This is a genomic window from Exiguobacterium sp. s6 (genome assembly GCF_018618155.1).
Classification (GTDB): Bacteria; Bacillota; Bacilli; order Exiguobacteriales; family Exiguobacteriaceae; genus Exiguobacterium; species Exiguobacterium mexicanum_A.
Genome location: NZ_JACSLN010000002.1, coordinates 115343 through 172012, shown reverse-complemented (window position 1 = coordinate 172012; position 56670 = coordinate 115343). Strand labels below are relative to the sequence as shown.

The 56670-nt window shown below is 52.4% G+C and carries 60 protein-coding genes (2 of these 60 only partly in view); 21 read left to right on the top strand and 39 right to left on the bottom strand.

What is annotated here, in order from left to right:
- The 5 genes from modA to KNP75_RS11810 form a co-directional block, all read right to left on the bottom strand.
- A protein-coding gene (modA, locus tag KNP75_RS11830) for a molybdate ABC transporter substrate-binding protein (protein ID WP_215190510.1) crosses the window boundary here: on the bottom strand, nucleotides 1-525 show its 5' portion. It extends 207 nt beyond the left edge of the window; 525 of the gene's 732 nt are visible here — the first part of the coding sequence; it begins with the start codon at nucleotides 523-525; its stop codon lies beyond the left edge, outside the window.
- 107 nt (nucleotides 526-632) lie between these two features.
- On the bottom strand, nucleotides 633-1340 hold the full coding sequence (gene ric / locus KNP75_RS11825) for an iron-sulfur cluster repair di-iron protein (protein WP_029596325.1): 708 nt from the start codon (nucleotides 1338-1340) through the stop codon (nucleotides 633-635).
- A 147-nt stretch (nucleotides 1341-1487) separates the two neighbouring features.
- A complete protein-coding gene (aceA, locus tag KNP75_RS11820) occupies nucleotides 1488-2768 on the bottom strand; it encodes an isocitrate lyase (protein WP_215190509.1) in 1281 nt (426 codons plus the stop codon).
- A gap of 66 nt (nucleotides 2769-2834) precedes the next feature.
- Nucleotides 2835-3131, bottom strand: a complete 297-nt coding sequence (locus KNP75_RS11815) for a hypothetical protein (protein ID WP_029596327.1) — start codon at nucleotides 3129-3131, stop codon at nucleotides 2835-2837.
- The gene (locus KNP75_RS11810; protein ID WP_251128339.1) at nucleotides 3128-5320 is read right to left on the bottom strand and encodes a malate synthase G; all 2193 of its coding nucleotides are present in this window, start codon (nucleotides 5318-5320) and stop codon (nucleotides 3128-3130) included. The genes KNP75_RS11815 and KNP75_RS11810 overlap by 4 nt, the downstream gene beginning before the upstream one ends.
- 183 nt (nucleotides 5321-5503) lie before the next feature.
- Here KNP75_RS11810 and KNP75_RS11805 point away from each other — a divergent pair, with 183 nt between their 5' ends.
- Together KNP75_RS11805 and KNP75_RS11800 are read left to right on the top strand one after the other, a co-directional pair.
- Nucleotides 5504-5950, top strand: a complete 447-nt coding sequence (locus KNP75_RS11805; RefSeq protein ID WP_029596329.1) for a MarR family winged helix-turn-helix transcriptional regulator — start codon at nucleotides 5504-5506, stop codon at nucleotides 5948-5950.
- Complete coding sequence (locus KNP75_RS11800) at nucleotides 5947-6582, top strand: nitroreductase family protein (RefSeq protein WP_215190507.1); 636 nt, start codon at nucleotides 5947-5949, stop codon at nucleotides 6580-6582. The genes KNP75_RS11805 and KNP75_RS11800 overlap by 4 nt, the downstream gene beginning before the upstream one ends.
- Before the next feature lie 37 nt (nucleotides 6583-6619).
- On the opposite strand, the gene KNP75_RS11795 is transcribed toward KNP75_RS11800, so the two are convergent.
- The 9 genes from KNP75_RS11795 to KNP75_RS11755 form a co-directional block, all read right to left on the bottom strand.
- Nucleotides 6620-7282, bottom strand: a complete 663-nt coding sequence (locus tag KNP75_RS11795) for an NAD(P)H-dependent oxidoreductase (protein WP_034780919.1) — start codon at nucleotides 7280-7282, stop codon at nucleotides 6620-6622.
- Between the two features lie 17 nt (nucleotides 7283-7299).
- The gene (locus tag KNP75_RS11790) at nucleotides 7300-7911 is read right to left on the bottom strand and encodes a class I SAM-dependent methyltransferase (RefSeq protein ID WP_029596332.1); all 612 of its coding nucleotides are present in this window, start codon (nucleotides 7909-7911) and stop codon (nucleotides 7300-7302) included.
- Nucleotides 7908-8915: an ABC transporter permease gene (locus KNP75_RS11785; protein ID WP_215190506.1), complete on the bottom strand. Its 1008-nt coding sequence runs from the start codon at nucleotides 8913-8915 to the stop codon at nucleotides 7908-7910. Before KNP75_RS11785 ends, KNP75_RS11790 begins: the two co-directional genes overlap by 4 nt.
- Nucleotides 8912-9586, bottom strand: a complete 675-nt coding sequence (locus KNP75_RS11780; RefSeq protein WP_215190505.1) for an ABC transporter ATP-binding protein — start codon at nucleotides 9584-9586, stop codon at nucleotides 8912-8914. Before KNP75_RS11780 ends, KNP75_RS11785 begins: the two co-directional genes overlap by 4 nt.
- Before the next feature lie 39 nt (nucleotides 9587-9625).
- The gene (locus KNP75_RS11775; RefSeq protein ID WP_021068003.1) at nucleotides 9626-10354 is read right to left on the bottom strand and encodes a GntR family transcriptional regulator; all 729 of its coding nucleotides are present in this window, start codon (nucleotides 10352-10354) and stop codon (nucleotides 9626-9628) included.
- 80 nt (nucleotides 10355-10434) lie between these two features.
- Nucleotides 10435-11859 carry a glycoside hydrolase family 1 protein gene (locus KNP75_RS11770; RefSeq protein ID WP_215190504.1) on the bottom strand — a complete coding sequence of 475 codons (1425 nt, stop codon included), beginning with the start codon at nucleotides 11857-11859 and terminating at the stop codon, nucleotides 10435-10437.
- Between the two features lie 32 nt (nucleotides 11860-11891).
- Nucleotides 11892-13202: a PTS cellobiose transporter subunit IIC gene (celB, locus tag KNP75_RS11765; RefSeq protein ID WP_214797458.1), complete on the bottom strand. Its 1311-nt coding sequence runs from the start codon at nucleotides 13200-13202 to the stop codon at nucleotides 11892-11894.
- A 23-nt stretch (nucleotides 13203-13225) separates the two neighbouring features.
- Nucleotides 13226-13570, bottom strand: a complete 345-nt coding sequence (locus tag KNP75_RS11760; RefSeq protein ID WP_215190503.1) for a PTS sugar transporter subunit IIA — start codon at nucleotides 13568-13570, stop codon at nucleotides 13226-13228.
- Nucleotides 13571-13574: 4 nt separating this feature from the next.
- Nucleotides 13575-13871 carry a PTS sugar transporter subunit IIB gene (locus KNP75_RS11755; RefSeq protein WP_071398792.1) on the bottom strand — a complete coding sequence of 99 codons (297 nt, stop codon included), beginning with the start codon at nucleotides 13869-13871 and terminating at the stop codon, nucleotides 13575-13577.
- Nucleotides 13872-14012: 141 nt separating this feature from the next.
- Here KNP75_RS11755 and KNP75_RS11750 point away from each other — a divergent pair, with 141 nt between their 5' ends.
- Together KNP75_RS11750 and KNP75_RS11745 are read left to right on the top strand one after the other, a co-directional pair.
- Entirely contained in the window at nucleotides 14013-15797 is a 1785-nt protein-coding gene (locus KNP75_RS11750) for a type I phosphomannose isomerase catalytic subunit (protein WP_215190502.1), read from the top strand.
- Nucleotides 15798-15810: 13 nt separating this feature from the next.
- Nucleotides 15811-16683, top strand: coding sequence for an ROK family protein (locus KNP75_RS11745; RefSeq protein ID WP_215190501.1), 873 nt, complete (start codon nucleotides 15811-15813; stop codon nucleotides 16681-16683).
- Between the two features lie 38 nt (nucleotides 16684-16721).
- On the opposite strand, the gene KNP75_RS11740 is transcribed toward KNP75_RS11745, so the two are convergent.
- On the bottom strand, nucleotides 16722-17216 hold the full coding sequence (locus KNP75_RS11740; RefSeq protein WP_215190500.1) for a hypothetical protein: 495 nt from the start codon (nucleotides 17214-17216) through the stop codon (nucleotides 16722-16724).
- Nucleotides 17213-18730 carry a sensor domain-containing diguanylate cyclase gene (locus tag KNP75_RS11735; RefSeq protein ID WP_215190499.1) on the bottom strand — a complete coding sequence of 506 codons (1518 nt, stop codon included), beginning with the start codon at nucleotides 18728-18730 and terminating at the stop codon, nucleotides 17213-17215. The genes KNP75_RS11740 and KNP75_RS11735 overlap by 4 nt, the downstream gene beginning before the upstream one ends.
- 238 nt (nucleotides 18731-18968) lie before the next feature.
- Here KNP75_RS11735 and KNP75_RS11730 point away from each other — a divergent pair, with 238 nt between their 5' ends.
- Complete coding sequence (locus KNP75_RS11730; RefSeq protein WP_215190498.1) at nucleotides 18969-19403, top strand: hypothetical protein; 435 nt, start codon at nucleotides 18969-18971, stop codon at nucleotides 19401-19403.
- Between the two features lie 120 nt (nucleotides 19404-19523).
- Here the strand turns inward: KNP75_RS11730 and KNP75_RS11725 are convergent, their stop codons facing one another.
- From KNP75_RS11725 to KNP75_RS11700, 6 genes are all read right to left on the bottom strand, one after another.
- Nucleotides 19524-20969 (bottom strand): glycoside hydrolase family 1 protein, encoded by a 1446-nt coding sequence (locus tag KNP75_RS11725; protein WP_214754354.1) that lies wholly within the window; start codon nucleotides 20967-20969, stop codon nucleotides 19524-19526.
- A 14-nt stretch (nucleotides 20970-20983) separates the two neighbouring features.
- A complete protein-coding gene (locus KNP75_RS11720) occupies nucleotides 20984-22834 on the bottom strand; it encodes a beta-glucoside-specific PTS transporter subunit IIABC (protein WP_215190497.1) in 1851 nt (616 codons plus the stop codon).
- Nucleotides 22835-22933: 99 nt separating this feature from the next.
- A complete protein-coding gene (licT, locus tag KNP75_RS11715) occupies nucleotides 22934-23785 on the bottom strand; it encodes a BglG family transcription antiterminator LicT (protein ID WP_214710733.1) in 852 nt (283 codons plus the stop codon).
- A gap of 211 nt (nucleotides 23786-23996) precedes the next feature.
- The gene (locus tag KNP75_RS11710; protein WP_084592953.1) at nucleotides 23997-24737 is read right to left on the bottom strand and encodes an AAA family ATPase; all 741 of its coding nucleotides are present in this window, start codon (nucleotides 24735-24737) and stop codon (nucleotides 23997-23999) included.
- Entirely contained in the window at nucleotides 24728-26005 is a 1278-nt protein-coding gene (locus KNP75_RS11705; protein ID WP_215190496.1) for a sensor histidine kinase, read from the bottom strand. The genes KNP75_RS11710 and KNP75_RS11705 overlap by 10 nt, the downstream gene beginning before the upstream one ends.
- Nucleotides 26002-26652, bottom strand: coding sequence for a response regulator transcription factor (locus KNP75_RS11700; RefSeq protein WP_215190495.1), 651 nt, complete (start codon nucleotides 26650-26652; stop codon nucleotides 26002-26004). Before KNP75_RS11700 ends, KNP75_RS11705 begins: the two co-directional genes overlap by 4 nt.
- Before the next feature lie 142 nt (nucleotides 26653-26794).
- Between KNP75_RS11700 and KNP75_RS11695 the strand changes: the two genes are divergently transcribed.
- Nucleotides 26795-27364: a hypothetical protein gene (locus KNP75_RS11695; protein ID WP_215190494.1), complete on the top strand. Its 570-nt coding sequence runs from the start codon at nucleotides 26795-26797 to the stop codon at nucleotides 27362-27364.
- A gap of 28 nt (nucleotides 27365-27392) precedes the next feature.
- On the opposite strand, the gene KNP75_RS11690 is transcribed toward KNP75_RS11695, so the two are convergent.
- Nucleotides 27393-28100: a membrane protein gene (locus tag KNP75_RS11690; RefSeq protein ID WP_034780533.1), complete on the bottom strand. Its 708-nt coding sequence runs from the start codon at nucleotides 28098-28100 to the stop codon at nucleotides 27393-27395.
- Nucleotides 28101-28190: 90 nt separating this feature from the next.
- Nucleotides 28191-30101 carry an endonuclease MutS2 gene (locus tag KNP75_RS11685; RefSeq protein ID WP_215190493.1) on the bottom strand — a complete coding sequence of 637 codons (1911 nt, stop codon included), beginning with the start codon at nucleotides 30099-30101 and terminating at the stop codon, nucleotides 28191-28193.
- A gap of 459 nt (nucleotides 30102-30560) precedes the next feature.
- On the opposite strand from KNP75_RS11685, the gene KNP75_RS11680 reads away from it, so the two are divergent.
- Genes KNP75_RS11680 through nagE form a run of 3 tightly spaced genes read left to right on the top strand, consistent with a single transcriptional unit; the run spans nucleotide 30561 to nucleotide 33401 of the window.
- Nucleotides 30561-31049 carry a PTS sugar transporter subunit IIA gene (locus KNP75_RS11680; protein ID WP_251128337.1) on the top strand — a complete coding sequence of 163 codons (489 nt, stop codon included), beginning with the start codon at nucleotides 30561-30563 and terminating at the stop codon, nucleotides 31047-31049.
- 19 nt (nucleotides 31050-31068) lie between these two features.
- On the top strand, nucleotides 31069-31917 hold the full coding sequence (locus tag KNP75_RS11675; RefSeq protein ID WP_034780531.1) for a PRD domain-containing protein: 849 nt from the start codon (nucleotides 31069-31071) through the stop codon (nucleotides 31915-31917).
- A complete protein-coding gene (nagE, locus tag KNP75_RS11670) occupies nucleotides 31914-33401 on the top strand; it encodes an N-acetylglucosamine-specific PTS transporter subunit IIBC (protein ID WP_215190492.1) in 1488 nt (495 codons plus the stop codon). The genes KNP75_RS11675 and nagE overlap by 4 nt, the downstream gene beginning before the upstream one ends.
- A gap of 566 nt (nucleotides 33402-33967) precedes the next feature.
- Here nagE and htpX read toward each other — a convergent pair.
- Both htpX and KNP75_RS11660 read right to left on the bottom strand, forming a co-directional pair.
- Nucleotides 33968-34849 carry a zinc metalloprotease HtpX gene (htpX, locus tag KNP75_RS11665; RefSeq protein ID WP_353049034.1) on the bottom strand — a complete coding sequence of 294 codons (882 nt, stop codon included), beginning with the start codon at nucleotides 34847-34849 and terminating at the stop codon, nucleotides 33968-33970.
- A gap of 21 nt (nucleotides 34850-34870) precedes the next feature.
- Nucleotides 34871-35419: a LemA family protein gene (locus KNP75_RS11660; RefSeq protein WP_034780526.1), complete on the bottom strand. Its 549-nt coding sequence runs from the start codon at nucleotides 35417-35419 to the stop codon at nucleotides 34871-34873.
- A 138-nt stretch (nucleotides 35420-35557) separates the two neighbouring features.
- Between KNP75_RS11660 and KNP75_RS11655 the strand changes: the two genes are divergently transcribed.
- Nucleotides 35558-36010, top strand: coding sequence for an NUDIX hydrolase (locus KNP75_RS11655; protein ID WP_215190490.1), 453 nt, complete (start codon nucleotides 35558-35560; stop codon nucleotides 36008-36010).
- On the top strand, nucleotides 36001-37185 hold the full coding sequence (locus tag KNP75_RS11650; protein ID WP_215190489.1) for a M20 metallopeptidase family protein: 1185 nt from the start codon (nucleotides 36001-36003) through the stop codon (nucleotides 37183-37185). Before KNP75_RS11655 ends, KNP75_RS11650 begins: the two co-directional genes overlap by 10 nt.
- Nucleotides 37186-37195: 10 nt before the next feature.
- Here KNP75_RS11650 and KNP75_RS11645 read toward each other — a convergent pair whose 3' ends face one another.
- The 5 genes from KNP75_RS11645 to KNP75_RS11625 all read right to left on the bottom strand — a co-directional run bounded on the left by KNP75_RS11645 (nucleotide 37196) and on the right by KNP75_RS11625 (nucleotide 40975).
- Nucleotides 37196-38521, bottom strand: coding sequence for a hemolysin family protein (locus tag KNP75_RS11645; RefSeq protein WP_138860144.1), 1326 nt, complete (start codon nucleotides 38519-38521; stop codon nucleotides 37196-37198).
- An 88-nt stretch (nucleotides 38522-38609) separates the two neighbouring features.
- Nucleotides 38610-39086, bottom strand: coding sequence for a DMT family transporter (locus KNP75_RS11640; RefSeq protein WP_131471707.1), 477 nt, complete (start codon nucleotides 39084-39086; stop codon nucleotides 38610-38612).
- A gap of 11 nt (nucleotides 39087-39097) precedes the next feature.
- Nucleotides 39098-39769, bottom strand: coding sequence for a Crp/Fnr family transcriptional regulator (locus KNP75_RS11635; RefSeq protein ID WP_215190488.1), 672 nt, complete (start codon nucleotides 39767-39769; stop codon nucleotides 39098-39100).
- Nucleotides 39770-39780: 11 nt separating this feature from the next.
- Nucleotides 39781-40206, bottom strand: coding sequence for a DMT family transporter (locus KNP75_RS11630; RefSeq protein ID WP_034780518.1), 426 nt, complete (start codon nucleotides 40204-40206; stop codon nucleotides 39781-39783).
- A 109-nt stretch (nucleotides 40207-40315) separates the two neighbouring features.
- Nucleotides 40316-40975, bottom strand: coding sequence for a type 1 glutamine amidotransferase domain-containing protein (locus KNP75_RS11625; protein WP_215190487.1), 660 nt, complete (start codon nucleotides 40973-40975; stop codon nucleotides 40316-40318).
- Nucleotides 40976-41348: 373 nt separating this feature from the next.
- Between KNP75_RS11625 and KNP75_RS11620 the strand changes: the two genes are divergently transcribed.
- Entirely contained in the window at nucleotides 41349-42455 is a 1107-nt protein-coding gene (locus KNP75_RS11620) for a glycerol dehydrogenase (protein WP_034780513.1), read from the top strand.
- A 17-nt stretch (nucleotides 42456-42472) separates the two neighbouring features.
- On the opposite strand, the gene KNP75_RS11615 is transcribed toward KNP75_RS11620, so the two are convergent.
- Both KNP75_RS11615 and KNP75_RS11610 read right to left on the bottom strand, forming a co-directional pair.
- Nucleotides 42473-42943 (bottom strand): hypothetical protein, encoded by a 471-nt coding sequence (locus tag KNP75_RS11615; RefSeq protein ID WP_215190486.1) that lies wholly within the window; start codon nucleotides 42941-42943, stop codon nucleotides 42473-42475.
- A gap of 61 nt (nucleotides 42944-43004) precedes the next feature.
- Complete coding sequence (locus KNP75_RS11610; protein WP_034780509.1) at nucleotides 43005-43223, bottom strand: hypothetical protein; 219 nt, start codon at nucleotides 43221-43223, stop codon at nucleotides 43005-43007.
- Nucleotides 43224-43423: 200 nt separating this feature from the next.
- On the opposite strand from KNP75_RS11610, the gene KNP75_RS11605 reads away from it, so the two are divergent.
- Both KNP75_RS11605 and KNP75_RS11600 read left to right on the top strand, forming a co-directional pair.
- The gene (locus tag KNP75_RS11605) at nucleotides 43424-44263 is read left to right on the top strand and encodes a M15 family metallopeptidase (protein ID WP_215190485.1); all 840 of its coding nucleotides are present in this window, start codon (nucleotides 43424-43426) and stop codon (nucleotides 44261-44263) included.
- Nucleotides 44264-44341: 78 nt separating this feature from the next.
- Complete coding sequence (locus KNP75_RS11600; protein ID WP_034780505.1) at nucleotides 44342-44677, top strand: antibiotic biosynthesis monooxygenase; 336 nt, start codon at nucleotides 44342-44344, stop codon at nucleotides 44675-44677.
- Here the strand turns inward: KNP75_RS11600 and KNP75_RS11595 are convergent.
- Nucleotides 44660-45361 carry a CBS domain-containing protein gene (locus KNP75_RS11595; RefSeq protein ID WP_215190484.1) on the bottom strand — a complete coding sequence of 234 codons (702 nt, stop codon included), beginning with the start codon at nucleotides 45359-45361 and terminating at the stop codon, nucleotides 44660-44662. The two genes, KNP75_RS11600 and KNP75_RS11595, sit on opposite strands and share 18 nt — an antisense overlap.
- A 112-nt stretch (nucleotides 45362-45473) precedes the next feature.
- On the opposite strand from KNP75_RS11595, the gene KNP75_RS11590 reads away from it, so the two are divergent.
- Both KNP75_RS11590 and KNP75_RS11585 read left to right on the top strand, forming a co-directional pair.
- Nucleotides 45474-46202, top strand: a complete 729-nt coding sequence (locus tag KNP75_RS11590) for an AzlC family ABC transporter permease (protein ID WP_214709642.1) — start codon at nucleotides 45474-45476, stop codon at nucleotides 46200-46202.
- Nucleotides 46199-46501: an AzlD domain-containing protein gene (locus KNP75_RS11585; protein WP_138860152.1), complete on the top strand. Its 303-nt coding sequence runs from the start codon at nucleotides 46199-46201 to the stop codon at nucleotides 46499-46501. The genes KNP75_RS11590 and KNP75_RS11585 overlap by 4 nt, the downstream gene beginning before the upstream one ends.
- 38 nt (nucleotides 46502-46539) lie before the next feature.
- On the opposite strand, the gene KNP75_RS11580 is transcribed toward KNP75_RS11585, so the two are convergent.
- Together KNP75_RS11580 and KNP75_RS11575 are read right to left on the bottom strand one after the other, a co-directional pair.
- Nucleotides 46540-48018, bottom strand: a complete 1479-nt coding sequence (locus KNP75_RS11580) for an HD domain-containing phosphohydrolase (protein ID WP_034780499.1) — start codon at nucleotides 48016-48018, stop codon at nucleotides 46540-46542.
- Between the two features lie 113 nt (nucleotides 48019-48131).
- Nucleotides 48132-49919, bottom strand: a complete 1788-nt coding sequence (locus tag KNP75_RS11575) for a mechanosensitive ion channel (RefSeq protein ID WP_215190483.1) — start codon at nucleotides 49917-49919, stop codon at nucleotides 48132-48134.
- Nucleotides 49920-50145: 226 nt separating this feature from the next.
- Between KNP75_RS11575 and KNP75_RS11570 the strand changes: the two genes are divergently transcribed.
- The 4 genes from KNP75_RS11570 to KNP75_RS11555 all read left to right on the top strand — a co-directional run bounded on the left by KNP75_RS11570 (nucleotide 50146) and on the right by KNP75_RS11555 (nucleotide 52879).
- A complete protein-coding gene (locus tag KNP75_RS11570) occupies nucleotides 50146-50559 on the top strand; it encodes a methylglyoxal synthase (protein ID WP_034780495.1) in 414 nt (137 codons plus the stop codon).
- Entirely contained in the window at nucleotides 50540-51463 is a 924-nt protein-coding gene (locus KNP75_RS11565) for a hypothetical protein (RefSeq protein WP_251128336.1), read from the top strand. The genes KNP75_RS11570 and KNP75_RS11565 overlap by 20 nt, the downstream gene beginning before the upstream one ends.
- Before the next feature lie 113 nt (nucleotides 51464-51576).
- On the top strand, nucleotides 51577-52092 hold the full coding sequence (locus KNP75_RS11560; RefSeq protein WP_214797376.1) for a YflT domain-containing protein: 516 nt from the start codon (nucleotides 51577-51579) through the stop codon (nucleotides 52090-52092).
- Nucleotides 52093-52105: 13 nt separating this feature from the next.
- On the top strand, nucleotides 52106-52879 hold the full coding sequence (locus KNP75_RS11555) for a YflT domain-containing protein (RefSeq protein WP_214797375.1): 774 nt from the start codon (nucleotides 52106-52108) through the stop codon (nucleotides 52877-52879).
- Between the two features lie 46 nt (nucleotides 52880-52925).
- On the opposite strand, the gene KNP75_RS11550 is transcribed toward KNP75_RS11555, so the two are convergent.
- From KNP75_RS11550 to KNP75_RS11540, 3 genes are read right to left on the bottom strand one after another with little or no spacing between them, the layout of a single operon-like run.
- A complete protein-coding gene (locus tag KNP75_RS11550; protein ID WP_034780487.1) occupies nucleotides 52926-53888 on the bottom strand; it encodes a 2-hydroxyacid dehydrogenase in 963 nt (320 codons plus the stop codon).
- A gap of 49 nt (nucleotides 53889-53937) precedes the next feature.
- The gene (locus KNP75_RS11545) at nucleotides 53938-55080 is read right to left on the bottom strand and encodes a YcjF family protein (RefSeq protein WP_215190482.1); all 1143 of its coding nucleotides are present in this window, start codon (nucleotides 55078-55080) and stop codon (nucleotides 53938-53940) included.
- Nucleotides 55081-55092: 12 nt separating this feature from the next.
- Nucleotides 55093-56211, bottom strand: coding sequence for a GTPase (locus KNP75_RS11540; RefSeq protein ID WP_215190481.1), 1119 nt, complete (start codon nucleotides 56209-56211; stop codon nucleotides 55093-55095).
- 81 nt (nucleotides 56212-56292) lie between these two features.
- On the opposite strand from KNP75_RS11540, the gene KNP75_RS11535 reads away from it, so the two are divergent.
- Nucleotides 56293-56670, top strand: partial view of a VOC family protein gene (locus KNP75_RS11535; protein WP_214797373.1) — the 5' portion only. The gene runs 9 nt beyond the window's last position; the window shows 378 of its 387 coding nt (coding positions 1-378); the start codon lies at nucleotides 56293-56295; the stop codon falls past the right edge of the window.

Below are 56670 nucleotides of genomic sequence, written 5' to 3'. Positions count from 1 at the left end.
TTCGATGAGCGTCAACACTTGTCTCACATTCTGGGCGAACATGATTCGCGGTTCCACTTCTTCCCACACGCCTTCCACTTCTAGCGCCGCTTTCGCGTAGCGACCGGCCGGGACATTGACCGGGTCACCGATGACGATCCGAGCACATGCGTTTAAGTCGTCCCACGTCTCCGCGCACGGTTTCCCTTTCGGTGTCACGAGCCACAGCTCGTTATGCAAAAACGCATCCCGCTCTAGAATCGGGATTTGTAATCGGTCGACATCATCAACGCTCGCGGCTAAAAAGATATCTGCCGGAGACCCGTGATCGATTTGTGCTCGCAAGGCGCCGCTCCCGTTCGTCACGACCCGAATGTCGATCCCATCGAATTCCGCTTCAAGTTGTCGCTCGACCGCTTCTAAAGCCGGTCCTAAGCTTGCCGCCGCCAAAATGGTCACGGTGTCCTCCGAATCTGAACTCGACCAGACTTGACTTAGTAATAAGGCGACCGTCACCCCTACGATGACTCCACTCACCCGTTTCATGATTAATCACTCCTTTGCTTCCCCTTTATCGTAGCGCTTGATTTGCCTCCCATCTGTATCAAACGTCACAAAAAGACACCCCCACGTAAGTAGAGGTGTGCCACTGCTTAAGCGAACGTGCGCGCCCGCGGGAATAAAATGTTGTTTTCGAGATGAATGTGTTCAAATGTATCCGATTCGAGCGCTTCTAACCGTTGATAGACAAGACGATACGTCCCACACGCTCCTTCAGGCGGCGTATAGTCGTTCGTGATTTGACGCAATTCTTTTAAAATGTCACCGGCTGCCGCGTGTTCTGACTCGAGCGAGGCCAAGATGTCATCAAGCTCCCGTCTCGTTTCAGCTGTCGGTGCCGTCTCGTGACGAAGCAACGTCGGGAAGTCTTCTGTTTCTTCTTTGACGATATGTTGTTCAAGTTCCACTTTCAATTGATTGAACAGTTGATGAATGCGTCCGAGGTGCGGATGGTTTTGTCCGTGAACCCGGAACACTTTTGTCACATATGGTGTGAGCTGTGGCAATTCGTCCGTCAAAAACTGGTGATGCTTATAAATGATGTGCTCAATCAATTCCGAAGAAGAAGCGGCATCCCAATCGATACTCTTCTCGTTCATCTCTTGCTTGCGTTGATAGAGCGCATTAACTTCTTCTAAAATGTCTTCCGTCGACCGTTTCGATTTATCAGTCGCTTCAGCGAGTGGTCGGTTGCCGCCACAACAAAAATCGATTCGGTTCCGTTTGAAAATGTCTGCCGCTTGCGGGCATTGTTTGACGATTTCAGATACGTGCGTATCGCCCGTGAATGTCTGTGTCATCTGTCATAACCTCCATATTCATTTTGACATGTTCAGCGTAGCAAGAGTTTGACGACAAAAATGTGAAATACGTCACATTTAAGTGAACAGGATGCACGCGTTCTGAATTTGGACACAAAAAAAGCCCCTCTTGTGGAGGGGCGACGCTTAATGGGACGGCGCTTCAAATTGTTCTGCCTCGGTCGAACCGGCCAGCGCCGTCGTTGACGACTGGCCTCCCGAGATGACGAGAGACACCTCATCGAAATACCCGGTCCCGACCTCACGTTGGTGACGTGTCGCCGTATAACCGTGCTGTTCTGCACTGAATTCGGCCTGTTGCAGTTCCGAGTAGGCGGCCATCCCGCGGTCTTTATACCCGCGTGCGAGTTCGAACATTCCGAAGTTGAGCGAGTGGAAGCCAGCGAGCGTGACGAATTGGAACTTATATCCCATCGCACCAATCTCTTGTTGGAACGATGCAATCTCCTCATCCGACAGCTTTTTCTTCCAATTGAATGAAGGCGAACAGTTGTAAGCGAGGAGTTTCCCCGGATACTTCGCATGAATCGCATTGGCGAATTGACGCGCTTCGTCCAAATCAGGCTCGGACGTCTCGCACCAGACGAGGTCGGCGTACGGTGCATAGGCGAGACCGCGCGCGATCGCCTGTTCAATTCCCGCCTCGGTCCGGTAAAAGCCTTCCGGCGTCCGGTCACCGACGATGAACGGATGGTCGATTGGGTCGATGTCGCTCGTAATCAAATTCGCTGCGTGAGCATCCGTCCGGGCGACGATAATCGTCGACACCCCCATGACGTCTGCCGCAAGCCGTGCGGCAATCAAGTTCTTCACGGCCGTCTGTGTCGGCAGCAACACTTTGCCGCCGAGGTGACCGCACTTCTTCTCTGAAGAGAGTTGATCCTCCAAGTGGACGCCGGCTGCACCCGCCTCAATCATCGCCTTCGTCAACTCGAACACGTTAAGCACACCGCCGAAACCGGCTTCCATGTCAGCGACGATCGGGGCGAACCAATGCGTATCGCCTTTCCCTTCCGCCGTTTGAATTTGATCGGCCCGTTGAAGCGCCTGGTTAATCCGTTTGACGACGCTCGGCACCGAGTTAGCCGGGTATAGGCTTTGGTCCGGGTACATGTGCCCCGACAAGTTCGCATCGGCGGCGACTTGCCATCCGCTCAAATAGATGGCTTCGAGACCCGCCTTCACTTGCTGGATGGCCTGGTTCCCCGTCAACGCGCCGAGCGCGTGGACGTAGTCTCGTTCGTGGAGTAACTCCCATAACCGTTCCGCTCCTTTTGTCGCGAGCGTATGCTCGATTAGGACAGACCCCCGAAGCCTCATCACGTCTTCGACCCCATATGGACGTTCGACCCCGTTAAACCGTTCCGACTGTAACATATCCTCTAGTTGCATTTGTTGTTCATTCATATCCATTCCTCCTGTATTATATTAATTTATATATTTATCGTTTGTTATATAACAGATAATGCAAGCTTAATCCAAGTATGCACAGCATTCGAGCGCCGCTTTGAATGACGAGTGCTCCATCCCGCAGCAACGACAGACGTTTTCTTCGTCACGATCTTCTGGTTTACGGAATATGACGACCTCTTCGACCGGCTCTCTCATGATTTGGAGCGACCCGTCGGCCCGGTCGAGCACGAGGCGCATCAAATCGTTCCCATAGACGAACGCCGTGTTAGCGAGCGCCGCTGTCGATTCCCCCGAGACGATCCGACGGACGACCCAACGTTCAATCAACTGTTCGCTTTCGATTTTTTTCGTTGTCATGATGATGCTCCTCCTTTTAAATTCGGTTCTAATGTCACTTGTTGTAAAAACTGTCGGCGGCGCCGGTGCAGGATCGGTTCCGTATATCCATTTGGTGATGCATCGCCTTCGAACACTAACTCTTTCGCCGCTTGATAGGCGATGGAGCAGTCTACATCTGGCGTCATCGGACGATAGTGCGGATCTTCCGCGTTTTGCGCGTCGACGACCTCGGCCATCCGGTAAAGCGTCGCTTCGACTTGTTCACGGCTACAGATTCCATGGTATAGCCAGTTGGCGACATGTTGACTCGAAATACGAAGCGTTGCTCGGTCTTCCATCAACCCGACATGATGAATATCTGGCACTTTGGAGCAACCGACACCTTGCTCGACCCAACGGACGACGTAACCGAGCAACCCTTGCAGGTTGTTCTCGAGTTCCTCGTTCACTTCCTCATCTGTATAGAGACGCGTGGCGAGTGGTACCTCGAGCAGACGCCCTCGCTCAGTTGCTGGATCAAACGAACGATTCGCCAACTCACGCTGAACGTCAAACGCATCGACTTGATGGTAATGCAGCGCATGAAGCGTGGCCGCCGTCGGGGACGGCACCCAAGCCGTCGTCGCCCCGGACCGGACATGATTGCTTTTTTCACGCATCATGTCGCGCATCCGATCGGGCATCGCCCACATCCCTTTCCCGATTTGCCCGCGTTGATGGAATCCTGCGTCAAGCCCGATCTGGACATTCAGACGTTCATAAGCATCGAGCCACTCCGATGTCTTCATCTCGCCTTTCTTGCGCATCGGTCCGAGCGTGAGCGAGGAGTGAATCTCATCGCCCGTCCGGTCGAGGAATCCGGTATTGATGAAGACGATGCGTTCCTTCACTTGCTCGATACAGTTCTTCAAATTAAGCGACGTACGTCGCTCCTCGTCCATCACGCCGACTTTGAGCGTGTGACGCGGTAACTCGAGTACATCTTCAATCGCATCGAACAAGTCGTTCGTGAACGCGACTTCCTTAGATCCATGCATCTTCGGTTTGACGATATAGATGGAGCGTTCGCGGGAATTTCGTCTGGCATCAAGGTGGCGGCTCGCGATGAGCGCAGTGAAAATCCCGTCCAAGATCCCTTCCGGTACTTCACGTCCTTCCGCGTCGAGCATCAAGTCTGTCGTCATCAAGTGCCCGACGTTTCGAATAAAGAGGAGCGATCGGCCCGGAAGCGTGACTTCACGCCCGTCTTTCCCGACATACTTCCGGTCAGGGTTCAACTTCCGAGTGAGCGGCCGACCTCCTTTCGTGAATGTTGCTTCGAGCGTCCCGTCCATCAGGCCTAGCCAGTTCGCGTAAAGGTGGACCTTGTCTTCCGCCCGAACAGCGGCAACCGAGTCTTCACAGTCGACGATGGCAGACAAGGCGGACTCGAGTTCGATGTCAATGAGCCCTGCTCGATCGACCCGTCCGATTGGGTGGTCCCGGTCAAACTGCAACTCGGCGTGAATCCCGTTATGGACGAGCAAGAGCTTATTCGGATCACTCGTTTCCCCGACATAGCCGACGAGACAATCGTCTTGAAACGCGATGCGGTTCCCTTCGATGATGGCGTATGGCCTGCCCTCTGACACGAGATAGCCGTTCGCTTCTTCGTGCGAGCCCTCCCGGAGCGGAAATGTATCGTCGAGAAATTGTTTGGCATAGGCGATGACCGCTTCACCGCGAACTGGATTATAGCCGCTCGACTTCGTTTTCCCGTCCTCTTCGTCGATGACGTCCGTTCCGTACAAGGCGTCATACAGGCTTCCCCAGCGGGCGTTCGCCGCGTTCAATGCATAGCGTGCATTGTCGAGCGGAACGACGAGCTGCGGTCCGGCTTGCCTTGTAATCTCTGAATCGACACCCGTAACGTCGATGTTGAAATCGGGGACGGCTGCTTCGATGTAATCGATGGACCGAAGGAAACGCTCGTAGTCTTCCATGTCAAATGCTTGCTTATGCTCGCTGTACCACCCCTGTAATAGCCGCTCATACGACTCACGTTCGTGAAGCAGTGACTCATTCCGAGGAATGAACTCATCGAGTAGGCGCCCGACCCCAGGCCAAAATTGTTGGTGTGCCTCTTCTTCAGGCAATATACGAGCCGAGATGAAGTCGAGCAACGTTTCATGTACGTGATAAGTACCTACTTGTTTGTAATGTTCCAAGCCGTCACATCCTCCCATTCAATTGTTATATATCAGTTGACTTAAATATAGACTATTATATAACAGTTTGACAACAGTTTTTTTGAAACTTTTTATTTGCGATCTATTTCAAAACCGATTAGTATACTTTGTGTGACCTATCAATGATTGATTCATCAATTAGTTTTTGAAGGAGGATACCCGATGCGCGACGCTTGTTCGCTCAGCGATGAGATTCTCTACCATGTCATCACCGTACAAAAAGAACTGGCCCAACTGTTCGATACGGAAATGGACGGGCTCAGCTCGACCCGCTTCGATATTTTGAGCAACTTGCATCACGTCGGCCCTTTGCGTCAGCGTGAACTGCAACAACGGGTCGGCGTCGATCATGCCGCCATCACGCGACATTTGAAACAGCTCGAGACACAGGGCTTGATTACGCGCGAACGCTGCCTCCAAGACAATCGGGTCATCTTTGTCGATTTGACCGATGTCGGTCGGGAGCGGATTGCACATTGGACCGAGCAAAAGAAGTGCTTATCGGACCGTCTTTTTGTAAACATGAAGGTAGAGGAGCAACGACAGTTACTCGAACTTTTAAATACGTTACAAACCAACATTCAACATGAAAGGAAGACCCTTATATGAACACGACAACACAGAAAGACTTTATGGAAATCCTCAAAGGACGCCGCTCGATTCGCGTCTATGATGAGAACGTCAAAATCTCAAAAGAAGAGATGACACAAATCCTGGAGGAAGCGACGACGGCACCGTCATCACTCAACCTTCAACCGTGGCGCTTCGTCGTCATCGATAGCGCAAAAGGCAAAGATACTCTCCTTCCGCTCGCAAGCTTCAACAAACGCCAAGTCGAGACGTCATCAGCCGTTATCGCCATCTTTGCCGACTACCAGATGGCCGATTACACACAAGAGATCTTTGATACGGCCGTCGAGCGTGGCCTCATGCCACCAGAAGTCCGCGACCGTCAAGTTGACATGATCAAAGGCATCTTCAAAGACGCACCGAAAGAGTCTGTTAAAGACAGCATCTTGCTCGACTCAGGTCTCGTCGCAATGCAACTTATGCTTGTCGCCCGTGCCCACGGCTACGACACAAACCCGATCGGTGGCTATGACAAAGCGAACATCGCGGAAGCGTTCGGCCTCGAGAAAGAGCGCTACCTTCCGGTCATGCTCCTCTCAATCGGAAAAGCCGCGGAAGACGGTTACCAATCGGTCCGCTTCCCAATCGACCGCATCACGGACTGGAAATAAGCAAAAGCTCAAGCGCCTCGGGCGCTTGAGCTTTTTTTCATCCGATGTATTTGACGACTTCATTGAAATCGCGACGTGTCTTCGGCGCGAAGTCGCGGGCCCGATGTCCGAACGCGACCATGACCGAGAGCGACCAGGCACCTCGTTCCATGACCCCTTCCGAGATCAATAATTCATCGATGTCTGCCTGATTGAACCCTTCAATCGGACATGAGTCGACGCCGATCTGTGCGGCGGCTGTCATCATGTTGCCGAGCGGGATATACGTCTGGCGTTTAATCCATTCTTGGAACACACGCTCATCATCTAACAGTCGATAATCTTGTTCTTGGAACTCACGGACCCGTTTCACCCGAAGGGCGTACTCGTCCTCGGTCCGTCCTTGGACGTCCGTGACGATGTGACGGATGTAGTCCGAGTCGTAGCGCATCGCTTCAGGCGTCCGCGCCAAGATCAACACGAAATGGCTCGCCGTTAACGCCTGTCCTTGGGCACCCCACGCGTGGTCTTTGATCTTCCGGAGCAAGTCTTCGCGACGAATGACGACGAACTGCCAAGGCTCGAAACCGAACGAACTCGGTGATAAGCGACCCGTCTCCAGAATGAATTCGAAATCTTCCTCATCGATTTTGCGGTCCGCGTCGAACTCTTTCGTCGCTTGACGCCAACGATACGCATCTAAAATATCTTCTTTTTTCACGATGATCCACTCCCCATTTACCAAGATGACTCCATCATATCAAAACGATAAATAAGAAAGCGCTCATGGAGATTCTTTAACGGCAAGCGAACGTCCTGTACGTAGCGGAAAGGCGTCTCGTCATTCAAAAAATGTAAGTACTCATCGGCCGGATAATAGAGGATGAGGTCGACCGGACGCTGTGCGCGCTCGACCGACTCGATGATGTTCGCAACGACCTGCCGGAACACGTTCACCGAGAACGGGTTGAAGAAATAAAAGCGGTTCGCCTCAGCCGGCACCTCAAACTGTTCGGCGTAACCGCGGACGAGCTGGACACTGCCACGCGTCCGGTGTTTCTTGGCGTAGTTCATCCAATTCTCAAGTGCCGCTTCGTGGAAGCCGCCATCCATCTCGATGCCAATGGCCCGAACTCGGAACGTATAGGCGAGATAAAACGGGAGGCGCCCTTTCCCCGATCCGAAGTCGACGACCGTGTCCGTGGCCGCGAGCGGATAGGCGTCACGCAACAAGTCGAGCGCCTCATACGGGGTCGGTTCATAGCGATGATATTCAGCCGAGGCCGGGAACCCTTGTTGCGGTTTCGCCGTCTCGATTTGGAGCAATCGTTCATAGTCTTGTTCAGTCATGAATGTGTCCTTTCTTGGATGGCGCGGAAAAACGGATGCCGCTCCATCTCTTGTTTAAACGCCTGTCGTTCTTGCCACATCACATAGCCGACGTAGAGCGGGATGAGCAACTTAAACCAACTCGGTACGAGGAGCATCCCCGTGACGGCAAGCGGGATGAGACGCAGCCATAAGTTCCGATGACGCGGCGTCCGTATATAAAGTAAGATGGCCGTCGTGCGCCGGGCGGTCCCAAACCGATTCGGTCTCGGTCGATAGAGCGGACGCTTGCGCCGGCTCGGCTTCTCGATGGCGCCCGACGTCGATAATAATGCCCGGTCAAAGGCGGTACGCAACGCCTCACTCCGTTCGAGTTCTTGGCTAAGATATGGGTGGCGTGACAGCCACCCTTCTCCGACATACATCGCAAATGCAACAAGACCACTGCCGAGTACGGCCGACCATAAAGGTGAGTCGATGAGGAGCGCATACATACAAACGAACGTCACACACGTGACCGTAACTCGTAACATCCAATGGCTGCGCCGGACCGTCAACTGATAACGGATCCACGTATGAATCCCGGTCAAAAACAGGAGGCTGATCCCGAATGCGAATATAGAGGCAACGGGCCAACCGTCAAGCCAAAGCACGGGCATGAACGCCGACAAAACAAAGAGGAACATTGCACCGAGTTTGATGGCGTGATAAAGCAACGAATCGTGTTTCAACCTGCGAACCAAAGAACGTTTGGCCACCAGCGTCACGTCCGCCCGTTCGACCCAGACGAAAAACTGATTTCTGAGGAGGACAATTCCAATTCCAAGCGCCCAAACGAACATCGGCACTTGACTCACCCACTCGATTTCGCCTTGCCAAAGCAATCGGTATTGATACCCGAGAAAGATGGCGAACGGAATGACGCCATACAGAACGACTGTCCAATCCAAGATGAGCCGCCACGTTTTCCACTGTTTGGTCACATGGGTTCGGACACGTCTAGCAAACAGCTGATGTTCATTCATCGCATGACCACATCTTCCATCATATCGAACAGCGACTCGCCTTCGGTGTGCAGGCTGAGACGCAACTCTTCTTTTGTCCCGCCCGCGAGCATGCGTCCGTCATCAATCCAGACGAAGCGGTCGCATAATCGCTCTGCCGTATCGAGGACGTGGGTGACGAGAAGCACCCCGGTGCCTTGACGGCGTTCCGCTTCAAGTAAACGAAGCAGCTGGATCGTCGTCGTCGCGTCGAGTCCGACGAACGGCTCATCGATAAGGAGAAACTTCGCTTCTTGGATGAGCGCCAAGAGGATCATCGCTTTTTGCTTCATCCCTTTTGAGAACGAGGCGATATAGTCGTGGCGGACCGTCTCGAGCCGAAACAACCGGATCAGTTCTTCCGTCCGCTCACGATTATCAACGTCCGTCAATTCCAACACGAGAGCGATATGTTCCTCGAGCGTCAAATAATCATAGTAAACCGGTTGCTCGGGGATATAGGCGTAGCGGTCGATGTGTATTTCGCCCCGCATCCACGGGATCGTTCCGGTGAGACAGGCGAGCGTCGTGCTCTTCCCGGCCCCGTTCGACCCAATCATCCCGACGATTTCGCCCGGCCGGACCTCGAACCGGATGGCCTCGATGACCGACTCACCGTGTTCATACCCGGCTTGTTCAATGTGAACGTTCATGAGAACCTCCTTCGCAAAAAGTCGCCTTTTCAGGCGACGTCATCGAACGATATTGACCGAAGAGAAGACGAACTTGTCATAGCGGTGCCGAGCGAATGAATATTCGAACGGCTTCCCGTTACTCAAGTAAACGACTTGTTCGACTTCGATGATTGGGTCGGTAATGTCATTCTTCAAGTAGCGTTGGTCGTACTCGTCAGGCTTATCGGCCCGAATCATCTTGTGTGAGCTCGTGATTGTGTAACCGAGCTCCTGTTGGATGTAGCTATAGACCGACTTCTCTAAAATTTTACGCGACAGTCCTGTAATTAGATTGGCGACCATGTACGTCAATTCGATGACGTACGGCTCTTCGTCTACATAGCGGACACGACGAATCTCATAGACCGGTTCCGTCAGCTCAATCATCAAATGGTCGGCGACTTCCTGGGTCGGGAACTTCACTTCAAAATCGAGCACTTCACTGCGCAAACTGCGGTCGCCGATGACTTGCGTCAATCCTCTCGTCTCTTTACTGATGATGTTGATGCGCTCTTTTTGGAAACTGGCCGGCAAGATGAACGTCCCTTTGCCACGCTTCCGATAAATCAAGCCTTCCATCACGAGAATCTCAAGAGCGCGCTTCATCGTCATGCGGCTGACACCAAACTCTTCCGCTAATTGAATCTCATCTGGGAGCGGTGTTTCGAGTTCATAAGCCTGTTCATTGATGCGATGCCGAATCTCGTCAGCAATCGATTCATATTTTGGTTTTTTCTTTGTAGACATATTCCACCTCATGTATAGACATATACAAATAATATATCAAAAAAAGCTGACAAAGAGTAGGTCCTTGTCAGCTTTTCCTATTAATCTGTAAATCCATGATTGGCAATCACTTGTTTGAACCAGTGACCAGACTTTTTAACGCTCCGCTCTTGGGTCGCCAAATCGACACCGACGAACCCATAGCGGTTCTTATAGGCGTTGCTCCATGACCAGTTGTCCATGAACGTCCATAAATGGTACCCTTTCACGTTCGCACCTTCTTCGAGCGCCCGATGCGTCCATTTCAAATGCTCGCGAATGAAATCGATCCGGTAGTCGTCTTGGACGCTGCCGTCGGTGTCACGGTAACGTTCTTCTCCTTCAACGCCCATCCCGTTCTCAGAAATGAAACACGGGATGTTACCGTAGTTGTCTTTCAAGTTGATCAAGATGTCATAGACGCCCTGCTCATAAATTTCCCAACCACGATACGGGTTCATCTTGCGACCCGGCATCTCATAGAAGTCGAACAAATTCTCAGGCAGGAACGGCGCATCAGGATTCGGAAGCGACGCCTTTGCCTTGACCCGACGCGGTTGATAGTAGTTGATGCCAAGAAGGTCAATCGTATTGGCCCGAATGAGATCCAAGTCTCCAGGTTGCATCTCCGGCATCGCGTCTTGTTCCTGTAACACGTCGATGAGCTCTTCAGGGAACGTCCCGAGCACGGACGGGTCCAAGAACGAGCGGTTGAAGATGGCGTCGGCCAAGCGTGACGCCTTCACATCGGCCGGATGTTGGCTGCGCGGATACGACGGTGTCAAATTCAGGATGATCCCGATTTGACCGGCCTGTCCCTGCTCCCGGTACGCCTGAATGGCGAGCGCGCTCGATAAGATCGAATGGTAAGCGACTTGGACGGCACGCTTGAAATCGACGACGTTCGGATAGTGGAAATCGTACAAGTATCCACCTTCGACCGGCACGATTGGTTCGTTATGGGTGAACCATGTCGTCACACGGTCTCCGAAAAGTTCGAAACACGTCTTCGCGAACTGTACGTAAGCGTCGACGACGTCACGTGACTCCCAGCCGCCTCGGTTTTGAAGCGCCATCGGCATGTCGAAGTGATATAAGTTGATGAACGGCTCGATGCCATGATCGATGAGGCAATTGATCACATTGTTATAGAACGCGATCGCCTCTTCATTCACCTCACCGACGCCGTCTGGGAATAGACGTGACCACGAAATCGAGAAGCGGAACGTGTTATGCCCGAGCTCTTTCATGAGCGCGATATCTTGCTCGTACAAATGATAGAAGTTAGACGCTTCGGTCGCGCTGACGCCATTGAAAAATCGGTTCGGTTGTTGCATATACCAGTAATCCCAAATATTTAAGCCTTTGCCGCCTTCAAACGCCGCACCTTCCATTTGCGTCGCCGAAGAGGCCGTCCCCCACCAAAAATCGGTCGGGAATTGATACGTCACTGCTGCTGATGTTTTCGTTTCTGTCGGGTTCGTCATAAACTCTCTCTCCCTTATTCTCTATTTCTCATTCATACCGCTTCGTCTTTATGGTTAGCGGCTTCTTCCTGTTCTTTCTTCACGTTCAAACGGTCAATAAATTTAAGGAATGGGAACCAGACCGCCAAGATGATCAAGAAGTTGACGAGTTGTAGCAATCCGCCGGCAAGTGAGTTCGTCGCCATCATCCCGCTGATGAACATCGGGACGGTCCAAGGTACCGCGACCCCAGTCGGCGGCGGGACGAGCCCTGTCGACATCGCAAAGTAAGTGACCGTGACCGTGATGAGCGGAGCAACGATCCACGGAATCATGATGAGCGGGTTCATAACGATCGGTAAACCGAAAATGACCGGTTCGTTGACGTTAAAGATCCCTGGTCCGAGTGACAGTTTCCCGATTTGTTTCAACTGCTTCGATTTCAAGAACAACAAAATCGCTACGATGACGGCAAGCGTCGAGCCCGAGCCGCCAAGGCCGACCGTATAGATTTCGACAAATTGTTTACTGATGATGTTCGGCACATCTCCGGTCGCCGTGTACGCGTTCAAGTTTTCAAGCGACAACGTATTCCAAATTGGATCCATGACCGAGTTGACGATGACTTGTCCGTGCAACCCGAAGAACCAGAACAATTGGACGAAGAAGATGGCGATCAACGTTGGGACGAGACCGTTACCCAATTTAACGAGCGGCTGTTGCACGACGTTGAAGATGACGTCATGTAAGTTCGTATTGAACAAGCTCGTCACACCGATGTTGAGGAGCAAGAAGACCGTGAGCGTCAACAAGGCCGGTACGAGCGCTGAGAACGACTTCGCCACCGCCGGCGGTACGCCGTCCGGCATTTTGATCGTCCAGTTCTTTTGAACGACGAATCGATAAATCTCACCTGAGAGGAAACCGGTGATCATGGCGAGGAACATTCCTTTGGCGCCAAGACGATCGAGCGGGAGGACGTTACCGACCGCTTCTGTCATTCCTTCGACTTCGATGAGGAACGGTGTCAACAAGAGGAACGATACGAGCGAAATCGCCCCACCGAAGACGGCTTCGACGTTGTAACTTTTCGAAAGATAATAGCCAATACCGAAAACGACGAAGATTGACATGATTCCCATCGTGGCCGATGGGGCGTTACCGAGTGACGATTTGAACGCGTTCAGCGTCCCTTCCGACATGAACTTGTCTAAGAACGGCAAGTTGGCGATAACGACGACGATCGAACCGAACATGGTAATCGGGAACGCGAGCATGAACGCATCCCGTAATACTTGCAAATACCGACTGTTGTTCAAGTAAGTCGCCATCGGCATGAGCAACTTGCTGATCAGTAAGAACATTTTGTTGTCCTGTGACATAGGATTCACCCTTCTTGATTAGGATTTACAATCTTTTGCTCCATCATCTCGATCAGGCTTGCCGTCAAATCGAGCATCGTCTGGGTCGACATGAGATGGTCTTCGGCGTGAAGGAGCAACAGTGACATGTCCGTCTTCTCCCCGTTCGCCTCTTTTTGAATTTGGCCGAAGTGCGTCTGATGCGCTTCTTTTAACTGTTCACGTGCTATCGCTAGCTGCGCTTCAAACGCTTCGTATGAACCGTTCTTATACGTTTGGATCGCTTCTTGAATCGTGCTCCGAGCGTTGCCGCTATGCAAAATCATCATGAACGCCATCTGTTCTAACGTTAACTCTTCCGTTCCTTCCATGACCTCACCCCATCAATTTGATTGCTTGCTCATACGCCGCTTTCCCATTCGCCGTTCCGTAGGCCATCATGTCGATGACTTCGACCGGTTTCGATGTTTGCGCTTTCAATTTATCGAGCAAAAAGCGCATTTGCGGTCCGATGAGGATGACGTCCGCTTCTTCCATCTCCTTACCGACCTGGTCTTGACCGACTGCCCAAATTTTCGCTTCGTCCCCGATTGACTCCGCGTGCTGTTGCATTTTCGTGACGAGCAGGCTCGTCGACATCCCTGAGCTACAAGCGAGTAATACTTTTTTCATGTTCAACCACTCCTTTTTTGAAATCGTTTACAAGTTTTATTATACACATGATTTATTTCATGTCTATACTTGATTTAAACTTTGTTTAGTTTTTAAATTTAAAAGTGTATATGATAATAAACGAGAGTGAGGGAATTGACGATGAAGATCATCCCGTTACAACCGCATTACCAATATCGCTTATGGGGAGGCGACCGCTTAAAGCGTTACGGTTTTCATTTTAACGAGGCCTCGATTGGCGAAGCATGGACCGCCTCGGCGTTGCCGCAAGGCAGTTCCGTCGTGTCTGCCGGATTGCATATCGGGACAACGCTAGACGACCTTTATGCCACGCATCCAGAACTGTTCGGCATTGATTCACCTGTGTTTCCGTTATTGATCAAGTGGATTGACCCGAACGATGACCTTTCGATTCAAGTCCATCCCGACGATGCGTTGGCACAGTCGCTCGAGGGTCAACCTTACGGAAAGAATGAATGCTGGTACATCCTCGACGCACCAGAGGGAGGAGAAATCATCTATGGCCATACGTTTGAATCGAAAGAGACGTTGCAGCAGGCGCTCGCGACCGGAGACGTGATGACCGGATTAACTCGAAAATCTGTCACCCGTGGCGATTTTCTGTACGTTCCGGCCGGGACCGTACACGCCTTAACGAAAGACGTGTGCGTCCTTGAGATTCAACAGAGTTCGGACACGACGTACCGTCTCTACGACTACGAACGAATTGAAACATCAACTGGACACACTCGTGACCTCCATGTCGAGCAAGGTGCCCTCGCCTCGTTCGCACCCCATCTCGACTATGCGGAACCTGTCCTGCGCCTGGATCATTTCCGGACACAGTTGACACGTAACCCGTATTTCTTCGTCGAAAAATGGAACATCGAACGTGAGGAATCCGTCTCGACGGATACGTTCCGTCTGCTTTCGGTCGTGGAAGGGACACTTGAGATTGACGGTTCGTCCTTCGAGATTGGTGCGACGTTGCTATTGCCAGCAGGTCAGTCATTTCAGCTGGACGGAACGGCCACCTGCCTCATCGCCGGTGTCTCATCCCCAATCAAACAAAAAGCCCGCATCGGCATCGACTTGGGCGGCACGAATACACGCGTCGCCGTCGTGTCGACGGACGGACGTGTCGAGAAACAATATAAATTGAAGACACAGCCTCACCTTGAGCTCGACGCCTTGTTAAATCAAATCACACTTGCTGTCGAACGATTCCAACTCGAATATGACATCACGCACGTCGGTATCGCTGCACCTGGTCCGCTCGACCTAAAACGAGGTGCGTTCTTGACCCCGCCAAACCTCCCGAACTGGCATCATCAGACGATTGTGGAGCCGCTATGCACTCTGCTCGGTCTACCTGTCACGTTAGAGAATGATGCCAACGCAGCAGCGCTCGCCGAAGCGAAATTCGGGGCTGGCCGTCATGTCGACTCCGTCTTTTACGTCACGGTCAGCACAGGGATTGGCGGCGGTTTCGTCTATAAGCAAAATTTGATTAGCGGGGCTCACGGTAGCGCCGGAGAAGTCGGCAATATGATCATTCGTACGGACGGACCAGCACATCCGACACTGAACGTCGGAGCGCTTGAGACGCATGCGAGTGGAACGGCACTTCACGAACGCGCCCTCACTAAAGGAGTGACTGATTCGATGACGCTTTTGACAGACAACATCGAACGCAATACGTTCGTCGAGGATTTAGCGACCGGTCTCGCCAACATCATCCATACGGTCGATCCCGATATCATCATCCTCGGGGGAGGCGTGACAGCATCGGCTCCGTTATACTGGAATCAGTTACAAGACGCGGTCGCGATGCGAGTATACCCCCATTTGAGAGGAGCGACCCCCCTCGTCCTGCATGAGTTGCACGGCGACGCTGGCGTCATCGGGGCCGCGTTCTTGATATAAGGAGTGGAAAGAAATGCAACATTATTTAGCCATCGATATCGGTGGAACTAGTATCAAATACGGAGTCGTCCGATCCGATGGCACCCTACTGTCAAACAAACACGTCCCAACCCCTGCGACGTGGGACGGCTTGCTCGAACAAGTCGATGTGATCTTTAACGAAACGACCGCCGAAACCCGCTTCGACGGTATCGGCTTCAGTGCGCCCGGCGCTGTCGATTCGACGACCGGCGTGATTCATGGAATCAGTGCACTTCCCTACATTCATGATCGTCCTTTCTTACAGGCGTTCAAAGAGCGGTATGACTTGCCTGTCACTGTCTTGAACGATGCCAACGCAGCAGCGCTCGCAGAAGGATGGACCGGTGCCGCGGCGTCGGTGACGAGCTACGCGACGGTCGTCATCGGGACGGGCGTCGGCGGAGCATTCGTCGACCATGATCAGGTGATGATCGGATCCCACTTCCATGGCGGTGAGTTCGGATATTGGATTCTCGACCCGTCTCTTCCCCACCCAGATGGGACATGGAGTAAAATCGGTGCCACGGCCGCTCTTGTCCATCGATGCAGTGAGCAACTCGGACGTCCCCTTACCGGAAAAGATGTGTTCGCACTTCAAGCTGACCCAATCATTCAAGCCGAGTTGGAACGATTCTATCGCTGGAACGCGATTGGCATCTACAACCTCCAATTCGGGCTCGACCCGGAGCGTATTTTAATCGGTGGCGGCATCAGTCGTCGCCCGGAAGTTCGGGACGGCATCAAGCGACACTTGGATGCGCTTTGCGACGCGTTCGGAACATTCCGCATCGACGTCGAGACGTGTGCCCACTTCAACGAGGCCAACTTGATCGGTGCCGCACGGTTTCACATGTTAGCGCAGTAAAAAAGGGTTTCCATCACGAGGTTGTGATGGAAACCCTTTTATTGTGCCAGGCAGTCTTCATGGAGGTGATGATACACCTCGTCTCGAATCGCTTCGAGCGTACGCTCATGAACGATCATGTGTGCCCGAATCGTTCGGTTGACGCGTTCATTAACCTTGCCGGCCTCCAAGTGTCGATCCAACACGGGAAGGCTGAAGTCGTCAATCGGCAAATAGGCGATAGGAATCACGGCGGACCCTGATTTCACCGAGACTTGCACGCCGTTCACTTCTGGAAAGAAATACGACTCATAATACGGTTCGACGGCCAGCTCTTCTTTCATCGCATCCCGCACTTCGGGAATCGTTGTCGGCAAGGCGATGAAATACACCATTTGGTCGAACGAGAATGAGACGTCTTTCAGCGAGACGCCCAGTGCCTCCGCATGTCGGTTGGCCACACTCCTCGTCACAAACCGATAACTCGGACGGCTCGTAAACAAGATGGTCGCGATAAAGGCGACGGTCATGATCATGACACTGAATTCGGTCATAGCGGCACCCCTTCCCAGCGGCAGACTTGGTTTTTCCCTCGTGATTTGGCCGCATACAACGCTTGATCGGCGCACTCAATCAACTGTTCGCGTGACTGTTCGTGAAGCGTGTGCTTCGAAGCGACACCGAAGCTCAGTGTTAACTGACCACCTGGTTGTCGCTCCCCGTACATGAAGTTGGTGCCGAGCACGGCCGCACGAATCGTCTCCGCGACGTGGGACGCCTCGACTTCATCGAACTGCGGCAAGAGAACGACAAACTCTTCGCCACCGAACCGATACGCCATCTGTTCATCCGGCACGCTTCGTCGAATGACACTCGCGAGCCGCGTGAGTAACTCGTTTCCAGCCAAGTGACCGTTTGTGTCGTTGAAATGCTTGAAATGGTCAATATCCATCACAATCAGTGACAGCTCGTCCGTTTCGCACTCCCGGAACAAAACGTCCAAATCTTGTTCGAACGAGCGATGGTTTTTGAGACGCGTCAACCCGTCACGAAGCGCCAACGTCTCGATGCGCTGGTACAGCATCGTCTGATGGAGCGCGAGCGAGGCTTGTTCCGCGATCGGTCGGACACTGTCAATCTTTTGAGGGGTGATCGGTTTTTTATTGACGACGTTGTCGATGACGAGAAGTCCGTATGGAATTCCTTGATGATGGAGCGGAAAAATCGTGCACTCGTCCATCTGTAAGTCGGTATGTAACATGCGCAGCACCGGGTCGTCGGTGATGCTCGCATACACGTGGAGCGGCCGTCCCGAGTCGAGCGTCTGTCTGAACAGATGGTCTCCATGAAACGGGATCGTCATTTTCCGAATCCGTTCGTTCAACTGTTCATCGTGTGACGAGTCCGTCTCTTTCTCATCAATCAGTCCTTGGAGATCATAATGTTGCCGGGTGATTTCTTCCCAAATGTGAAACCCGTCTTCCGGATTCATCGGACCCGTTCCCATGACTCCGTAAATGCTATCTTTTTCCAAATCAGCGAAAAAGATGATCGATCGGTTAAAGCCGAGTCCGTGCCCCGCCGTCACCGATGTCAAAATCGTTTGCAGCAATCGGTCCGGGTCGAGCGTGTCTTGCATCGTAAAACTGACTTCCCGGAAGACGTTCAATTGACGGGAACTCGCCGTCAGCATCCGCAACCGGCCTGATCGCTCTCGCTTCAACTGGTTGATGTAACCAAAGAGCAGCGCGGCTCCTAGGCCAAAAAAGACATAACTGAGCAACAGCGGAAAGGATAATGTCCCGGATTGACTGTATACTAAAAGCCAACTGACCATGATTGCAACAGTCATGCCTTTCCAGTGAAAACAGACGAGCCCTGTCATAATCAATAACAGCACTGACCAATGTAAATCATAAAAATCGAACAACACCCCGTGCCAAATCACGACAAGGCTGCTCGTCCCTGCGAGCAGCCAGCGATTCAAGGCGGGGGTCGTCATCAACCGAAGGACGTTGAGGACGATGGTGATTAGGATGATGCCGCCAATCAATAGGCCATAAACCATGGTTACCCCTCGTTTCATCGAGTCATCTATACATTTGATTATAAGTCGAATCATCGAACGCGGGACCGGATTTGTCCAATCACTGACCAAACTTTTAACTTACTTGAAGTATTTTCCATAAGTTGTCGAACTCGCTTGTTCTTTCTCATATGAGTGATTTCACATAATCCTTTCATTTACTTTAGCGAAGTAACGTGGAATGATGGAATTAACTAACCTATTTAAGCGAGGTGGAAGCGTGACCCGTACCGAACATCTTGAAGCAACACGGATTTTACAGCATTTGTTTAACGCGTCTTCCTTCGTCGGAATCGACTTCGGTTCCGGCCCCAATCATCATCTACTCTACTTCAACCGAGACGGCAACGAGTCGTGGCTCTCGATTGAAGGACCTTGGTACGTCAATTCATCGGGACCTTCGTTCAACGAAGATGAACAACTCCATCACCTCGTCGGACTCCGGCGTGAACGCGTCCGTTCCATCCTGTTATCTGAAGACAATCCCCATCTTGAACTGACATTTGAATCTGGAGCCGTCCTGTTCGTGAACGGCTATCACGAACAGTATGAAAGTTGGCAGGCCGGAGACGCCCGTCCGCTCGGAGGCGAACACTTCTTACTCGTCGCCATGCCTCAAGGGGACTTGGCCGTCTTTGCAGAGGAAGACGTCTGATGGCAGCCTGGACGGAGATTCTCACGTATATGTTGATTGCCGGTGGTGTCAGTCTCGCGATCATCGTCTTGCGCAAAGTCACGAAAGCATAAGAAAAGAGCGGCCGCGGCCGCTCTTTTCTTATTTTACCGTCTCATCTTCGAACAAGCTCGCCCCGTTCGTCTGGATGACGTCTTGATACCAGAAGAACGAGTCTTTCCGCGAACGCTCGAGCGTCCCCGACCCGTCGTCATGCTTATCGACGTAGATGAAGCCGTAACGCTTGCTGTACTCCCCGGTCGATGCACTGACGAGGTCGATACAGCCCCAGCTCGTATAGCCGATGACGTCGACACCGTCTTCAATCGCCTCCACCATCGCTTTCAAATGGTCACGCAAGTACTCAATCCGATAATCGTCATGAACCGATCCGTCCGCTTCAACCTTGTCATAAGCACCGAGACCATTCTCGACGATGAAGAGCGGCAATTCATAGCGCTCATACAGTTTGTTCAAGATGACGCGAAGTCCCATCGGATCGATTTCCCAACCCCAGTCGCTCGCCTTGAGGTAAGGGTTTTTCACCCCGCTCATAATGTTCCCCGCTGCCTCGTCTTCCGTCTTCTCCGCTTTCTCGGTACGCGACATATAGTAGCTGAGCGAGAAGAAGTCGACCGTGTTCGCTTTCAGTGTCTCGAGGTCCCCGTCTTCCATCACGAGTTCGATTCCGTTCTCACGGAAGAAACGTTTCGCGAATGATGGATACTCACCACGGACATGGACGTCACCACAGAAGAAGTTCATCATGCGCTCGGCGTCGTGTGCATACCAGATGTCTTCCGGATTCGAGCTGTACGGATAGACCGGCGCCGCGATGAGCATGCAGCCGATTTGCATCGACGGATCGATCTCTTTTGCCGCTTTTGTCGCGAGCGCACTTGCCACGAGTTGATGGTGCAACCCTTGGTACGTCAACTGCAACTGGTCGTCCCCTTCACGAATCGCCATGCCGAGACTGAGCATCGGCATGAACTGGGCCCCGTTGATTTCATTGAACGTGAGCCAATATTTGACCTTGCCTTGGTAACGTTCGAACAAGACACGGCTGTATCGCTCGAAGAATGTCACGAGGCGACGGTCGCGCCAACCACCGTATGCTGTCGCCAAATGGAGCGGCAACTCGTAATGTGAAATCGTGACGAGTGGCTCGATTCCTTGCGCGACGAGTTCATCGATGACACGGTCATAGAATTTGAGCCCTTCCTCGTTCGGTTCGAGCTCATCTCCATTCGGGAAGATCCGCGACCAAGCGATCGACATGCGGAACGTCTTGAATCCCATCTCTTTGAAGAGGGCGATGTCTTCCTTGTAGTGATGATAGAAGTCGATGCCTTCATGGTTCGGGTACGTGTACTCGTCATGCAACTCGAAATCGAACGTCGGGTCATGAATGATTTTCATTCGGTCTTTGCCGCCCGGCATCACATCCGCGATCGAGAGCCCTTTTCCACCTTCTTGGTATCCACCTTCAAATTGGTTCGCCGCCGTGGCGCCACCCCATAAAAAGTTCTTCGCTACTTGTTTCATGTTTGTTCCTCCTCTTAGGCTAAGACGCGCAAGACGCCGTGGTTTGGTTCGACGATGCCGACATGTGTCGGCAAGACATCTAAGTAATTCCCTGTATTCGTGACAATTACCGGGGTAATCGTGTCATAACCGGCTTGGGCAATGGCCTCTAAATCAAATTTCACCAACACATCGCCCTCGGTCACACGCTGTCCGGCTTGGACGAACGTTTCAAAATGTTTCCCACCGAGCTGGACCGTGTCGAGCCCGACGTGAATCAATACTTCGACGCCGCTATGTGAGCGGAGTCCGATGGCATGCTTCGATTGGAAGACCGTGACGACTTCGCCATCGAATGGGGCGTAGACGACCCCTTCTGTCGGCATGATGGCAAGTCCTTTCCCCATCGCGCCGCTCGAGAACACTTCATCGCGAACGGTCTCGAGGGAAACCGCTTCTCCTTTGACTGGAGCCGATACCGGGAAACCGACGTGCTCCGATACGGCCGGCGCTACTTCTGCCGTTGTCTGTTCGCCTGTCTCGACTTCTTTATGGAATGCGAACGTGAGTCCGAACGAGACGAGTGTCGCGACCACAAGACCGATCAAGGCGCCGTAGAACGTCATATCGAGACCCGTCGCCGGAATCATGACCGGGATACTGAACACGCCGAGACCACCCATCGCGTAAGCCGCCGTGCCAAGCATACCGCCGACGACCCCGCCGGCCGCACCGCCAACCATCCCGAAGACGAACGGTTTCTTGCGAGGAAGCGTCAATCCATAAATCGCTGGCTCTGTGATGCCGAACACGCCGGCAATCGTCGATGACGTCCCGAGCCCTTTCGTCTTCGGGTCACGCGCCTTCAATGTGATGGCGAGCGTTGCCCCGACCTGACCGAACGTCGCCATGAGGACTCCGACGACGATCGTGTCCATGCCGACGACCGCCAAGTTGTTGATGATGATCGGCACGAGCCCCCAGTGGAGACCGAACATGACAAGCACTTGCCAGAACGCGCCGATGAAGGCAATAGCGACGACCGGGCTAAGTTCATATAAGAACGAGTAGCCGCCGGCGAGTCCTTGGCTCGCGTATGTCGCGACCGGACCGATCGCGAGGAATGTGAGCGGGACGACAATCAAGAGTGCCATCATCGGTGTCGTGAAGTTACGGACCGCTTCATGCGTGTGTTTGTTGAAGAATGTCTCAATTTTCGATGACACATACGCTGCTAAGATGATTGGAATGACCGATGACGCGTAGCTCATCAAGACGACCGGTACCGTGAGGAACGTGAGCGACTCGCCCGCTCCTTGCATCGCGACGATGGCCGGGTAGACGAGCGCACCCCCGATAATCATCCCGATATACGGATTGCCGCCAAACTTCTTTGCTGCCGAATGGCCGAGAATGACCGGTAGAAAGTAGAAGAGTGCGTCAGCCGCTGCGTTCAAAACAATATACGTGCCCATGTCTTGCGTGAGCAGACCGAGGGCGACGAGAATGGCGAGCAACCCTTTCAATAGACCGCTACCGGCCATCGGACCGAGAATCGGGGTAAAAATCCCCGCAATCACATCAATCAACCGGTTAAAGACGCCCGATTTTTCCGTATCGTCGTTCGATGACGTCTGGAATCCGCCCGCCTCGACCACGTCTTGGTAGACGTAAGGGACGTTGTTGCCGATGACGACTTGGAACTGACCGCCGCTTTGGACGACCGTGATGACACCGTCATGGTTTTTTAACGCCTCGGGATTGGCTTTCTGTTCATCTTTTAATTTAAAACGTAGCCGTGTCGCACAATGGAACACGCTTTTGACGTTATCTTTCCCGCCGACGTGACGAATGATGTCCGCCGCGAGCGTTTTTGTTTGGCTCATACTATTCACTCCTTTAATTTGGATAAAAAGAAAAACCTAAATGAACGCACACGAGAAGTGTCGTCATTTAGGTTTGGCCTGCATCATCAGTAACCATCCTTAGGATCGTCGTTCTTTCATTAAGTTTTCGATATGAATCATCATATACAACCGCTCATCGGTCGAGACCTCGTAATTGTACTTCGTGGCAATCAACCCTGCGATTTTCTCGACACATTCGTAAGCATCCGGATAGCGAAGCTTCACCATCTCAAACAGCGTCTCATCACCGCCGGGTTTAATCTTCTCCCCGGAGGCGAGCCGTTGGACGAAGTATTTCAAGTGGGTCAAAAACCGTGAGTAGGCGTACGACTCTTCGTCCAAATCAATTTGAAAGTGGTACGTGATGATGGTGAGAATCGCTTGCGTGGCGCGTGTCATCTCGGTGACGAGATGTAAGTTCTCACCTTTGGCACCCGACATCGTCGCGTTGACGAGATGGAGGGCGATCGCGACCGCCTCGTCCTCGTCTAACTTGACGTCATGCCGTTCGTTAATCAGGGCGACCGCTTCTTTCCCGATCGCGAACTCGGGTCCATAAAACCGCTTCACTTCCCAAACGAGCGGGTTACGGATGATGATTCCATCTCGATATCGGCTGAGAGCGAAATGGATGTGGTCGGCGAGGGTCACGTAAAGCGAGTCATGGACCGGCTTCTCGAGTCGCGTCTCCGCGAGCTTGACGATTTCTTTGACCGTATCCATCTCGGTAGCTGGCATCTCATTCAAAAAATGGACGAACCGTTCATGGCTTTCTTTACTCTCGAGCGTAAAGACTTTTTCAATCCGCGTTTGATCGATCGCATCGCCTGGACGCTTTTGGAACGCGATTCCCCGTCCCATGACGACTTGTTCTTGACCGTTCGCTTGAATGGCCACGACGTTATTGTTGAACACTTTTGAAATTTGCATGGAATCAATTCACCTCCGCTCAAGTTCGATTGAAAAGAAAAAAACCTAAATTCACACCGGTCCCCACATCTGGATGATCGGCATCAATTTAGGTTTTGCCTGCTTGACCAGTAACAATCCCAAAGTGGATTTTCTTCTTCTCGCTACTAGCATACCCCCTTGAAATCTTGACGTCAACATAAAAATAAAACGCTTACACCGTGACCGTTTTTCATTCGAATAGGATGCGTTGCATCCGTTCCGGAGCCGCTAGGAAGTCGCGCATGACACGAACGTGTTCAAGTTCATCGAACGTCGTCGGCCGGAGTCCCGTCTCGACTTGGAGGATGTCGGCGTCCGGATACGACATGAGGATTGGTGAATGGGTCGCGATGATGAATTGACTGCCCGATTGCACGAGTTCATGCATGCGTGCGAGCATCGTCAACTGCCGCATCGGCGACAAGGCGGCCTCGGGCTCGTCCAATATATAGAGCCCGCCGTCTCGGAAACGATGGAGCATGAGCGACAAAAACGCCTCCCCGTGCGACTGCTCATGGAGCGATCGACCGCCGTAGGACGCATAGAACCGTTCCGGGTCGGGCGACGTTCGCGCGATCTCATCCACATAGCTCGACAGTTGATATGCCGTCTCGGCCCGGAGGAAGAATCCGTCTTTCGGCCGGTACGCGCCCCGAATCGGACGAAGCGCTTCGAACAGCGGGCTATGTGTCGACTCGGTCTCAAAACGGAACGTCGTCGCGCCGCCTTCCGGATTGAATCCAGCGGCGATAGCCATCCCTTCGACCAACGTCGATTTCCCGCTCCCATTCTCACCAACCAAGAACGTGACCGGCTTCGTCAGCGTCAATTCATCAAATCCATCAAAAATCGGTAGCGAGAACGGGTACCCTGGCTTTTCAATCCGATCTCGCTCTAAGCGGACACCCCGCAAAAATAAGTTTAGTCCCATTCGATCCAAAACAACGCCCCCTCTCCCTCTCTCGATTCGACTCCGTAAACGAGCCCTTGAGCCTCGAGCAACAGCTTGTTGATGGCCAGACCAAGTCCGTGACCGTTCGAACGGTCCCCTTTCACATACATATCCCAGATGTTGGCGCGCATCGTCTCGGCAATGCCCGGCCCTTCGTCTTCGATTTCAAGCCGTCGCTCGGAGAGCCTGATCGTGATCACACCTCCTAGTGGACTGGCGTGATACGCGTTCTGAAGAAAGTTCGACAGCACACGCTCCATCGCCAATCGGTCCGCCTGGACGACTGCGTCCTCGGCGAGTTCAAGTGTGACCGTCACTTCCTTATGACGGAACCATTCATCCATCCGCGAGACAGTCTCTTTGATCAATGCATCCAAACGAACGGACTCGAGCGAAAGTGTCACGTTGCCCGCGGATAGTTTGGAGTATTCGAGCATCTGACTGACGAGCCGATCGATCCGATCGACTTCCTCGGTTAAACTGCGACCCGTCGCCGCCACATCTTCTTGTTTGACGACACCGAGTTCAAGCATTTCGGCCTCGTTCCGGACAATGGCAAGCGGGGTCCGGACATCGTGCGTAACCCCTGAGATGAATGTATTTTGCATCCGTTCTTTCTCTTCGAGTGATGTGTTCATCTGACGGACCGCTTCCGTCAAATCTCCAATCTCGTCGTCGGTGACAGGCGGTAGTGTGATGTCATGCCGGCCCGACATGATGGCTGTGGTCGCCTGCTTCAACTCGACGAGCGGGGACGTCAAACGCCGCCCCATCCAATACGTCACACCGACGGCGACGATGAGCGCGAGCAAGAACCCGCTCCCGAGAATGACGTAGATTTGACGAAACTGCGGATTCGACAGCGGGACGGGTGCGTACGTCACGATTTGTACATCCCCTTCTTCCTGAAGGAACGTCAATAACCGCGCCCCGTTCACACTGACCTCATCTCGTTCGGAAAGTAAGTCTGGATCGAGGACTGGCGACATATGTCGACGCATCCTGCCCCCACGATCAAGATTGACCGCCTCCCCGTCTTGAAACACGAGAACATCGAGTTGACCCGGTATGCCGCGTCCATCCACAAGCGCCTCATACACGATGTCCGCTTCACGCTCGAGTTGGTCATAGCTCTCCGTCTCCGCGAAACGCCCAATCAGGAGTGATGTCAGACCAAATGTGAGCACCGCCATGACGACGAGAGGGAGAATCGCGGTCCAGAGCAACTTCTTCATCAACCGGCTCATCGGACTTCCTCCAATCGATAACCGACGCGATGCACCGTCTTCAAGTACCGCTTCATCGTCGGCAATTTGTCACGCAACTGTTTGACGTGCGTGTCGACCGTGCGCGTGTCCCCGGCGAACGTATAATCCCACACTTCGTCGAGTAGCCGGTTGCGATCGAGCGCTTCTCCACTATGTTTCAAGAAGAAGAGGAGCAACTCGTATTCTTTATTGGTCATTCGAATCGCTTGCCCGGCGTCGGTCACCGTACGGGATCGTGCATCCACCATCATGTCGCCGAACGAGATCTCGTCCGTCTGTTTGACGAGACGTTTCAGGCGAATTTCGAGTTCTTTTAACACGATCGGTTTGACCAAATAATCGTCGGCCCCGAGCTCGAGGCCGAACACACGGTCATCCGCCTCTCCTCGTGCCGTCGCCAAGATGATGGCCGGCCGCGGCTTGAGCGTCTTCAATTTTGGAATGAGCGTCCAACCTTCCCCGTCCGGCAGACGAACGTCGAGCAAGACCGCATCGAACGGTTGCTCGAGCTGCCGCTTTGCTTCGGCGAGCGTACCGACCACACTGACGTGAAACCCCGCGTACGTTAAAAAGCGGGCAAGCCCGTCCGCTAATTTCGGTTCATCTTCGACTACGAGTACGTTCATCTCTATCGCCTCCACTCCCATTATATCGCATCGGGTAACGAACCCATCGTTTCCCAAAGACAATTTGCAGAAACCTTGCAACTCCCTCACAACTTTTGTACGCCCTCGCTCTACACTTGAAGTAGTAAAGGAGGAGATTGATATGAAGACATCTAAATTAGCTATCGCCCTGGCCGGCCTACTTGCCGTCTCAGGTACCGGCGTCTATGCCGCCACAAACGATGCGACAACGACCGACGGAACGGAAACGACGACCCAATGCGAACGTGGGGAACGTGGCGAGCGAGGCATGTTCGGTGACCGAGCAGCCGGGCAGGCCGCTTTGCTCGAGGCGCTCGGCTTGACCGAATCCGAGGTGGAAGCAGCGCGAGAAGAAGGACAATCGCTTCCCGAACTCGCGGAAGAAACAGGCATCACGATCGAACAGTTCATCGAGGCGATGATCTCTTCTCATGAAGTGAAACTTGACGCCGCGGTCGAATCCGGTGACTTGACGCAAGATGAGGCCGACGCGATTCTTGCCGACCACGAAGAGCGTTTTGCTGACGTCACGAGTTACGACGACTTAGGTGATATGCGTGGCTTTGGCGGCAAAGGCCGTCACGGGCACGGTCCTCGTCACGGTGGCCAATTCGGTGGATCGAACCAAAACGACGAAGCTGTCCCTTCAACGGACGACAATGTAGACAAACAGAGCACCAACTCATTGTAAGCAAAAAGGCAACCGCGAGGTTGCCTTTTCATATGGCCAATAACAGCAGAGCGTATCCGATAAGCCCAACGGCAAAGGCGCGGAAACTGCTGTCCCGCTCTTCCGGCAACTCTTCCTTCATGACGTTCAAAATAATCCCACCGGCCAAGAACGCGACAATCATCGACAGCGTCACTTCATGGAGCGCGGAAAATACGCCGACGCCCCACCCGGCAAGCACGGCCAACGACAACCACAATCGGCCTCGCCTGTCATATTGCTGGCGATGGTGATGCCTCAAACCTTGGTCGACCGTGACGAAGTGAATCCCTAGCGCAAGAAAGTAGAGCGTCATCGCCCACACCGTATCAAATTCGCTCTCCGCGAGCACATAGCCGATACTGAAGTTGTAAACGACGAACAACGCCATATGAATCCAAAATACATTGCCTTTCCCACGGTTCTTCATTTGCGTGGCCAATCGTTCCAGCCCATAAAACACGGCCAATCCGAGCATGCTGACGACGAGGATGTGATTCTCGATCGAGGCGAACAGCCCACTCTCGAGATGTCCTTCGAGCTCGCGTTGATATTCGTTCAGCTCAGGTAAAAGGTGCAGAAACACATAGGCGACGGCGACACCGCCGGCGAGCGACAAAAAACGGCTCCGCGGTGTCTCGCGCACGTGAATCAATTGTCCAGAGAAGTAATGAATCAAGGCAAATCCGATGGCGAACAACAAGCTTAACCAAAACATCCAGTCACCTCCGACACGTTACCCGAAAGCCGTACTGTACCTGATGACTCCCGGTCCTTGTTCCTTACCCGAGTACCCTGCCGGATACACTCATTCGTCTCGTTCGGCACGTTGCCGCGCCCGAATCTCTTTCTCGACGCGACGGAGCGCTTTTTTCGAGCCACGGGCAAAGTCATGCGCTTCTTTCCGGTCCCGGTAATCGACGAATAACGTTTCCAGGTCATAACCTGCTGGATACAAGTCGAGCGCTTTCGCCTCGCGCCGGACCCGACGAAGCGGATGCTTGCCGAAGACACCGTCGACATATACGGTGACTTGGCGCAACGATGCGTCCATCGCATAGACGAGTCCAACTTGATTCGTCTCGAGCAGACGGACCCGGTCCCCTTTTGACAGGACTTGATCTGGTTCGATGACGGATGAGACGACTGCTTGCGTCAGACGTGCCGGATCGACGAGCGACTGGTCGTACGTCTTGTCGTGCATATAGCGGACCGCCTGCTTCAAAATCGATTCGGGCAATTTCATTTTCCGGGCAATGAACAAGGCGTTGCTGTCGCCGGACTGCCCGATCAACAACCGATATTTTGGTTCGAGCGTGTCTGGGTCGAACTGCATGGCCGCGTTCATAAAGTCAGGATGCGTCTCGGAGTACGCTTTGATTTCGCCGTAATGGGTCGAGGCGACGACGAGACAGCCTCGTTTATATGCTTCCTCTAAAATTGCGATGGCGAGGGCCGCTCCCTCGTTCGGTTCGGTCCCGCTTCCAATCTCATCGAATAACAGTAACGACCGTTTCCCCGCCTTCTGCATGATGTTCGCCACGTTATGCATATGGGCCGAGAACGTGCTGAGCGCCGACCCCATGTCCTGGTTGTCCCCGATGTCGACGAATACGTCGTCAAACGTCGAGATGTCCGTGTCCGGATGCGCCGGGATATGAAGTCCGCTCATCGTCATCAAACTGAGCAGACCGATCGTCTTCAAGACGACCGTCTTCCCGCCGGCGTTCGGTCCGGTGATAATCAGACCGCGGTACGTGTCCCCGAGCGAGAAGTCGAGAGGGACCGCCCGTTCGAGGAGCGGATGGCGGACTTGTTTCAAACGGATTTTCCCGACAGCGTTCACGCGAGGGGCGATGCCATCGATGGCTTGGCTATACTTCCCTTTCGCGAACACCATGTCGTATTGGGCGATGACATCAAGCGTCGCCTCGATGGTCGGTAACGCCTCCGCCACCATGCCGGTGAGCGTGGCGAGAACTTGATAGATTTCGACCGCTTCCTCCGTTCGTTTGACGACGAGTTCCGCGTTCAACTTCGCGACCGCCTCTGGTTCGATGAAGACCGTCGTCCCTCGGCTCGACGTGTCGATGATTGCCCCAGCGACTTTATGTTTATATGACGCTTTGATTGGAATCGTGAATCGGTCTTGTTTCTTCGTCACAAAGCCGTCTTGAATCGCTTCCCGGTTTGTGGCGCTCTTCAAGAACTTGCTCAACCGCTCCTCGATCCGTCCTTCGAGAATGTCGATTTGTTTGCGGACGCGTTTCAATTCTTTGGACGCCTCGTCGACGACCCGTCCCCCACGAATCGATTGGACGATGTCTTCCTCGATGCTGCGCCACTCGCTCATCTCTCCCGCGTAAAGGGACAAGAGCGGGGCAAAGAACGCCTGCTCGGCCATGAACCGCTTCAGTTTCCGGGCCCCGCGGAAAAATTCGGCGACGGCTTCGAGTTCGCTCGCCTCGAGCTGGATGCCACGGCTGATTTTACCGATGAGCGGTTCCATAGCAGACACCCCGATAAAGGGGACGTGTGACGTCGCGTCGAGAATCGCGCGTGCTTCCGATGTCTCTTGAAGCCGTTTTTTCACCGTTTGCAGATGGCTCGTCGGACGCTGGTTTCGTAACAAGTTGCGTCCGAATCCGCTGATGCAGTATCGTTCGACGTGATGAATCAAGTCGTTGTATTGTAGTTTGTCTAATGTTTGTTCATTCATGATGGAGTCTCCTTATTTTGTGATGGAGATACCGCGCAAACAAAAAGCGTCGGCCGATGACGACCAACGCAAAAAGACAGACCGGTGTCTGGCAGTTTATGAAGGGCGGTATCTGTAACAGAACATGAAGGCATGACAAAAAGACACGTCATCCAACATTTTTCAGTTCGTTAGGCAGATACAACCTCACTCATTAACATGCAACACCTTTCTCATTCAGTTTCGCCCTAACTATACAACAGATTTTCGAAGAAGTAAAATTTCTAGAGAACGCTTTCAAATTAGGTCTTGATATCTATACATCGTCGTGCTATCTTGAGGGTGACGAAACGAATAATGATCACATGTGACTGATTCGATCAGGCATGGGGTAAGACGAAAGGCTCACGCCACCCGTCTATACTCCATGCCTGTTTTGTTTTTTCACAATCATTTTTCAAGCGAAAGGATGAATCGAACATGTTATTGAATAAGTGGATGAAGAGACATACACTGACACTTTACGCACCCATGGAAGGAGACATCATTCCACTTGAGGAAGTGACCGACCCCGTCTTTAGCGAGAAGATGATGGGCGACGGGATTGCCATCATGCCGACGGACGGAACGGTCGTCGCACCGGTAGATGGAACCATCATTCAGGTCGCACCGACGAAGCACGCGATCGGTATCCGTTCGGGAGACGGAGCTGAAATTTTGATTCATGTCGGACTCGATACGGTCGAACTTGCGGGTAGCCCGTTCAACGTCCACGTCAAAGTCGGTGACACGGTCACGACCGGACAGCCACTGTTGACGGCCGAATTGGAACAAATCCAGCGAGCCGGTAAAGACACGGTCACTCCGATGGTCATCACAAACGGGAGCACGTTAGAGCACCCGTATTCGTTCCATGCAGGAGGCCCATCGTTTCCCGGGAAAACCGTCGTCGCTCAAGCGGAACAATGACTCCTCGTTAGGAGGACACATGTTAAAAATTAAAAAGATTTTAAACAACAACGCGGTCATCGTCTCGGACGAGGGCGAAGAGAAAATCGCCATCGGACCAGGCGTCGCGTTCAAGAAGGCTCGCAACGATATCGTTAATCCGCATAAGGTGGAAAAGCTGTTCGTCATGTCCGAGAATGATAAGTTTCAACAACTACTGACACGGATTCCGATTGAGCACTTCACGATTTCAGAAGAAATCATTTCGCATGCGGAAAAACGGCTCGAGACGACGTTCAACGAACACATCCATATCGTGCTCACCGATCATATCTCGTTTGCCATCGAGCGCGAGCAAGAAGGCATCTCGCTTCGCAACAAGCTGTTGAACGAGATTAAGATTTTATATCGCAACGAATACGAGATCGGACTATGGGCGCTTCACCTCATCGAGGACAAACTCGGCGTGAAGATGCCGAAAGATGAGGCGGCCTTCATCGCGCTGCACATCCATACACTAAAAGTGAAGGGAGGTGATTTACGCAAGACGGTCAAACAGACGACAATCGTACGTGACATGATTCAATCGATTTCGAGACGACTCGATCTATCTATAGAAGAAGATGACTTATCCTATCAACGCTTATTAACTCATTTACGATTCGTCATGGATCGGGTCAACCATTACGATCACCATACGATCGACGAAGATATGCTTCTCATGATTCAAACGAAGTTCTCGTCGGCCTATGCATGTGCGTCTGACGTCGCCAACGAAATGGAAGACTTATACGGCATCGTCTTGCCCGAATCAGAGCTTGGTTACATCACGCTCCACATTCAACGCCTGCAAGATCAACACCATCAAAAAGGAGGACATTCACAATGATGAACTTTTTACAACGTCTCGGACGTTCCCTCATGTTGCCGGTTGCGGTACTTCCTGCAGCGGCCATTCTCATGGGGATCGGTTACTGGATCGACCCGGTCGGCTGGGGTTCTGAAAACATCGCCGCCGCATTCTTGATCAAAGCCGGTTCAGCAATCATCGATAACATTCCAATTCTCTTCGCAGTCGGGGTCGCCCTCGGTATGGCGAAAAACCGTGACGGCTCAGCCGCTCTAAGCGGACTTGTCGCCTTCCTCACGGTCACGACACTCTTGTCTTCGGCAACGGTCGCCTTGTTCCAAGGTGTCGACGTCGAAGCCGTCAACCCAGCGTTCGGTAAGATTGCCAACGCGTTCGTCGGTATCTTGTCAGGTATCGTCGCCGCTCAAATGTACAACCGCTTCAGTCATGTGAAACTTCCAGACGCGCTCGCCTTCTTTAGCGGGAAGCGTCTCGTGCCAATCATGACGGCATTCTCGATGATCCTCGTCTCGGTCGCCCTTTACTTCGTCTGGCCGGTCGTGTACACAGGACTCGTCGGATTTGGGGAAACGATCTCTAAAATGGGTGCAATCGGGGCAGGCCTTTACGGCTTCTTCAACCGTCTCTTGATCCCAACTGGTCTTCACCACGCCTTGAACTCGGTATTTTGGTTCGATGTGGCCGGCATTAACGATATCGGTAACTTCTGGTCAGGTGAAGGTGTGAAAGGGATTACTGGACGCTATCAAGCCGGGTTCTTCCCGATTATGATGTTCGGTCTTCCGGCAGCAGCTCTTGCGATGTACCATACAGCAAAAACGAAACGTAAGAAACAAGCGGCCTCGCTTCTTCTCGCCGCAGCGTTCGCATCGTTCTTCACAGGTGTCACGGAACCACTCGAATTCTCGTTCATGTTCCTCGCACCAGTTCTTTACCTCGTGCACGCGGTCTTGACAGGGATTTCCCTCTTCATCGCGGCGACGTTCCAATGGACGGCCGGGTTCGGCTTCAGTGCCGGTCTCGTCGACTTCGTCCTCAGCTCGCGTCTACCACTTGCGAACCAGCCTTACATGTTGCTCGTTCAAGGTCTCGTCTTCGGTGCCATCTACTACGTCATCTTCCGCTTCATGATCGTCAAGCTCAACTTGGCGACACCAGGTCGTGAATCAGACGAAACGGTTGACGCGGTTGCAACGGAAACAGCGCCTGAAGGTGAAACACGCACGGCTCCAGTCGCAGCCGGCGGACAGTACTCTGCCATGGCAGCGATGATTTACGATGGTCTCGGCGGCGATCAAAACGTCACGGGCATCGAATCGTGTGTCACGCGTCTCCGTGTCGATGTGAAAGACATGGATACGGTCGACCAAGCCCAAATCAAGAAAGCAGGCATCCCTGGTATCAAGGTTGTCAGCCCGAACCACATTCAAGTCATCGTCGGAACGAACGTCCAATTCGTCCTCGAAGAGATTGAAAAACTCCGGAGCCACCGCGCCGGGTAACTGACGAAAGCCACCTCATGCGCGAGGTGGCTTTTTACTGCCTTTGCTCATATGTTTTGTAAAATTGAATCAAAAAGTAAAGAAAGATCCATGGCAACACATATGTCGTCATCCACATGAATGCCTCGATGAGTAATCGCCACGGGTTAAATCCGAAAAAACCGAGGACAGATAGCCCGATGAACAGCGCTATTCCGATGCCTATGTACTTGATAAATGTTTGAATCTCACTCACTCCCCTTCCATTTTTCTCCATGATATCATATAAAAAAACCGGTCATGTTCATGACCGATCCATAGACGCGTTTGACCTTTTTAATCATGTACCTTCTTCCACTCAGCTCTTCTTGGCTGACATCAACATGAGCGAAACCGTGATGGAATAAATCAATAAAAATAGGACAATGCCTAACTCGAGTGCCGACTCAAACATGGAATCTCCTCCATTTCATCCTCTTTTTACTATCATTCCCATTTAATATTGATACAAACTGAATTTGCGAATTAAGTTGATCCTATTCACGTACAAAAAAGCCCTCTTCTAAAAAGAGGACCTTCGTTATAGGCTACATGCTGCGAAGTCTGGCAATCCGTTCAGCCGGGTTCGGGTGCGTCGAGAACAGACCGCTCAGCTTTTTCTTAAGCGGGTCTGAAAAGTAGAGCGACGCCGAGGCGCGAGAGGCTTCCTTCACCGGTGTTTGGATATTCGCGATTTTCTCTAGCGCCGACGCGAGCGCATCCGGATTACGCGTCAACTCGGCCCCGCTCGCATCCGCCAAAAACTCGCGATTTCGCGAGATGGCCAAGTTGACGAGCGTGGCGATGAGCGGCGCAAGAATCAATAACACCAGCCCGACGATCATAAAAATCGGGTTTTGGTTGTTGTCGCGGCGTCCACCGACACTTCGGAAGAAGAGCATCCGTGAGCCGATATCGCTCATGATGGCGATGACCGAGACGAGGGCGAGCGTCACCGTCGCCAATCGCACATCGTAATTTTTAATATGGGCGACTTCATGGGCGATGACGCCTTCGACTTCTTCTCGCGTCAACTGATCGAGCAGTCCGGTCGTCACGGCGACGGCCGCTTTCTCTGGTTTCAGGCCGGTCGCGAACGCATTCGGTGACGCATCATTGATGATAAAGATGCGCGGCATCGGGACACGCGCGACCATGGCCATGTTCTCAACCGTATGCCACAGAAATCGGTGCTGGTCGACCGAGGTGATTTCTCGGGCATGGTTCATCTTCATGACGATGTTCGTGCTCGACATGATGACAATCCCGATATAAAACAACGAGAACACCGGAGTGAAGATGAGGCCTGGGAGCGGGTCACCATAGTTCAAATATGAGATGACCACTCCAACGGCCAAGACGAGCAGGACGAATCCGGCCACGATGAACACGGTTTTGATTTTATTTTTACGAATTTGTTCATACAGGATCATCGTCGCCACCCCAATCCATTAGAATGAGACACGCACGTTTTCGCGTTCTTCCTCACGTGCTTCGAGCATGTCGCGTTTTTCGAAATTATGGACGGAGGCGATGATGTTCGTCGGGACCGATTCGACTTTCGTGTTATATTTCATGACCGTATTGTTATATAACTGCCGTGAATAGGCGACTTTATTCTCCGTCTGTGTCAATTCTTCTTGGAGCATCTTAAAATTCTCGTTCGCTTTCAAATCTGGGTATGCCTCCCGAAGCGCGAACAAATTCTTCAATGCGCCGCTCAATTGATCGTTCACTTCCATCTGTTCTTGACGGCTCGTCTTCGAACCGAGTTGATTCCGTAACTCAACAACTTTTGCGAGCGTCTCTTGCTCATGCTTGGCATAGCCCTTCACCGTTTCGACCAAGTTCGGAATCAAATCGTAACGCCGTTTCAGCTGCACATCAATCTGTGCCCACGCCTCGTCGACCCAGTTCCGATATTTGACGAGTCCGTTGTACATCGAAAAATAGATGAACGCCAAGACAACGATGATACCGATTGCGATAATCCAACCCATTTCGACACCTCATTTCATGATTTTCTCCTGTATTAATTCCCTTTTGTCGTATACCATAAGCATAACTTAGGGAATATGTAGAAAATGATTCATATATGCTGTGGGTTCTCTCACGAATTCATACAAAGGAGTGTCATCATGTCCGTTCCTACCATCGTTGTTGCCGTGAAAGCGGTGATTGTGCAAGACGACCACATTCTCATCATCAAACGAGCTGATGATGACGAGGTCAATCCCGGCACGTGGGAACTCGTCGGAGGTAAACTCGACTTTGGCGAGTCGCTCGAACGCGCTCTTGAACGGGAAGTGCTCGAAGAGGCCGGTTTGCATGTGGCGGTCCAGCAATTGTTTTACGCCACGACGTTTTTGACCGCCCCGGATCGTCAAGTCGTCATCATGACGTACTTAGCTCACCCGGTCGCGACGACCGTCACCCTCTCCGAGGAGCACAGTGATGCCAGATGGGTGACGGCTGACGAAGCGCAAACCTTATTACATCGTCCGATTCTCGACGATTTGAATTCACACGACGTATGGACCTTGCTTCAACCAAAAATGATCAACGGACAGGAGTGTAAATCATGCTTGTGACTGACCTCGATTCACGCTTGACTGAGCTATACGACGAGATGGTGACGCTCCGCCGCCACTTCCATCAACATCCCGAACTTTCATTCGAAGAACGAGAGACACCCCGGACGATTGCAGCTTATTTGCGTGACCTCGGCCTCGATGTGCGCGAACATGTCGGTGGCAACGGTGTTGTCGCACGCATTCATGGCGGCGAAGGCCCGACCATCGCGTTTCGGGCCGACTTTGACGCCTTGCCGATTCAAGATTTAAAGGACGTCCCGTACCGTTCGAAAGTGAATGGCTCGATGCACGCTTGCGGTCATGATGCGCATACGGCGACGTTGCTCGTCCTTGCGAAAGCACTCACGGAAATCGACCTTCCGGGAGATGTCGTCCTCATTCACCAGTTCGCGGAAGAACTCGCGCCAGGTGGGGCCAAACCGATGATCGAAGATGGGTGTCTTGACGGTGTCGATTATATTTACGGCTCTCATATTTGGACCCCACTTCCATACGGGACGATTGGTGTGAAGACGGGACCGATCATGGCCGCGGCTGATCGCTTCGAACTGACCGTCAAAGGCAAAGGTGGTCACGGGGCCATCCCGCAACACACGGTCGATGCCGTCATGGTCGGAACGAATATCGTTAGCCAGTTACAACAAGTAATCAGTCGTCGCATCGACCCGCTCGAACCGGCCGTCTTAACTGTCGGCACGTTCGTTGCCGGTCAGGCGTTCAACGTCATCGCCGATGAAGCGAAGCTGTCTGGCACGGTACGGACGTTCACACCGGAGACGCAAACACTCATCATCGCCGAGATGGAGCGGACTATCGCCCATATCTGTTCGGCGAGCGAAGCGCACTACGAGCTCGACTATATCCGGGGCTACCCCGCCGTGATCAACCATCCCATCGAGACCGATCACGTCCGTCGCAGCGCCGCTCGCGTCGTTGGCACCGATGGCGTCATCGAAATGTCCCCGCTCATGGTCGGAGAAGATTTTGCCTATTATATGCAACACGTACCGGGCAGCTTCTTCTTCACCGGAGCCGGTAACCCGGAAGTCGGTGCCGTCTTCCCTCATCATCATCCCCGCTTCGATGTGGACGAACGGGCGATGCTTCATACCGCCCGCGTCCTCATGCAGGCGGCATTCGAGACATGGAACGCGCCTAAAAAAGAAGACTGACGCCGCGGCGTCAGTCTTCTTTTGTTTGTTCAGGCAACATCGATACGAGCACTTGGTCAACACGTTTGCCGTCCATATCGACGACCTCGAATCGAAGACCATATGCTTCGACAACGTCTCCCCGTTTTGGGAAATCGCCGAGCGCATAAATAACAAGTCCGGCAAGAGTATGATACGAGTTACGCCCTTCATCAAAACGATTGTCTCGAATTCCGAACGTCCGCTTCAAATCCTCAATCCCGAGCAAACCATCGGCCAAGTACGAACCGTCTTCACGGCGCACGACTTCCGGTGTCTCTTCTTCAATCATCACTTCGCCGACGATTTCTTCTAGAATATCGAACAATGTGACCATCCCGAGGAATCCGCCGTACTCATCGAGCACGAAGGCGATTTCGACGCCATTCTTTTGCATCATCTGCAACACTTGGCTCGCTTCTCGCTGTTTTGGGACGATGAGTGGTTGTTTGATTCGCTTCAAAATTTGTGAGGGCTCCCGAAGCGTCGATAATGTCAAAATGTCACGGACATCGATATAACCGACGAACTCGTCGAGCGTATCGCGCCCGACCGGGAGTTTATTGTGTTTACTCTCATAAATCGATTTCTTGATATCGTCCATATCGTCTTCAAGGTCGACCCATTCCAGCGTCGTCCGCGGTTGCATCAATTCATAAATCAGCTGGTCATGGAACGCAAACACACGCTCGACCTGCTGCACTTCCTCGTGTGCGAATGCCCCTTGCTGGGCTCCTTCGAACAAGAGTTGCTTGATTTCGAGCTCGGTCTCACCACTCGACTGCTCCGCTTTCAAGCCAAGCAATTTGAAAAGGAAGAGTGTCGACTTCGACAAAATCCAAATGAACGGTCGCATCACTTTACTAAATAAGTCGAGTGCCGGAATGATCGCCATCGTGACTTTTTCCGGAGCCACGAGCGCAATCCGTTTCGGCACGAGCTCACCGATGATGAGCGACAAATACGTAATAATCGTGACGACGACGACGTAACCGACGGTCGGTGCGTACTGGGGACTCATGCCAAGATTGGCGAACACATCGGCGAGCGGCGCCGAGAAACGCGCACCCCCGTAAGCCCCGTTGATGATCCCGATCAACGTGATTCCGACTTGGACCGTCGATAACAGGTCGGTCGGATCTTTTGAATACTTGAGTGCGATTTCGGCACTGCGTTTACCACGGCTCGCCTCGACTTCAAGTTTGGCCGGTTTGGACGAGATCAGTGCGATTTCCGTCATCGCGAAAATCCCGTTCAACACGATCAAGAATAAAACGATCAGTAAATCGATCACTATGGAAGAATCCACTGTTTTCATCACCTCTGCGTATATTTCGTACTACAATCTCATCATATCAGAGATTTGTTATTCACCTGTACCCGTTTCACTCGAGAAAAAAGCCCCTTCAACGTGAAGTGGCTTCGGGTGCGGCTTCCTGATGCAGGGCCGCCGCTTGAGATTGTTTGAAGACGATGACGCCTAAGAGCAACACCATCAACCCGATGACCTGCCCTGGGGACAGTGACAACTGTTGCATCCCGAACGCTCCCGTTAGGTCGACGGCGAGCGCCCATATCAACTGAGATACGAGAATGATGGACACCGATAGCGTCGGTCCGAGCAATTGAATGCTTCGCATCACACAGAAGACGACACCGACCCCGAGCAACCCACCGAGCGCGTATATCGGCGAGATTTCGAATACGCCGTGAACATTACCACCGAACAAAGCGAGTGGGACGAGCGATCCAAGCAAGCCGACGATGAAGACGAGCACCGTTGTCGCCCATGCCCCCAGATGGGCGTTCATTTTGGCATTGACTGCAGCTTGTACACTAATGAATGCGCCGGCTACCGCCGAACAGATGATTCCTACTATCATGAGTTGCCTCCTTATTCGTACAACATGCCATTGGCACGTTCTTTTAATCGAGCCGCATCTAAAATCGTTACTTTTGTCCGCGTCTTTTCGACGAGCCCTTCATCCGCGAACGATTGTAACGTCCGATTCAAATGACGATAACTCGTCCCGAGCCATTCCGCCACTTCTTTCCGTTTCAACTGACTCATCTCGTCTTGGAACAAGTCGTTCCCTGATTCGCTGAGCGAGACGAGATATCCCGCCAATCGTTCTTCAAGTGTCGACATGAGATGGTTCGACGAGGCATTCGCCTCGATGAACAGTTTCTCAGATACGCCGCGCAGAAGATGCTCCGTGAACTCGATCGTTCGGTTATGCGTGCGGAGCACATCAAACGGCACGCGCAGACAGGTTACTGCCCCGACCGCCTCGACCGTGTGGAGTACGTTGCGTCCGCTGGCGTATTCGATATCCCCAATCAACGTCGGGGCCATCTTTAAACGGAGCAAGCGCAACTTGCCTTCCTCGCTCAACGTATAGATTTTGACACGCCCTTCTAACACGACGAAGAGAGACTCGATCGGGTTATCGTTCGTGCAGAGCATCGCTCCGGACGGATACGTCACAATCGTCGATGCCTCTAATGTTTGTTCCGAGAACAGGTGGGCCCACCCGAGTCGTTCTAGTGCTGCCTCTACTTTCATCCGTCTCCCCCTTACGTGAACGTGTAAATGCCAATCCCGGCGACCATCAAGGCAAGTCCTGTGAGCTGACCTTGGTTGAGCGGTTTCCGTTTCACACCAAACCATCCGTTCACATCAATCAAAAACGCCCCGATCAATTGGGCGACGAGCAAGACGCAGATCGCCCAAGTCACACCGAGCTGTTGAATAGCGGTCAGTTCTCCGAAAACGACAAACACCCCGAACAGACCGCCCAAGCTATAGTACCAAGGTACGCGCCGAAACGCCGTCATGTCTGCATCCCGCTTGAACGCATAAATGAGAAGAGCAAGTACAAGACCAACGAGGTGAACGACCGTGACCGACATCCATGCACCGACCGCGTAGCCGAGCTTGGCATTAAAAATCCCTTGCAATGCGATGAACGTGCCCGAAAGCACGGCAAATAACAGACCCATCCGATTTCCTCCTATCTCCTCGTCTGACTTTACGTGAGATGAGAAGGCTTGAAAAGGACATATGTCCGAAAAAAAGACAACTTAGGAGTAACCTAAGCTGTCTGTGGGATTATCCGAGCAATTTGACGATTTCTGCCCCGACTTGTTCTGAAGATTGCGGATTTTGTCCGGTAACGAGACGTTCGTCGACCGTTACGTTGACAGCCCAGTTGTCTGCGCCATCAAATTTTCCACCGCGCTCGCGCATCGCCGATTCAAGGAGGAAAGGTACCGCTGAGTCAAGCTGCATCTCGCGTTCCTCGGCATCCGTGAATCCTGTCACGCGCTTGTCTTTGACGAGCGGATCTCCGTTGCTCAAGTTAACGTTGACGAGTCCAATCGGTCCATGACAGACGGCCGCGACGACGTTTCCGCCTTCATACGCATCACGGATGACACGCTGTAACGTTTCACTGTTCGGGAAATCAACGACCGTACCGTGTCCTCCCGGAAGGAAGACTGCGTCATACGTGTCATCGGCCACTTGATCGAGTCGCGCCGTATCTTTCAACAGGTGCTTCGTGTCCAACACCTCTTGCGGCAAATCGCCTTCTAGGCTGTTCGCATCGATTGGCACGTCTCCACCTTCGATGCTCGCTACTGTGACTTTATAACCTTGTTTCTCGAATTGAAGATACGGTGCAGCAAACTCCTCGAGCCAAAGCCCTGTCGCGTGACCGTTCTCTAATTGATTCGCAGAAGTCGTGACAATCAGTACATGTTTAGACATTGCAAATTCCTCCTTCTAAATTAAGCATACGAAAGAGTTGTTCCCGCTGTGAGTTCATTCAAACCTTGGCACCCGTAATGCTACTCTTTTTTTGACCAGGTCCTATTTTTAGAACGGCAGAAATCCATCCACCATCTATACTGGTCTCATCAGCTGGCAGGAGGGAACGACCGTGATGAAGCATGTACTCGACTGGGGATTTCTTGCCGTCGTCGCTTTGATTGTGTTACTCGTGATTATTGGCGGGTTGTGAAGGAAGTACAAAACAGTTTCACCGAGATGTCACATGTAGGACTGTTTGAAGGAGGGGCTGTATCGGGAACAAACCTACTGTTGTCCTGTCGTCACTGTTACTTTAGAAAGGATGTTGAATATGTCAGAACGCGTATTTATCAGTCCGGCCAAGTACGTGCAAGGAAAAAATACAATCGATCGCATCGGGGAGCACGTTAGCCATTTTGGATCACAGGCTCTCTTGATTGCCGATGACATCGTCTGGCGCTTGATTGGAGAACGGGTGACCGATTCACTCAAGTCGAGCGGCGTGAACGCAGAAAAGGCCGATTTTGTCGGGGAAGCGTCCCGTCACGAGATTGAACGGATCGCCAAAGCGGCAGCAGAGAGCCATACTGCTTTCGTCATCGGAATGGGCGGCGGAAAAACGCTCGACACGGCGAAAGCTGTCGCCGACGAACTCGATGCCCGCATCGTCATCGTCCCGACCATCGCCTCAACGGATGCCCCGACGAGCGCCTTGTCCGTCATCTATACGGATGAAGGAAACTTTGAAAGCTATCGCTTCTATAAAAAGAATCCGGATTTGGTCCTCGTCGATACGAAATTGATCGCCGAGGCCCCGGCCCGATTCCTCGCCTCGGGGATTGCCGATGCGCTCGCGACATGGGTCGAAGTCCGGAGCGTCCTCGCCTTCGGTGGCAAAACGATGGCGGGTGGTGTCCCGACGATTGCGGCGGAAGCCATCGCCAAACGCTGCGAAGAGGTGCTATTCGATTACGGAATCCCTGCTTATGAATCGGTGAAGGCCAAAGTCGTCACTCCGGCACTTGAGTCCGTCGTCGAGGCGAATACACTTCTAAGTGGTCTCGGTTTTGAAAGCGGCGGGCTCGCAGCGGCCCACGCCATTCATAACGGCTTCACCGCCCTCCACGGAGACATCCACCATTTGACGCACGGGGAAAAAGTCGCGTTCGGCACACTCGTCCAACTTGCGCTCGAAGGCCGAACGCAGGAAGAGTTCGACCGCTACGTCGCCTTGTATATGGCGCTCGAGTTGCCGGTCACACTCGAAGACGTGAAGTTGAAAGACGCTTCCCGTGAAGACATCCTAAAAGTCGGTCAAGCGGCAACGGCGGAAGGTGAGACGATTCATAGTGGGTTCGATGTGACCGCTGAACAAGTGGCCGATGCCATCATCGCAGCCGACCGGTACGCTCGTCTCTATCAAAACAAATTGCAGTGAACAAGAACGAGGAACGGCTAGTTGAGCCGTTCCTCGTTCGTTTGTTTTCGCGTGACGAAGGAGAACGCTACCCCGATTGCCATGCAACTGACCGTCAAGACGAAAAACGTCAATTGGTTCGCATAAATGATGTTCGTGAACTGGTTCCATCCTGAGGCGTACGCCGCATTCTCAGAAGCACGGATTCCAGACCGGAGCGAAGCCGCTTGACCGGCGTTGATATATAGACCGATTCCCGCCATCACGAGGCTCCCGGCTAAAAGACCTACTCGTCCCAGGCGATGAACCGATTCGACCGCACGCCGAGCAAGCCGAATCGTAATCCAGATGAACAACAGGACGAACGGCCAACCGATGAGCAAGACGAGCACGTAGGGATTCCCTTCACCCGCCGTTTCTGTATAGGCGGCAGTCATCGTCTCGCCGAGTTTGAATAATACAAACGTTATGAGCGTGATGATGAACCACGCCTTGATCAATTTCTCCATGACAACACCTCACCCCCAGTATAGCAAAAAAACACCATGCGCTTTCGCACACGGTGTCAGGTCAGGCTTTCGGACGGACTGCATAGTAAATCAAGATGACGAGCCATGTCCAAACGCCGGTGAAAATCCCGATAATCCCGACGATAAAGAACCCGAGCGGCATCATCGATTTCGTCCGATCATAGTCTTTCCACATGTTCGATAACCCTTTGATGTTGAAATACAAAAAGGCGAAGAACAAGACGAGCAACAATAACGGTAAACCAAAAATGAGTTCCATACGCTCACTCCTTTCTAGTCTCAACCATTCTCTTACATTCAGTGTACTACTTCCCGCTCTCCATCACATCGGGCTCGCGCAGTACAGGAAGCAGGTCAAGAGGCGGAGACAGTCCTGTTCACTATTCCCCAATTTCTCTTCTTTTCATCCCCTTAAAAACCGGGAAAAGAAGACTATCCAGCAAAAAGGGGGTCTTTCCTGTGAAGCTCATCCGTGTACTCCTCGTCCTGTTGCTCATCTTCCCCACCACGTCCACCTTTGCCGCGACGCCTTCACCTCAGCCAGGCTATACCATCAAGACGACGAAATTGTATTGGCGGGCGATGCAATCGTCTCCGGTCGCCAAGACGCTTTTGACCAATACGCCTGTCCGCTACACGACCTACAACCGAAGCTGGTCGAACGTCTACATCAATGGCACACGCTACTACACTCCGTCTAGTAATTTGAAAGCCGGGATCCCAAAACTTACAGCCACAGAACGGCTTCGACTCGTCAATAAACAACACGGACTATCGAGCACGTATCGCTCTCGTCAACTCGTCACGTTGACCATCCCGACCGTCTATACAAAAGGAAGCGAGCGCACCCTCATGGCCGCTGAAGCCGCTCACGCCCTCGCTCGTCTCTATTATGCCGGTCGAAAAGAAGGACATACGCTGTATGCGCTCAGCGCCTCTCGCTCCTATGCCACGCAAAAATCGCTTTACACGTATTGGGTCAATACCCGCGGTACGGCATACGCCTCAAAATATGTCGCCCGTCCCGGCCATAGCGAACATCAGACCGGACTCTCCGTCGATATGACGAGTGCACGGATGCGGATGGGGCTCTATGCCTCGTTCGACCAAAGCCCTGAAGGCAAATGGATGCTCCAACAGGCACACCGTTACGGGTTCATCGTTCGCTATCCGAAAGGCAAAGAGAAGATCACCGGCTACAATTATGAACCGTGGCATCTTCGTTATGTCGGTGTAAAAGAAGCGACCACAATCAAACAACAAAACTGGACGCTCGAGGACTGGTGGGCGAAACGTTGACGCGAGCATCTCGAGCGATTCATTGAATGCGTTCAAGGTATAATGGACGCGTACGATATCGCAGAGGAGGACATGTGCATGTGGATTGTCATGAACAAGCTAGACGTTGAAAAAGGGAAAGTCGCTGCGGTCACGGCCCGTTTCCAGACGACGAAAGGCATCGAGTCGATGGATGGGTTCGTTCGGATGCAAGTGTTGACCGATACGTCGGACGAGACGAAAGATCAAGTCGTCATCATGACGACGTGGCGCGATGCGGCGAGCTTCGAAAATTGGCGTGATAGCGGAGCGTATAAACATGCCCATAAAAAACGGGACGACGGTACTTCTGAAGTGAAGCCCATCGTCCTTGGAAACACGGTCACCCAATATGAGGTCGCCATCGAGCACGGCGCCTCAACCGATGACGTATAAAATATCTTGCGGCCGGATGATCCCGAGCAAAGGTTCATCTTCTTGTCCTGTCTCGGTAATCAATAAGGCATCGAGCCGAACTCCGTCTTTCATGTTGATGAAATGATGATGCGCCTCGATGACCGACGTCTCTTTCGCGATAAACCGATACCGTCGCAGGTGCGGGTCGTGATGGAGCACGTGCTTGACTTGCACGCCTTCGAGTGACACACGAGGCCCGTCGACCGTTTCGGCGAGCCAACTGGTCACTCCTTTTTTCGTCAATAATCCGCGCCACGACCCGTCATGGTTATAGACCGGGAACTGCGAGTAGTTCTTATCCCGAATCTCACCGAGCACGTCGACCAACGAGTCGTCGGCGTCGAACGTCGTCACGATTTTACGGAACATCGGAATGACTTGACGCGGGTGAAGCAACTCCCGTTCGACTTCAAGAATCAAATTGACAATCGATTCATGCGGTTCGGCGATAATGAAATCCGGCTCACGCCGCTCGTGAACGATGGCGTTGCGCAACTGACTCATCTGATGTAAATCTTCTTTGTAGCGTTCGATAATGGGATTATGTTTGGCGAGACGATTGACCATGTTGCTGAAACTGAAGTGCTGGCCGTCTCCCATCTCGCGACTCAAATGATCCTCGATCCGGTGATACGATGCGATAAATTCTTCTGCACGACTCATATATTCACACTCCTTATCGCCTATATATACCCTATTTTTTTCGGGTTCGAGCAGGAAAGCGTGACCCAATCTCGAATCCACAACTAATCATCTCTGAAATGGAGGGGGTCTCATGGCAACTCCGGTCTCACAAATGACACCGATCCCGAATAAGGACGCCTTCCGTTCCGGCATGCGGGCCGGTATACCGGTCGCTGTCGGCTATATCCCGATTGCCATCGCTTTCGGGCTGCTTGCGAAATCATTCGATATGCCAAACGTCATCACGCTCGCCATGTCATTATTCATTTTTGCCGGCGCCAGTCAATTTATTGGCGTCCAACTGATCATGGCCGGTTCGATGTATTGGGAGATTATCTTGACGACGTTCATCCTGAACTTACGGCACTTCCTCATGTCGGCGTCGTTGTCCCAACGTCTCGAGACGACCTCGAATCGATTTCTGGCCGCCATCGCGTTCGGCGTGACCGATGAGACGTTCAGTGTCGCCTCGACGCGTGACGAGTCGACGCGCGGTCACTTTGTGCTCGGGCTAAACCTAATCGCCTTCTTGGCTTGGAACGTCGGAACATGGATTGGCGTCTTTCTCGCCTTCGGCTTGCCCGCCTCGGTCCAAGCGAGTATGGGCATCGCCTTGTACGCCATGTTCATCGGCCTACTCGTCCCATCCCTTACCCGCAAACCGGTCATCGTCGTGGCTGCAATCGCCGTCTTGACTCAAGCCATTCTCTACTTCGGCGTCTCTCCATTCATCCCGCTGTCGTCCGGCTTGAGTATCATCTTGGCCACGATTGTCGCCGCTGGAGCCGGAGCCTTGCTGTATAAGGAGGACGAAACATGATCAGCCTCTTGTTGCTCGTCCTTGCCATGGCACTCGTCACATATATCCCGCGACTCGTGCCGCTGCTTTGGCTCCGGGACTTGAAATTACCTCCGCTCTTGAAGCGGTTTTTACTCTTCACGCCTTATGCGGTGCTCGCCAGTCTCATTTTCCCGGGCATCCTGCAGGCAACGACCAGTCTTACGTCAGCTTTAGCGGGTGGGGTGGTCGCCGCAACGCTCGCATTCCTTCGGGTCAACTTGATGCTCGTCGTCATCGGCGGCATCGTCGGGGTGTATCTCATTGAAACGTTCCTTTAACAAACAGGTCCGCCCAATTGTAGGGCGGACCTGTTTGTTTAAGCAGAGATGGCCTGACGTCGTAACCTAATGAATACATCGACGAACGCCGGATCCCACTGTGTACCGCGACCGCTCTCTAAAATCGATAGAGCCTTCTCGACTGGCATCCCGTCCCGATATGGACGGTCAGAGGTCATAGCGTCATATGCGTCGGCGATTGCCATGATACGACCGAAGAGCGGAATCTCCTCTCCGACCAACCGATCCGGATATCCGCGCCCATCAATCCGTTCATGATGGGACCGGACACCTGCCAATATCGGTTGTAACGCAGCCGGTAGGGAAATTTGATTCAAAATATGAATTCCGATGGTCGGGTGTTCTTGAATTTGCGCGAACTCATGATCCGTCAGCTTCCCTTCCTTCAACAACACATCGTCACGGATACCAATCTTCCCGATATCATGGAGTAGCGCCGATTTGCGGAGCAGCTCGATTTGTCCGGCCGGCAACTGGAGCGCCTGTGCCAACTCGACAGAATAGGCGGCGACTCGCTCGGAATGCCCGGCCGTATACGAATCCCGGGCATCGAGTGTTGCAGCGAACAAGACGAACAGACTGTTCAACAGTTGCTCGTTTTCCGCATCTCGATACGTGACGTTCGTGACCATCTGATTAAAGCCCGTGACGAGTTGGGCGAACTCATCCGAGTAAGGGTTATCAATCTGATTCAATCGTCCGGCATCTAACGCGGCGACCCCTTCGGTTAATGCACTGATTGGACGTTTGATGTTGTCATACAGCAAAAAGCTGCTAAACGTCGCGACCCCGATGATAACGACTAAAATCACAGCCGCCCACTGCCAGTATGCATCGACCTGATTGACAGTCGACAGTTGCACCCCGGACGCGAGGATGAACAATGCGACCGGGAACACACCGATGACGAGCATGCTGATCAATAGTTTCGTCCGGACGCTAATGGAGCGATACGTCGCTTGGAGCGGCCGCCCATACAAGTTTCCGCTCATCTCCTGCAACTGAAGCAACAACGGTTCAACCGAGCGATAGGTCAAAAAGAATTCAATCAACGCATGCAAGATGGCGATTAAAATAGCACCGAACGCCGCCAAGCCAATCAACCGATACGGCAAGTCAATCCACCCTTGTTCGATGGCGAGTGCCGTCATACTCATCGCCGGCACGGACAAGCCGAACAAATGCGGACCGAGAATCCGTTTCACCGTCAACGTAGGAAAGTGACTCGTTTGATCGAACGCCTGTTGAAGCTCCTCATACGTTGGTGTCTCTGTTTGAAACACACGACGGATCGGCCGGATGTGACGCCGATAAAGAAGCAGTTCAAGCCCAATCATCATCATCCCGGACAGCCCCATGATAGCCAAGAGGATGAGCATCTCCGTCTTGGATAAATCGAGCGTCTGAAAGATGAACAGCCCCCCGACACCGAACACGGCGATGCCTGAACCCCATATGTAATTCATGATTAATGTGTGTTGAAATCGTTGAAACATCTTCGCCTCACTCCTGCCTTTTCGTCGACCTCTTTCTTATTATATCGACTAAAGTGACACTTTTTTACAGAAATACAAAAACGGGCCCCTTTTTAGGGACCCGTCCTTCACCGTTACGGACGACGTGGACCTTCGTTGTCATCAAGTGAACGATTGTCTTGATCTGGTGTGATGTTGTCATGGAACGGGTTCGGTTCTGGACCGTCCACGTTCGTCACGTCAGATTGTGAGGCTTGCGGACGATTCGTTTCACGTTTCAACTCTTGTTTCGTTTGATCCGCTTCACGCTTCGACTGCTCCATACCTTGTTTCGCCTGTCGCTTCGCAGCCTCGGCTTCTTGGTTCATTTGGGTTTTTTCTTGCTCGAGACCTTCTTTTGACACTTCTGTCTCATCGATTCGCTTCTCAGCTTTCTTCAAGTAGCGAGCTGCTGTCTCACGTCCGCCGAGACCGAAGGCAAGGCCGAAGGCGAGCGCAACTGCACCGAGGATGAGCAAGAATGCCGTATTGACGATCATTGGCGCAATGCCAAGTTGGCTGATGGCCATGAAGAAGGCGATTCCAAGAATCGCGTACTTCGCGACGTGGCGCAGGACGCTCGGTTGGCCAGCTCCATCTACGAGCACACTGCCGACGAGACGCTCTGCCATGTTCGCGAGCCAGAAACCGACCGCCAAGATGACGATGGCTGCGATGACCATTGGCAAGTATGCGAAGATGGCTGTCGCGAGCGAAGCCATAAAGTCGAGGTTTGCGACTTGAAGGGCTTCCGATACGAACAACAAGATGATGATGATTTGAACGATTGTTCCGATCACTTGTGCGATCGATGTCGATGACGACGAGCGACCACCGAGACCCATCTTACTAGCGAGTGAGTTGACGCCTAAGTTCTCAAGGAGAGACACGACGACGCCTTTCAACCATTTAGCAAGGAAGACACCTGCGAGAATCAAGACGATGGCCACGATGATATTTGGAATCATTGCCAAGACGTCGTTGAGCATCGAGATGGCTGGATCCGAGATTCCGCGAATATCGAGCGCTTCAAGCGCTGAAATCGTGACCGGGATCATAATCAAGATGAAGACGATCGTACCGACCACTTTCGCGAGACTTGACCCTTTTACGTAGTCTGACAAGTGTAGTTTTTCAGCGAAGCGGTTAAGACCTGCTGCTTCCAAGAACTTCGTCAAGATGTCACGGACGATTTTCGCAACGATATAACCAATCGCGAAGATGAGTGCAGCCGCGACAAGTTTCGGAATGAAGGCGAGGAAACTGTTCAACAAGTCTTCAAACGGTCCGCTGATGCCTTGCAACCCAAGCGCATCAAGCACCGCCGGAAGAGCTAACAATAAGACGAGGTAGAAGACGATATTGGCGACCGTGTCGACCCATTTCGTCTGATTGACGCTCGTCGACTCTTGGCCCGTCTTCTCCATCAACTTGTTCAAGTTGAGGCGATGACCCGCCATTTGAATACCTTTTTTCAAGAGCGTCGCGATAATCCATGCGACGAGCAAGATGAGACCTGCTTTGATGACCCCTGTGATCAACCCAGAGAAGCCAGCATAGATTTGACTGAACGGTTGTGTGATAGCTGGTACGTTCATGAATTCGAAGATGATTAAAAATGCGAGAAGCAATACGCCGAAGAAGACGACTTTCCCGATGATCCGCTCAGGCGTCCATCGTTTCTCCTCTTTACCCGGTTTTCCAGGTTCCCCTTCTGGTTTGACACCGACACGATCGTCGAGGCGTGCTTTGCGAAGCGCTTTGCGCGTCACGTTTTCTAGAACTTTCGCCAAAATGAATCCGACGACAAGAATGAGCAATGCGAGCAAAAGCTCAGGCAGCCATGACATGAACGTGTTGAAATTATAAGTAGTATCGTTCATCTAACATCTTCCTCCCATCTCTTTTTAAAAATGATTTCATTTATTTGACTCTTTGTATAAATACCAACATTTTCATCTACCTAAACCTTGCCATTTCCTATTTCCCGATAAAGACTTGATGGGAAAACAGCTTTTTCAGAAAGCATTCTTAAAGAAAGAAGGCGTGTCTTTCTAGGTCAAATGTGATACGAATTAAAAGAAGAAGTCTTTTTGAGGAGGAAGTAAGATGAACATCGCCCTAATTGCCCATGACAAGAAGAAAGATGATTTAATCGTACTTGTGAAAGCCTACGCTCATGTCTTGGAAAAACACCATCTGTTCGCCACTGGCACGACCGGTAAGCGCATTGCCGAGGCGACCGGATTGCCCGTCCATTGCTTTCAGTCGGGCCCGCTCGGCGGAGACCAAGAAATCGGTGCCGCCGTCGCCCGGGGTGAGATGGACATGATTATTTTCTTCCGTGACCCATTGACGGCTCAACCGCACGAACCTGATGTGAGTGCCTTGATGCGTCTCTGTGATGTCTATTCCATCCCTTTGGCCACTAATATGGGTGGAAGTGAGATTCTCATCCGCAGTATCGAGCAAGGCGATTTTGAATCGCTGACCTTGACCCATAATGACAAACCACCTGTATGAACAACTTATCAAGAAGAAGAGAGGAATTTTTCTGAAACCACACGTATCGAACGACCCGGTCGTTCAACAGTTTTACGATCAAGTCCGTACGCATTTGAACGACCTATTAGATAACAAGCAGCAAGCCGATCGCTTGCTCGACAGTTTAGCCGGCTATATTCAACAGGCGGAAAAGAACGGGCAGCCTCTCGAAGGACTCACGAAACAAAACCCGCACGATTATGCTCGATTTTTAATTGAACAACCGGCGACAAACGAGGAGTACCAACGTCGCTACCATATGATGATTGAGGCGACGGATGAATTGAAACCTCATGAGAAAGCGCAGGCGAATCGGGAATTCGATTGGGCGATTGAGCGGCTCAACGAAGTTCAAGTCAAGCTCCAGGATGTCGAGATGCGTGATGTCTCCTTTTTAGCCTATACGAAAATTGAGGCAATCAAGTCATCTCGTCGCGTCTGGAATCAATTCGGTTGGCTACTCGGTATGATTTTGGCATTCGCCTACGCCAACTTATTGCTTGTGATGGATGATGTGTTCAGTCTGCGCTTGTTCACGGCACCCGCTACGCCTTACCCGCTCGATTATTTCGGCTTCGTCCTCCCTGTTCTATTGACTGGTGCCATCTTTGGCCTATTGACGCGTTTCCGTCACCACTTCCAAACGCTAGGACGACGGATTGTCTTCGCATTGCTCATCATAGCCTTGTACGTCGGTTTCGTGTTATTGACCCAGCCCATCTTGTTCGCACTCGGATGGTCGTTCTTGATTCAATTGACACCTGTGTATGCGCTCATCCTGCTTGCGATCAGCGGATTCATGGCCATGTGGACATTGGTCGAGTTCGTCTGGAAGAACACGCGGTGCCACCTCGGCAATGAGACGTTAATGATTTATTATTGATCACGCCATTCTCTCTAGGAGATGGCGTTTTTTGTTTGAACCTTTGCTAGAACGGAAATTACTAATAGCGTGACGTCAATTAAAAAATGAAACGAAATCGAAGGAGGCACAACATGTCGGATCGCAAAATTATTGGGTTGTTCCATGACGAGCAAGAAGTAATGGATAAGGTGAACGAACTCAAACAAGCTGGGGAAGCAGAGAAAAACATGCATGTCGTGGCCAAGCGGGACGGGGAAATTTCCGCCTTGCGCTACCATACCGATGTGAACGCCGAATCGGGGATTCGTGATGTCAACTGGCTGGACCGTGTGAAAGCGTTCCTTCACGGCAGTGACCGCATTCGTGATGAATTGCGGAACATGGGACTCAGTGATGCGGAGGCTGAAGAGTATTATACGTCGATCGATGCCGGCAAATTATTGCTTTACATCGATAAACACTCATACGAACGCTATCCGAATATGTATAAGAAAGATAGTGAACTCGACCATGATAAAGGGGAAGAAGCGGATGGCATCGCCTTCGACGCGAAGCCATTCAATGATCACGACGAAGAACCTCGCGGTACGAAAGAGGACCCGATCGTCCGCGGACATTCCGGTCTAGAAGACCACCGTCGATTATAAGGAGGAAACGAAGATGAGTGAGAAACGGTTTATCAGCATGTATGACACACAGGACGCGGCACTCGGAAAAGTCGAGGAGTTGCGTGCGAAGGGCTATAAAGACTCAGACATCTATGTCGTCGCCAAACATGAAGATAACGTCTCGATTTTGCGTCGTCAAACGGACGTCCATACCGAAGCAGCACACCACGCCGGCTGGTTTGATAAGGTACGGGCTTTCTTGAGCGGACATGAGGACGTCCATGCCGGACTTCGCAATATGGGCTTGAGCGAAGACGAGGTGAAGCGCCACTACAGCGATGTCGAGGCTGGAAAGATTTTAATCTATGTGGATGAAGATTTCGAGCGTCGTCATAATGAAGGGCTGACGATCGATTCGTCACCTTATACCGACTCGAGACACGATACGAGTCACCAAGGCCACCATACGGCCGATGGGCTTGAAATCGATTCGACGCCGTATAATGATCCGAAATCTGACACGACCCGTTCGACCCGCTCAGATCATCACACGTCCGATGGTGTGGAGATTGATTCGGAGCCATATAATGACCCGAAACATCGTGACGCGAACCGGGACGATCGCCATACGTCTGATGGTGTAGAAATCGATTCGAAACCGTTCAACGAATCGACGGCCGACAATCCGAACCGGGCCGTCGACCCCGAGCAGGACAAATTGGATAAAAAATCCGAGTTGACTGACCGTGAGAACAAGTTGCGTGGACTCGATGACCGGGCCCTCCGAAACGATTACGAAGATCCAGACAATATCCGCCGTTTCTAATCAAAATGCAACAAGGACCTGACCACAACCCGGTCAGGTCCTTGTTTTACGTTAATCGGTTTTTCGGCTCTTCTCCTTCGAGCACGTTCACGATGGCTTCCCGATTGAGCGCCATCATGGCAAGCCTTGTCTTGATGGAGGCGCTGCCGATATGCGGCAACGTCGTCACGTTCGGGAGCGTCAAGAGTGGATGGTCCATCGCCACCGGTTCTTTAGCGAACACATCAAGTCCCGCCGCCCAAATCCGCCGTTCCTTCAGTGCTTCATAGAGCGCCGTCTCATCGATAATCTCGCCACGAGCGACGTTGATGAAGACCGCTGTCTCTTTCATTTTCGCGAACTGGTCTGCGCCTAACATCCCACGTGTCTCTTCGGTGAGCGGCGCGAGGACGACGACGAAGTCGGACTGTTCGAGCAACTCGTCGAGTTCCGCATAGACGAAGCCATACATCGATTCCGATTCATGGCGACGCGTCCGATTATGGTACAACACATCCATGTCGAAGCCGCGGGCCCGACGTGCGACCGCTTCCCCGATTCGACCCATGCCGATGATCCCGAGTTTGGCCCGGTACAAGTCCATCCCGACGTAACCCATCGGCGTCCACGATTTCCATTCGCCGTCTCGTAAATCGCGTTCTGCTTCCCCGAGCCGACGTGCCGTCATCATCATCAATCCGAATGCGAGATCGGCCGTCGTCTCTGTCAACACGTCCGGCGTGTTCGTCACGACGATGCCGCGTTCCTTGGCCGCTCCAATATCGATATTGTTATAGCCAACCGCCAAGTTCGAGATGACTTCGAGTTGCGAGGCCTGTTCAATCACTTCCCGGTCGATTGTATCACTGAGCATCGTCCAGAGCGCATGCGCTGACGCCGCTTCTTTCAACAAGACGTCGCGCGGGACGCTCTTCGCTTCTTCTTCCCACATGCGGACCTCGTACTTGTCTCGCAGTGGCGCCACTGCTTCTTCCGGTAACCGTCTCGTAATGTAAATGCGTTTCTTCATTCCGCCTCCCCCTTTGTCTTGTCTCGACCAGTTTATCAAACGTGTCGAATCAAGGTTTCTTTTTCGTTACTGGATTTTGCTCCATGAACTGCTCGAATAGCGAGCCGAAGTCACTGTTGAGCAGTTGCTCGATTGTTTTCGATGAGTCCATCGCGTTCCGGTACGCAACTTCGTTGATGGCGAGCCCGATCGCCCAGGTGATGCCTGACGCGACAGTCGCATTGATGACACTCGCGGCGGCGTTTGCCCCTGGGAAGAACTTCATGACGTTCAATAAAATTGTCTTCGAGAGCGCCCGACCGATTTGAGGGATGATGGTGCTCCCAATCAGCGTCTTCAACATATCGTCATTCGCTTTCACACCCCAATAACGGAACAAGTGAACGCTCATCGTCACTTGAATCGGCGTGAGCGCGATCGCATCGGCGAATGGGAGCGGGACCGCCGCCGCCGTCCCGGCACTGGCGACATAACCCGAGATGATCCGGTTCGCTTTCTTCCGTTTCAGCTTGAGCATCGCCTCGCTCTCTGCGTGGATCTCCATGAGCAGTCCTTCTTGGAGCGATTGGTCGAGTTGTTCGACAGACCAGGTGACGAGACGCTCCCAATCGAGATGGTTCCGAAGTTCTGGATCGTTCAACAGCTCTTCAGCGACACTCACTTGGAACACGGCCTGTTCCGGGACGACGTCCGCCAGTTCATTCCGGAGCGCTGTCAGTTCATCTAGGTCGACTTGATCGATTTGCGTCAACAAGACCGCGACCGACGTCGCTTCATTCAATTGTTTGATGAGCGCCCGATCAAGCGGCGTGACCCGTTTCATCGAGGCGTTGATGGCATACCAGACAAGATGAATTTGTTCGGCCGCTCCTTTCGTCTGGGCCCGTTCGACGAAACCGATGACTTCATCAGCATACGCTTGTTGCCGGGCACTCCCAATCTCATACCCTTCACTGTCATAAAGCACGATGGCGATGTCGTCGCTCATGAACTGATGGATCCCGCGCGTCACCGGCTCGCCGGCGGCGACTTTCGTCAAGTCACGACCGAAGACGTGGTTGACGACGGAACTCTTGCCCGACCCGGTCGCTCCCGCGATCAAGATGTTCGGTTTTTTTACTTTTCCGCGCAAACGGTCGAGTTCTTCTTTTAAGTCATACGTATCCAAATTGAATGGGACTTTTTTCTCCATGTCAGTTCCTCCTCATTGATTGAGCGTTCGGCCAAGCCGTCGCATCTCTTCCTCGAAACCACGGCGCACATCCAGCTCAATCGTCTGTTTAACCAACTCGTATTGCTGATCAACGGCTTTTTTGATACCTCGCTCCGCCGTCCTCCGTTTGAACGCCCAATAGATGAAATGGACGCCCGGGATCATCCCGAGCACCATCTTCCGAACGGTCCGATTGAATGAATAGTCAAACCCGAGCTCGACCCGACGTGTTTTGAACACAAGGTCAGACGGGGCACCGACGAGCGGATAACGCTCCATCAGTTGAATGTAGTGACGAACACCTTGGGCCATCGCGGACTCTGTGGTCTCGGCGGCCGCTTCGAGTGTTTGTTCCAAGTCTTTTTCGATTTGACGGGCTTTCCAACTGATCATCACTTGTGGCGTGATCATGCGAATCGTTTCAGCCGAACGGTAACTTCGAGTGCGCCACGCCTCCAACTCGATCAATAAGTGACGCGTCAAATTAAGCGGTAATTTCCGTTCGACGTCTCGCCATAAGTTGGTCCGATTACGTTGCCACACCGCCTCATATCCGATATGCGGTACGACTTGTCCACCGAGCAACTTCTTTTCGACACTGTTGACGCGAATCATCGCATCCCGTGAAATTCCGAGCTCACGCATGAGGACTGCTTCCATCGCCTCCGCCTTCTCGACGTTCATCGCACTGTCCGGGTTATAGTTCGTCAAGATGATCGTGACGTTGCTTCGCTTCGCATAGAGCGGTTTTAAAATGGCTTCTAACTCGTACGCCTCGACGCGTCCCGAGTTGATGGACAGTAAGTAATAGATCGTATGGAACCAATCGGCGATATCGAGTGCACCTTCCCGTTGATTGACGATGGACAATACCGCCTCATGCCATTCGTCGGATCGGTCCGCCTCAAGTCCCCATGTATCGAAGAAACGGAACAAGATGCCTCGCTCAAGGTCATAGTATTCATATTCATGCAGCCCTTCCGCCGTCACTGGGCTGCCGGCACGTGACTCGGCCACATCACGCCCGTAAATATAATTTAAAAAAGCGCTCTTGCCGACCCCGGTCTTCCCCGCAATTAATATGTTCGAGACAAGCCCCGTGTTGTCCATATGGTTCCCCCTGCATTCGTTATATAATAACCATTATACTAAACGGACAAATTTGAAACGTCCGACGGAAGGATGAGACCGATGTTACATCATGTCGAACTGTACGTTTCTGATTTGAACAAGAGCCTCATGGCGTGGGACTGGCTCCTCACTGAGCTCGGCTATACCGTCTACCAACAATGGGAAGAAGGAAGGAGTTATCGTTTCGGCGATACGTATCTCGTCTTCGTCCAAACCGAGGCCGATTATCTCGAGCCGCCGTACCATCGCAAGAAGACCGGGTTGAACCATCTCGCCTTCCACGCCGAGTCGATTGAGCAACTCGTACGTTTCCGTGAAGAACTGACACAGCACGGATTCACCGAGCTCTACGCCGATCGGTTCCCGCACGCCGGAGGACCGTCCTACACCGCGCTTTACTTTGAAGATCCGGACCGGATGAAAGTCGAACTCGTGGCA

Bases quoted from the DNA above. Each gene is read 5' to 3' on its own strand.
- KNP75_RS11610 (WP_034780509.1), bottom strand. From the start codon at position 43,223: ATGGAACTCATTTTTGGTTTACCGTTATTGTTGCTCGTCTTGTTCTTC.
- KNP75_RS11695 (WP_215190494.1), top strand. From the start codon at position 26,795: ATGAAGACATCTAAATTAGCTATCGCCCTGGCCGGCCTACTTGCCGTC.
- KNP75_RS11560 (WP_214797376.1), top strand. From the start codon at position 51,577: ATGTCGGATCGCAAAATTATTGGGTTGTTCCATGACGAGCAAGAAGTA.
- nagE (WP_215190492.1), top strand. From the start codon at position 31,914: ATGATGAACTTTTTACAACGTCTCGGACGTTCCCTCATGTTGCCGGTT.
- KNP75_RS11620 (WP_034780513.1), top strand. From the start codon at position 41,349: ATGTCAGAACGCGTATTTATCAGTCCGGCCAAGTACGTGCAAGGAAAA.
- KNP75_RS11705 (WP_215190496.1), bottom strand. From the start codon at position 26,005: ATGAGCCGGTTGATGAAGAAGTTGCTCTGGACCGCGATTCTCCCTCTC.
- KNP75_RS11685 (WP_215190493.1), bottom strand. From the start codon at position 30,101: ATGAATGAACAAACATTAGACAAACTACAATACAACGACTTGATTCAT.
- KNP75_RS11555 (WP_214797375.1), top strand. From the start codon at position 52,106: ATGAGTGAGAAACGGTTTATCAGCATGTATGACACACAGGACGCGGCA.
- KNP75_RS11775 (WP_021068003.1), bottom strand. From the start codon at position 10,354: ATGTCTACAAAGAAAAAACCAAAATATGAATCGATTGCTGACGAGATT.
- KNP75_RS11540 (WP_215190481.1), bottom strand. From the start codon at position 56,211: ATGGACAACACGGGGCTTGTCTCGAACATATTAATTGCGGGGAAGACC.
- KNP75_RS11640 (WP_131471707.1), bottom strand. From the start codon at position 39,086: ATGATAGTAGGAATCATCTGTTCGGCGGTAGCCGGCGCATTCATTAGT.
- KNP75_RS11630 (WP_034780518.1), bottom strand. From the start codon at position 40,206: ATGGGTCTGTTATTTGCCGTGCTTTCGGGCACGTTCATCGCATTGCAA.
- KNP75_RS11750 (WP_215190502.1), top strand. From the start codon at position 14,013: ATGAAGATCATCCCGTTACAACCGCATTACCAATATCGCTTATGGGGA.
- KNP75_RS11760 (WP_215190503.1), bottom strand. From the start codon at position 13,570: ATGGAAGGAACGGAAGAGTTAACGTTAGAACAGATGGCGTTCATGATG.
- KNP75_RS11580 (WP_034780499.1), bottom strand. From the start codon at position 48,018: ATGTTTCAACGATTTCAACACACATTAATCATGAATTACATATGGGGT.
- KNP75_RS11805 (WP_029596329.1), top strand. From the start codon at position 5,504: ATGCGCGACGCTTGTTCGCTCAGCGATGAGATTCTCTACCATGTCATC.
- KNP75_RS11590 (WP_214709642.1), top strand. From the start codon at position 45,474: ATGGCAACTCCGGTCTCACAAATGACACCGATCCCGAATAAGGACGCC.
- KNP75_RS11800 (WP_215190507.1), top strand. From the start codon at position 5,947: ATGAACACGACAACACAGAAAGACTTTATGGAAATCCTCAAAGGACGC.
- aceA (WP_215190509.1), bottom strand. From the start codon at position 2,768: ATGAATGAACAACAAATGCAACTAGAGGATATGTTACAGTCGGAACGG.
- KNP75_RS11635 (WP_215190488.1), bottom strand. From the start codon at position 39,769: ATGAAAGTAGAGGCAGCACTAGAACGACTCGGGTGGGCCCACCTGTTC.
- KNP75_RS11650 (WP_215190489.1), top strand. From the start codon at position 36,001: ATGCTTGTGACTGACCTCGATTCACGCTTGACTGAGCTATACGACGAG.
- KNP75_RS11645 (WP_138860144.1), bottom strand. From the start codon at position 38,521: ATGAAAACAGTGGATTCTTCCATAGTGATCGATTTACTGATCGTTTTA.
- KNP75_RS11720 (WP_215190497.1), bottom strand. From the start codon at position 22,834: ATGAGCCAAACAAAAACGCTCGCGGCGGACATCATTCGTCACGTCGGC.
- KNP75_RS11615 (WP_215190486.1), bottom strand. From the start codon at position 42,943: ATGGAGAAATTGATCAAGGCGTGGTTCATCATCACGCTCATAACGTTT.
- licT (WP_214710733.1), bottom strand. From the start codon at position 23,785: ATGCAAATTTCAAAAGTGTTCAACAATAACGTCGTGGCCATTCAAGCG.
- KNP75_RS11595 (WP_215190484.1), bottom strand. From the start codon at position 45,361: ATGAGTCGTGCAGAAGAATTTATCGCATCGTATCACCGGATCGAGGAT.
- KNP75_RS11740 (WP_215190500.1), bottom strand. From the start codon at position 17,216: ATGACCGAATTCAGTGTCATGATCATGACCGTCGCCTTTATCGCGACC.
- KNP75_RS11745 (WP_215190501.1), top strand. From the start codon at position 15,811: ATGCAACATTATTTAGCCATCGATATCGGTGGAACTAGTATCAAATAC.
- KNP75_RS11785 (WP_215190506.1), bottom strand. From the start codon at position 8,915: ATGAATGAACATCAGCTGTTTGCTAGACGTGTCCGAACCCATGTGACC.
- KNP75_RS11790 (WP_029596332.1), bottom strand. From the start codon at position 7,911: ATGACTGAACAAGACTATGAACGATTGCTCCAAATCGAGACGGCGAAA.
- KNP75_RS11675 (WP_034780531.1), top strand. From the start codon at position 31,069: ATGTTAAAAATTAAAAAGATTTTAAACAACAACGCGGTCATCGTCTCG.
- KNP75_RS11735 (WP_215190499.1), bottom strand. From the start codon at position 18,730: ATGGTTTATGGCCTATTGATTGGCGGCATCATCCTAATCACCATCGTC.
- KNP75_RS11700 (WP_215190495.1), bottom strand. From the start codon at position 26,652: ATGAACGTACTCGTAGTCGAAGATGAACCGAAATTAGCGGACGGGCTT.
- ric (WP_029596325.1), bottom strand. From the start codon at position 1,340: ATGACACAGACATTCACGGGCGATACGCACGTATCTGAAATCGTCAAA.
- KNP75_RS11660 (WP_034780526.1), bottom strand. From the start codon at position 35,419: ATGGGTTGGATTATCGCAATCGGTATCATCGTTGTCTTGGCGTTCATC.
- KNP75_RS11625 (WP_215190487.1), bottom strand. From the start codon at position 40,975: ATGTCTAAACATGTACTGATTGTCACGACTTCTGCGAATCAATTAGAG.
- KNP75_RS11570 (WP_034780495.1), top strand. From the start codon at position 50,146: ATGAACATCGCCCTAATTGCCCATGACAAGAAGAAAGATGATTTAATC.
- KNP75_RS11550 (WP_034780487.1), bottom strand. From the start codon at position 53,888: ATGAAGAAACGCATTTACATTACGAGACGGTTACCGGAAGAAGCAGTG.
- KNP75_RS11770 (WP_215190504.1), bottom strand. From the start codon at position 11,859: ATGACGAACCCGACAGAAACGAAAACATCAGCAGCAGTGACGTATCAA.
- KNP75_RS11725 (WP_214754354.1), bottom strand. From the start codon at position 20,969: ATGAAACAAGTAGCGAAGAACTTTTTATGGGGTGGCGCCACGGCGGCG.
- KNP75_RS11710 (WP_084592953.1), bottom strand. From the start codon at position 24,737: ATGGGACTAAACTTATTTTTGCGGGGTGTCCGCTTAGAGCGAGATCGG.
- KNP75_RS11585 (WP_138860152.1), top strand. From the start codon at position 46,199: ATGATCAGCCTCTTGTTGCTCGTCCTTGCCATGGCACTCGTCACATAT.
- KNP75_RS11780 (WP_215190505.1), bottom strand. From the start codon at position 9,586: ATGAACGTTCACATTGAACAAGCCGGGTATGAACACGGTGAGTCGGTC.
- KNP75_RS11565 (WP_251128336.1), top strand. From the start codon at position 50,540: ATGACAAACCACCTGTATGAACAACTTATCAAGAAGAAGAGAGGAATT.
- KNP75_RS11815 (WP_029596327.1), bottom strand. From the start codon at position 3,131: ATGACAACGAAAAAAATCGAAAGCGAACAGTTGATTGAACGTTGGGTC.
- KNP75_RS11600 (WP_034780505.1), top strand. From the start codon at position 44,342: ATGTGGATTGTCATGAACAAGCTAGACGTTGAAAAAGGGAAAGTCGCT.
- KNP75_RS11755 (WP_071398792.1), bottom strand. From the start codon at position 13,871: ATGAAAAAAGTATTACTCGCTTGTAGCTCAGGGATGTCGACGAGCCTG.
- KNP75_RS11655 (WP_215190490.1), top strand. From the start codon at position 35,558: ATGTCCGTTCCTACCATCGTTGTTGCCGTGAAAGCGGTGATTGTGCAA.
- KNP75_RS11690 (WP_034780533.1), bottom strand. From the start codon at position 28,100: ATGTTTTGGTTAAGCTTGTTGTTCGCCATCGGATTTGCCTTGATTCAT.
- KNP75_RS11575 (WP_215190483.1), bottom strand. From the start codon at position 49,919: ATGAACGATACTACTTATAATTTCAACACGTTCATGTCATGGCTGCCT.
- celB (WP_214797458.1), bottom strand. From the start codon at position 13,202: ATGTTCTTACTGATCAGCAAGTTGCTCATGCCGATGGCGACTTACTTG.
- KNP75_RS11545 (WP_215190482.1), bottom strand. From the start codon at position 55,080: ATGGAGAAAAAAGTCCCATTCAATTTGGATACGTATGACTTAAAAGAA.
- KNP75_RS11680 (WP_251128337.1), top strand. From the start codon at position 30,561: ATGTTATTGAATAAGTGGATGAAGAGACATACACTGACACTTTACGCA.